57 protein-coding genes and 1 other RNA gene (1 of these 58 cut by a window edge) are annotated in these 48,018 nt (G+C 63.5%); 31 read left to right on the top strand and 27 right to left on the bottom strand.

The window, feature by feature from the left end; all coding sequences use genetic code 11:
• Together BLT50_RS13150 and BLT50_RS13145 are read right to left on the bottom strand one after the other, a co-directional pair.
• Window positions 1–95: GTP-binding protein (locus BLT50_RS13150; RefSeq protein ID WP_002583150.1), on the bottom strand; the 95-nt coding region annotated here is incomplete at its 3' end.
• A gap of 105 nt (window positions 96–200) precedes the next feature.
• The gene (locus tag BLT50_RS13145) at window positions 201–821 is read right to left on the bottom strand and encodes a PRA1 family protein (RefSeq protein WP_090029146.1); all 621 of its coding nucleotides are present in this window, start codon (window positions 819–821) and stop codon (window positions 201–203) included.
• A gap of 130 nt (window positions 822–951) precedes the next feature.
• On the opposite strand from BLT50_RS13145, the gene BLT50_RS13140 reads away from it, so the two are divergent.
• A complete protein-coding gene (locus BLT50_RS13140) occupies window positions 952–2,328 on the top strand; it encodes a cytochrome P450 (protein ID WP_090029145.1) in 1,377 nt (458 codons plus the stop codon).
• Here the strand turns inward: BLT50_RS13140 and BLT50_RS13135 are convergent.
• From BLT50_RS13135 to BLT50_RS13125, 3 genes are all read right to left on the bottom strand, one after another.
• Window positions 2,309–3,460: a M48 family metallopeptidase gene (locus BLT50_RS13135; protein WP_245723378.1), complete on the bottom strand. Its 1,152-nt coding sequence runs from the start codon at window positions 3,458–3,460 to the stop codon at window positions 2,309–2,311. The genes BLT50_RS13140 and BLT50_RS13135 overlap by 20 nt on opposite strands.
• Complete coding sequence (locus tag BLT50_RS13130; protein ID WP_090029143.1) at window positions 3,432–4,619, bottom strand: DUF898 family protein; 1,188 nt, start codon at window positions 4,617–4,619, stop codon at window positions 3,432–3,434. The genes BLT50_RS13135 and BLT50_RS13130 overlap by 29 nt, the downstream gene beginning before the upstream one ends.
• A gap of 67 nt (window positions 4,620–4,686) precedes the next feature.
• On the bottom strand, window positions 4,687–7,113 hold the full coding sequence (locus BLT50_RS13125; RefSeq protein ID WP_090029173.1) for a DNA topoisomerase IV subunit A: 2,427 nt from the start codon (window positions 7,111–7,113) through the stop codon (window positions 4,687–4,689).
• Window positions 7,114–7,264: 151 nt separating this feature from the next.
• On the opposite strand from BLT50_RS13125, the gene BLT50_RS13120 reads away from it, so the two are divergent.
• The 6 genes from BLT50_RS13120 to BLT50_RS13095 all read left to right on the top strand — a co-directional run bounded on the left by BLT50_RS13120 (window position 7,265) and on the right by BLT50_RS13095 (window position 11,402).
• Complete coding sequence (locus tag BLT50_RS13120; RefSeq protein WP_090029142.1) at window positions 7,265–7,834, top strand: SH3 domain-containing protein; 570 nt, start codon at window positions 7,265–7,267, stop codon at window positions 7,832–7,834.
• A gap of 37 nt (window positions 7,835–7,871) precedes the next feature.
• A complete protein-coding gene (locus BLT50_RS13115; protein ID WP_090029141.1) occupies window positions 7,872–8,699 on the top strand; it encodes an SDR family oxidoreductase in 828 nt (275 codons plus the stop codon).
• 70 nt (window positions 8,700–8,769) lie between these two features.
• The gene (locus BLT50_RS13110; RefSeq protein WP_090029140.1) at window positions 8,770–8,976 is read left to right on the top strand and encodes a twin transmembrane helix small protein; all 207 of its coding nucleotides are present in this window, start codon (window positions 8,770–8,772) and stop codon (window positions 8,974–8,976) included.
• Between the two features lie 4 nt (window positions 8,977–8,980).
• Window positions 8,981–9,553, top strand: coding sequence for a cob(I)yrinic acid a,c-diamide adenosyltransferase (locus BLT50_RS13105; RefSeq protein WP_090029139.1), 573 nt, complete (start codon window positions 8,981–8,983; stop codon window positions 9,551–9,553).
• Window positions 9,554–9,717: 164 nt separating this feature from the next.
• Window positions 9,718–10,476, top strand: a complete 759-nt coding sequence (locus BLT50_RS13100) for an electron transfer flavoprotein subunit beta/FixA family protein (RefSeq protein WP_090029138.1) — start codon at window positions 9,718–9,720, stop codon at window positions 10,474–10,476.
• Window positions 10,476–11,402, top strand: coding sequence for an electron transfer flavoprotein subunit alpha/FixB family protein (locus tag BLT50_RS13095; protein WP_090029137.1), 927 nt, complete (start codon window positions 10,476–10,478; stop codon window positions 11,400–11,402). Before BLT50_RS13100 ends, BLT50_RS13095 begins: the two co-directional genes overlap by 1 nt.
• A 57-nt stretch (window positions 11,403–11,459) precedes the next feature.
• Here the strand turns inward: BLT50_RS13095 and BLT50_RS13090 are convergent, their stop codons facing one another.
• Window positions 11,460–12,287, bottom strand: a complete 828-nt coding sequence (locus BLT50_RS13090) for a DUF6473 family protein (RefSeq protein WP_090029136.1) — start codon at window positions 12,285–12,287, stop codon at window positions 11,460–11,462.
• A 162-nt stretch (window positions 12,288–12,449) separates the two neighbouring features.
• Between BLT50_RS13090 and BLT50_RS13085 the strand changes: the two genes are divergently transcribed.
• Window positions 12,450–13,325, top strand: a complete 876-nt coding sequence (locus tag BLT50_RS13085; protein WP_090029135.1) for a 3-hydroxybutyryl-CoA dehydrogenase — start codon at window positions 12,450–12,452, stop codon at window positions 13,323–13,325.
• Window positions 13,326–13,353: 28 nt separating this feature from the next.
• Here the strand turns inward: BLT50_RS13085 and BLT50_RS13080 are convergent, their stop codons facing one another.
• The 3 genes from BLT50_RS13080 to BLT50_RS13070 all read right to left on the bottom strand — a co-directional run bounded on the left by BLT50_RS13080 (window position 13,354) and on the right by BLT50_RS13070 (window position 16,011).
• Window positions 13,354–14,688, bottom strand: a complete 1,335-nt coding sequence (locus BLT50_RS13080; RefSeq protein WP_090029134.1) for an 8-oxoguanine deaminase — start codon at window positions 14,686–14,688, stop codon at window positions 13,354–13,356.
• A 105-nt stretch (window positions 14,689–14,793) separates the two neighbouring features.
• Window positions 14,794–15,588, bottom strand: coding sequence for a histidinol-phosphatase (gene hisN / locus BLT50_RS13075; protein ID WP_090029133.1), 795 nt, complete (start codon window positions 15,586–15,588; stop codon window positions 14,794–14,796).
• A gap of 51 nt (window positions 15,589–15,639) precedes the next feature.
• On the bottom strand, window positions 15,640–16,011 hold the full coding sequence (locus BLT50_RS13070) for a helix-turn-helix domain-containing protein (RefSeq protein ID WP_090029132.1): 372 nt from the start codon (window positions 16,009–16,011) through the stop codon (window positions 15,640–15,642).
• Window positions 16,012–16,268: 257 nt separating this feature from the next.
• Here BLT50_RS13070 and BLT50_RS13065 point away from each other — a divergent pair, with 257 nt between their 5' ends.
• Window positions 16,269–17,228 carry an NADPH:quinone oxidoreductase family protein gene (locus tag BLT50_RS13065; protein WP_090029131.1) on the top strand — a complete coding sequence of 320 codons (960 nt, stop codon included), beginning with the start codon at window positions 16,269–16,271 and terminating at the stop codon, window positions 17,226–17,228.
• Here BLT50_RS13065 and BLT50_RS13060 read toward each other — a convergent pair.
• The gene (locus BLT50_RS13060; RefSeq protein ID WP_090029130.1) at window positions 17,218–18,093 is read right to left on the bottom strand and encodes a LysR family transcriptional regulator; all 876 of its coding nucleotides are present in this window, start codon (window positions 18,091–18,093) and stop codon (window positions 17,218–17,220) included. The genes BLT50_RS13065 and BLT50_RS13060 overlap by 11 nt on opposite strands.
• Window positions 18,094–18,208: 115 nt before the next feature.
• Between BLT50_RS13060 and BLT50_RS13055 the strand changes: the two genes are divergently transcribed.
• Together BLT50_RS13055 and BLT50_RS13050 are read left to right on the top strand one after the other, a co-directional pair.
• Window positions 18,209–18,439 (top strand): DUF1127 domain-containing protein, encoded by a 231-nt coding sequence (locus BLT50_RS13055; protein ID WP_090029172.1) that lies wholly within the window; start codon window positions 18,209–18,211, stop codon window positions 18,437–18,439.
• Between the two features lie 111 nt (window positions 18,440–18,550).
• A complete protein-coding gene (locus tag BLT50_RS13050) occupies window positions 18,551–19,330 on the top strand; it encodes a Bax inhibitor-1/YccA family protein (RefSeq protein WP_090029129.1) in 780 nt (259 codons plus the stop codon).
• Window positions 19,331–19,383: 53 nt separating this feature from the next.
• Here the strand turns inward: BLT50_RS13050 and BLT50_RS13045 are convergent, their stop codons facing one another.
• The 9 genes from BLT50_RS13045 to BLT50_RS13005 all read right to left on the bottom strand — a co-directional run bounded on the left by BLT50_RS13045 (window position 19,384) and on the right by BLT50_RS13005 (window position 25,472).
• Window positions 19,384–19,887, bottom strand: a complete 504-nt coding sequence (locus tag BLT50_RS13045) for a GNAT family N-acetyltransferase (protein ID WP_090029128.1) — start codon at window positions 19,885–19,887, stop codon at window positions 19,384–19,386.
• Window positions 19,888–20,012: 125 nt separating this feature from the next.
• The gene (gene rpmG, locus BLT50_RS13040; RefSeq protein ID WP_005630270.1) at window positions 20,013–20,180 is read right to left on the bottom strand and encodes a 50S ribosomal protein L33; all 168 of its coding nucleotides are present in this window, start codon (window positions 20,178–20,180) and stop codon (window positions 20,013–20,015) included.
• Between the two features lie 122 nt (window positions 20,181–20,302).
• Window positions 20,303–21,013 carry a DUF533 domain-containing protein gene (locus BLT50_RS13035; RefSeq protein ID WP_090029127.1) on the bottom strand — a complete coding sequence of 237 codons (711 nt, stop codon included), beginning with the start codon at window positions 21,011–21,013 and terminating at the stop codon, window positions 20,303–20,305.
• Window positions 21,014–21,092: 79 nt separating this feature from the next.
• Window positions 21,093–21,487: RNase P RNA component class A (gene rnpB, locus BLT50_RS13030), an RNA gene on the bottom strand.
• A 12-nt stretch (window positions 21,488–21,499) separates the two neighbouring features.
• Entirely contained in the window at window positions 21,500–22,267 is a 768-nt protein-coding gene (locus BLT50_RS13025; protein ID WP_090029126.1) for an N-acetylmuramoyl-L-alanine amidase, read from the bottom strand.
• Window positions 22,228–22,968, bottom strand: a complete 741-nt coding sequence (locus BLT50_RS13020) for a hypothetical protein (RefSeq protein ID WP_090029171.1) — start codon at window positions 22,966–22,968, stop codon at window positions 22,228–22,230. Before BLT50_RS13020 ends, BLT50_RS13025 begins: the two co-directional genes overlap by 40 nt.
• A 35-nt stretch (window positions 22,969–23,003) precedes the next feature.
• Window positions 23,004–24,491, bottom strand: coding sequence for an Asp-tRNA(Asn)/Glu-tRNA(Gln) amidotransferase subunit GatA (gatA, locus tag BLT50_RS13015; RefSeq protein WP_090029125.1), 1,488 nt, complete (start codon window positions 24,489–24,491; stop codon window positions 23,004–23,006).
• A gap of 4 nt (window positions 24,492–24,495) precedes the next feature.
• Window positions 24,496–24,783, bottom strand: coding sequence for an Asp-tRNA(Asn)/Glu-tRNA(Gln) amidotransferase subunit GatC (gene gatC, locus BLT50_RS13010; RefSeq protein WP_090029124.1), 288 nt, complete (start codon window positions 24,781–24,783; stop codon window positions 24,496–24,498).
• Window positions 24,784–24,815: 32 nt separating this feature from the next.
• Complete coding sequence (locus BLT50_RS13005; protein ID WP_090029123.1) at window positions 24,816–25,472, bottom strand: ceramidase domain-containing protein; 657 nt, start codon at window positions 25,470–25,472, stop codon at window positions 24,816–24,818.
• Between the two features lie 120 nt (window positions 25,473–25,592).
• Here BLT50_RS13005 and BLT50_RS13000 point away from each other — a divergent pair, with 120 nt between their 5' ends.
• On the top strand, window positions 25,593–26,285 hold the full coding sequence (locus BLT50_RS13000) for a metal-dependent hydrolase (RefSeq protein ID WP_090029122.1): 693 nt from the start codon (window positions 25,593–25,595) through the stop codon (window positions 26,283–26,285).
• Window positions 26,286–26,298: 13 nt separating this feature from the next.
• Here BLT50_RS13000 and BLT50_RS12995 read toward each other — a convergent pair whose 3' ends face one another.
• Window positions 26,299–26,751, bottom strand: a complete 453-nt coding sequence (locus BLT50_RS12995) for a nucleoside deaminase (RefSeq protein ID WP_090029121.1) — start codon at window positions 26,749–26,751, stop codon at window positions 26,299–26,301.
• A 62-nt stretch (window positions 26,752–26,813) separates the two neighbouring features.
• Here BLT50_RS12995 and BLT50_RS12990 point away from each other — a divergent pair, with 62 nt between their 5' ends.
• The 9 genes from BLT50_RS12990 to BLT50_RS12950 all read left to right on the top strand — a co-directional run bounded on the left by BLT50_RS12990 (window position 26,814) and on the right by BLT50_RS12950 (window position 35,318).
• Complete coding sequence (locus tag BLT50_RS12990; protein ID WP_090029120.1) at window positions 26,814–27,662, top strand: pseudouridine synthase; 849 nt, start codon at window positions 26,814–26,816, stop codon at window positions 27,660–27,662.
• 171 nt (window positions 27,663–27,833) lie between these two features.
• Window positions 27,834–28,703, top strand: a complete 870-nt coding sequence (locus BLT50_RS12985; RefSeq protein ID WP_090029119.1) for a 5-bromo-4-chloroindolyl phosphate hydrolysis family protein — start codon at window positions 27,834–27,836, stop codon at window positions 28,701–28,703.
• A gap of 31 nt (window positions 28,704–28,734) precedes the next feature.
• On the top strand, window positions 28,735–29,934 hold the full coding sequence (locus BLT50_RS12980) for a toxic anion resistance protein (RefSeq protein WP_090029118.1): 1,200 nt from the start codon (window positions 28,735–28,737) through the stop codon (window positions 29,932–29,934).
• The gene (locus BLT50_RS12975) at window positions 29,906–30,895 is read left to right on the top strand and encodes a DUF2927 domain-containing protein (protein ID WP_245723377.1); all 990 of its coding nucleotides are present in this window, start codon (window positions 29,906–29,908) and stop codon (window positions 30,893–30,895) included. Before BLT50_RS12980 ends, BLT50_RS12975 begins: the two co-directional genes overlap by 29 nt.
• 43 nt (window positions 30,896–30,938) lie before the next feature.
• Window positions 30,939–32,045: an SPFH domain-containing protein gene (locus BLT50_RS12970; protein ID WP_090029117.1), complete on the top strand. Its 1,107-nt coding sequence runs from the start codon at window positions 30,939–30,941 to the stop codon at window positions 32,043–32,045.
• Window positions 32,046–32,049: 4 nt separating this feature from the next.
• Window positions 32,050–32,475 carry a hypothetical protein gene (locus BLT50_RS12965; RefSeq protein ID WP_090029116.1) on the top strand — a complete coding sequence of 142 codons (426 nt, stop codon included), beginning with the start codon at window positions 32,050–32,052 and terminating at the stop codon, window positions 32,473–32,475.
• Between the two features lie 4 nt (window positions 32,476–32,479).
• Window positions 32,480–33,595, top strand: a complete 1,116-nt coding sequence (locus BLT50_RS12960; protein WP_090029115.1) for a TFIIB-type zinc finger domain-containing protein — start codon at window positions 32,480–32,482, stop codon at window positions 33,593–33,595.
• The gene (locus BLT50_RS12955; RefSeq protein WP_090029114.1) at window positions 33,595–34,644 is read left to right on the top strand and encodes a trans-3-hydroxy-L-proline dehydratase; all 1,050 of its coding nucleotides are present in this window, start codon (window positions 33,595–33,597) and stop codon (window positions 34,642–34,644) included. Before BLT50_RS12960 ends, BLT50_RS12955 begins: the two co-directional genes overlap by 1 nt.
• Window positions 34,641–35,318 (top strand): nitroreductase, encoded by a 678-nt coding sequence (locus tag BLT50_RS12950; protein WP_090029113.1) that lies wholly within the window; start codon window positions 34,641–34,643, stop codon window positions 35,316–35,318. Before BLT50_RS12955 ends, BLT50_RS12950 begins: the two co-directional genes overlap by 4 nt.
• Before the next feature lie 18 nt (window positions 35,319–35,336).
• Here BLT50_RS12950 and BLT50_RS12945 read toward each other — a convergent pair whose 3' ends face one another.
• The 3 genes from BLT50_RS12945 to BLT50_RS12935 form a co-directional block, all read right to left on the bottom strand.
• Complete coding sequence (locus BLT50_RS12945) at window positions 35,337–35,753, bottom strand: Hsp20/alpha crystallin family protein (protein ID WP_090029112.1); 417 nt, start codon at window positions 35,751–35,753, stop codon at window positions 35,337–35,339.
• Between the two features lie 75 nt (window positions 35,754–35,828).
• Entirely contained in the window at window positions 35,829–36,974 is a 1,146-nt protein-coding gene (locus BLT50_RS12940; RefSeq protein WP_090029111.1) for an alpha-D-ribose 1-methylphosphonate 5-triphosphate diphosphatase, read from the bottom strand.
• Entirely contained in the window at window positions 36,971–37,699 is a 729-nt protein-coding gene (locus BLT50_RS12935) for an esterase/lipase family protein (protein WP_090029110.1), read from the bottom strand. Before BLT50_RS12935 ends, BLT50_RS12940 begins: the two co-directional genes overlap by 4 nt.
• A 60-nt stretch (window positions 37,700–37,759) precedes the next feature.
• Between BLT50_RS12935 and BLT50_RS12930 the strand changes: the two genes are divergently transcribed.
• Window positions 37,760–38,200: an NUDIX domain-containing protein gene (locus tag BLT50_RS12930; RefSeq protein WP_090029109.1), complete on the top strand. Its 441-nt coding sequence runs from the start codon at window positions 37,760–37,762 to the stop codon at window positions 38,198–38,200.
• Here the strand turns inward: BLT50_RS12930 and BLT50_RS12925 are convergent.
• The 3 genes from BLT50_RS12925 to groES form a co-directional block, all read right to left on the bottom strand.
• Window positions 38,170–39,024, bottom strand: a complete 855-nt coding sequence (locus BLT50_RS12925; protein WP_090029108.1) for a DMT family transporter — start codon at window positions 39,022–39,024, stop codon at window positions 38,170–38,172. The genes BLT50_RS12930 and BLT50_RS12925 overlap by 31 nt on opposite strands.
• 110 nt (window positions 39,025–39,134) lie before the next feature.
• Window positions 39,135–40,778, bottom strand: coding sequence for a chaperonin GroEL (gene groL, locus BLT50_RS12920; protein ID WP_090029107.1), 1,644 nt, complete (start codon window positions 40,776–40,778; stop codon window positions 39,135–39,137).
• A gap of 72 nt (window positions 40,779–40,850) precedes the next feature.
• A complete protein-coding gene (groES, locus tag BLT50_RS12915; RefSeq protein ID WP_090029106.1) occupies window positions 40,851–41,138 on the bottom strand; it encodes a co-chaperone GroES in 288 nt (95 codons plus the stop codon).
• A gap of 202 nt (window positions 41,139–41,340) precedes the next feature.
• Here groES and BLT50_RS12910 point away from each other — a divergent pair, with 202 nt between their 5' ends.
• Window positions 41,341–42,327 carry a TraB/GumN family protein gene (locus BLT50_RS12910; RefSeq protein ID WP_090029105.1) on the top strand — a complete coding sequence of 329 codons (987 nt, stop codon included), beginning with the start codon at window positions 41,341–41,343 and terminating at the stop codon, window positions 42,325–42,327.
• On the opposite strand, the gene BLT50_RS12905 is transcribed toward BLT50_RS12910, so the two are convergent.
• Window positions 42,302–42,973 (bottom strand): DUF2161 domain-containing phosphodiesterase, encoded by a 672-nt coding sequence (locus BLT50_RS12905; RefSeq protein WP_090029104.1) that lies wholly within the window; start codon window positions 42,971–42,973, stop codon window positions 42,302–42,304. The two genes, BLT50_RS12910 and BLT50_RS12905, sit on opposite strands and share 26 nt — an antisense overlap.
• 136 nt (window positions 42,974–43,109) lie before the next feature.
• On the opposite strand from BLT50_RS12905, the gene BLT50_RS12900 reads away from it, so the two are divergent.
• From BLT50_RS12900 to BLT50_RS12865, 8 genes are all read left to right on the top strand, one after another.
• The gene (locus BLT50_RS12900; protein ID WP_090029103.1) at window positions 43,110–44,030 is read left to right on the top strand and encodes a manganese-dependent inorganic pyrophosphatase; all 921 of its coding nucleotides are present in this window, start codon (window positions 43,110–43,112) and stop codon (window positions 44,028–44,030) included.
• Between the two features lie 145 nt (window positions 44,031–44,175).
• Window positions 44,176–44,661: a VOC family protein gene (locus tag BLT50_RS12895; RefSeq protein WP_090029169.1), complete on the top strand. Its 486-nt coding sequence runs from the start codon at window positions 44,176–44,178 to the stop codon at window positions 44,659–44,661.
• 73 nt (window positions 44,662–44,734) lie between these two features.
• A complete protein-coding gene (locus tag BLT50_RS12890; RefSeq protein WP_090029102.1) occupies window positions 44,735–45,610 on the top strand; it encodes a TIGR01459 family HAD-type hydrolase in 876 nt (291 codons plus the stop codon).
• 101 nt (window positions 45,611–45,711) lie between these two features.
• Window positions 45,712–46,155 (top strand): MaoC family dehydratase, encoded by a 444-nt coding sequence (locus BLT50_RS12885; protein WP_090029168.1) that lies wholly within the window; start codon window positions 45,712–45,714, stop codon window positions 46,153–46,155.
• A 95-nt stretch (window positions 46,156–46,250) separates the two neighbouring features.
• Complete coding sequence (locus tag BLT50_RS12880; protein ID WP_090029101.1) at window positions 46,251–46,556, top strand: hypothetical protein; 306 nt, start codon at window positions 46,251–46,253, stop codon at window positions 46,554–46,556.
• Between the two features lie 115 nt (window positions 46,557–46,671).
• Complete coding sequence (locus BLT50_RS12875) at window positions 46,672–46,854, top strand: hypothetical protein (protein ID WP_090029100.1); 183 nt, start codon at window positions 46,672–46,674, stop codon at window positions 46,852–46,854.
• Between the two features lie 70 nt (window positions 46,855–46,924).
• Window positions 46,925–47,863: a bifunctional riboflavin kinase/FAD synthetase gene (locus BLT50_RS12870; protein ID WP_090029099.1), complete on the top strand. Its 939-nt coding sequence runs from the start codon at window positions 46,925–46,927 to the stop codon at window positions 47,861–47,863.
• Window positions 47,860–48,018 carry the beginning of a YcgN family cysteine cluster protein gene (locus BLT50_RS12865; protein ID WP_090029098.1) on the top strand. It continues 300 nt past the right edge of the window, so only the first 159 of its 459 coding nucleotides appear in the window; it begins with the start codon at window positions 47,860–47,862; the stop codon falls past the right edge of the window. The genes BLT50_RS12870 and BLT50_RS12865 overlap by 4 nt, the downstream gene beginning before the upstream one ends.

Genomic DNA, 48,018 nt, shown 5'->3' with positions numbered 1-48,018 from the left:
ATCGCCGCCGTCAGCGTCGTCTTGCCGTGGTCAACGTGACCAATCGTGCCGATGTTCACGTGCGGTTTGCTGCGTTCAAACTTTTCCTTTGCCATCCTGTGGACGCCTCGCGGGTTGGGGGGCCGGCCTGGCCCGGTTCATACTCCGCGCGCCATTTATTTGCTTAGGCAGGGAAAATCAAGCGCCTATGGATGCGAAACCTATTCCGCGGGCGGTGCAGCCGCGTCTTCGACAGCCAGTTCCGCCGTTTCGGCCGTCGCATCCTCGCCGGTCTCGCCATTGGCCCCGCCGAACCAGCCCTTTTCGCGCTTCATCCGCACAAGGTAATTCTGGATCTGCTTGGCCGCGTTACGGCTGAGATTCTGCAACTGCTGTTCCTTGGACTGGGTCAGCCCGGAACTCAGCAATGTCTCGCCCGACAGGCTTTCGAACACGGTGATCTGTTCGGGTTCTTCGTTCAGCTTCTTGCCGGCGGCATCGTCCCAGACAGTGACGTTGAAAATCAGGATCGACTTGGGGTTCAGAACGATCGGGATGCCGGGCTGCGCCAGCACGTAACCTTCGACCGAAATACCGAAGTGATAAAGCTTGTCACCGTCGTAACGGTCGAACCTTTCGCCAATGGCGCCCAGCATCGCCGCTTCCCATTCCTCGACCGTCGCCTCGCGCGACATCGGTCCCTTGGTCAGGTTCGGCGCAACAACCACCCGATGGCTGAGCCGGAAATCCCCAAGATCGACCGGGGGGTTCCTAAGATCATTGGTACTGGTGCAGGCGGTCAGCGCGAAAAGCCCCGCAATAAGCGCAAGTAGTCTGATCATCAGGAATTGTCCCCCAGGCAAAGTGCTGCCTTTCCCGAATAGCCCAGCCTTTGCGCCGGTGCAATCTGACTGAGGCATTTGTCTGTCGCCCCGGCACGGCCTAGATTGAGCGGCAGGAGGTTTCCAGCCCATGCAGCAAGCCACCCATCCTGTGCGCGTGCCCCTCGTGACCGAGCCGTGGGGTATCTTGAAAAGCCTCAATGCCGCCCGGCAGAACGTGTTGTCGATCATCCCCGAGATCGCCACCCGCCAACCGATGGTGTCGGGCAAGACCGGCAAGCGCTGGCATATGGTGATGGACCCTGACGCGATCCGGCGCATCCTGCTGGAACGGCTGGACGATTATCCGAAATCCGACGTCACCAAGAACCTGCTGCGCCCGGCCATCGGTGAATCGCTCTTTATCGCGGAAGGGGCGCATTGGCGCTGGCAAAGGCGTGCCGCCGCCCCCGTGTTTTCGCATCGCAACGTGATGAACCTTGGCCCGATCATGACCCGTGCCGCCGAGGCGGCCAGCGGCCGCGTGTCGGGGGCCGGTCCGCGCGCGGTCAACATGGCCGACGAAATGGTGCGTGCCACCTTCGACGTGATATCGGATGTGACGTTCTCGGGCGATGGCGGGTTTGACCGCGATGCCGTGCATCGTGCCATCGACGCCTATATCGCCGAGGCCGGTAAGATCAGCCTGTTCGACGTGCTGGGCTTTCCCGACTGGGTGCCAAGGCCCGGCCGCATCATGTCGGGCGCGGCCCTGCGCGAGATGAAATCGGTCGCCGACACCGCGATCGACGCGCGGCGCGATGCCCCGCATGACGATGTGCCGGACCTGCTTGACCTGTTGCTGGACGGCGAAGACCCGGAAACAAAGCGCCGTATGGACACGGGCGAGTTGCGCGACAACCTGCTGACCTTCATCGTCGCCGGGCACGAAACGACGGCCCTGACGCTGGCCTGGTCGCTTTACCTGTGCGCCTTCGATCAGGAGGTGCAGGACCGCGCAAGGGCCGAGGCGCGCGCCGTTCTGGGCGACCGCGCGGCCACCGGCGCGGACGTGCCGAACCTGCCCTATATCCGCCAGATCGTGGACGAGGCGCTGCGCCTTTATCCGCCCGCGGGCATCATCAGCCGCACAGCGCAAAAGCATGACACGCTCTGCGGGCGCGAAGTCCGCCCCGGCGACACGGTGATGATCCCGATCTATGCGCTGCACCGCAATCACCTGCTGTGGCAGGATGCCGATGCCTTCCGGCCCGACCGTTTTGCGGACCGCAAAGCGATCGAGCGCTACGCCTATCTGCCGTTCGGCGACGGGCCGCGCATCTGCATCGGCGCGTCCTTCGCCCTGCAAGAGGCGGTCGTCATCCTGGCCACGCTGCTGTCGCGCCATCGTTTCACGCCCGTACCGGGGAAAGAGCCGAAGCCGGTCATGATCCTGACGCTGCGCCCCGAGGGCGGGGTGTGGCTGATGGCCGAACCGGCGGACGGCATCAATCGCAAATCTGCCTGAGCGCCTGCCATTCTGCCTCCGACAGAACCGGCGCGGTCGCGTCCTGCCCTGCGGCGTTGTCGCGCGCCTTCGCGGCGCGTTCGGCGCTGAGAGGGTGGGTCGACAGGTATTCCGGCAGCGCAAAACCGCCCTCTTCCCTGGCGAGCCGGTCAAAGAAATCCCCGAACCCGTCCGAGCTGATGCCCGCGTCGTTCAGCATCTGAAGCGCATAGGCATCGGCGTTTCGCTCGGCCTCGCGGGAATAGGCACTGTTCAGCATCTGGTCCGCAACCGCCACCAGAACCGCGCCACCGGCCACGTCCCCCAGGATCAGCGACAGGATACCGGCCGATCCCGCCACGCGCAGCGCGTTGCGCGTGGCATCGCGGCTGACGACATGCCCGATCTCATGCGCAAGAACGGCCGCCACGGCGTCGGGCGTTTCGGCCTCGTCGATCAGGCCGCGCACCAGCACCACATGACCGCCCGGCGCGGCAAAGGCGTTCAGCATCGGATGGTCGAACACGCGAACGTTCAGGTCATAGCCGATGTCCCGCCCATCGGTCAGCCGCTGCACCATCTTGTCCAGGGCGGCCCGGCCCGCCGGTGCATCGCAATCCAGCGCGCCGTTTTCCGATGCGCCCAGGAACCGTTCCATCTGCGCCGTCACCGCACGGCCGAACCGCATCTCCGTTTCCAACGGGATCAGCCGGGCAAGGGTGCCCGCAAGCGCCGGAAGGATCACCAGCAGGATCAGCGCCACGGCCCCCACCGCCAGGACCGCATTGCGCAGGATATGCCGCCCCGTACCGGGGTGCAGATCGCTTTTACGCAAGGACGGGCGCGACGTCAGCAACCAGTCCACCAGCACCGGATCGCGCAGCACAAGTCGGGCCGGGTCGCGCGGGGCTTCGTCATCGGTGGGCATATGGCGGGTCAGCACAAGATGCTTGTCCTGCGCGTGATCCGACAGGGCCCGCAGGTCCGGCAGCGGCCATCGCAACGGCGCGGGCAACGTGTCGGACGATATCACCAGGGCCTGTCTGTCGGGCGACAGGCCGACATCGACGTGATGCCGGCCGGCCGTTTCGCCGTCGAAAAAGATGCCCTGCCCCTTCATCGGTTCAGATCGCGCCGCCGATATCCAGTGCATCGGCAAAGCCTTCGGCATCGGCGCCCTTGTCCGCAACCCGCTGACGGATCACGTTGGCCGCGTCGATGTTGATCGCCGTAAAGGTGTCGACGTAGTGCGCGATGATCGGCTGCACGATCAGCGCGGTACTCGCCGCGCCGACGCCCAGGATGATCCCGACATAGCCGACACCAAGCAACGCCATCACGCCAAAGGACGGCGCACCGCCGCTCATGTCGCCAAGCGATACGACCGCCAGAGTTCCCAGCAGCGCGGTGACGATCCCGACAACTACGCTGATCACGATCCCACCGATGATGTAGGTCATGATGACGGTCGAGGTCTGCGGCCGCGCATCGAACGCGATCTGGCCGCCCAGTGCCTTTGTCGTCGTCAGGTAGGCAAAGCTTTGAACGCGGTAGTGTATGAACCCGATCATCAGCCAGAAATACCCGACCACCGGCAAGACGACGAGCAGCAATTCCATCTGGAACGCAATCCCGACCGCGATCCCCAGGAAGATGACCGCGAGCCCGATGAAGACATGCTTCATCGCACCATAAAGATCCTGCCAGCGCCCCCCCTGTTCGAATTGGGTGTCACCGAACCACATCCGGTCTGTCATGTATTTCTCGAGGTGAAAGGTCTGGCGCGGCAACAGGATACCCAGCGTCAGAATGGTCAGAAGGTAATGACCGATCGCCCGAAATGCATACCCCCAGGCGCCCTTGTCCATGCCGAAACGGATGCCCCGCCACCGCGTGCGCGCCAGCTTGTAGCGCCGCGCACGGTACACCGCGAACAGCAGCAACGGCACGAGCGACAGGAACGTCAGGTTGAAGGCCAGCGCCTGGGCGACCATCTCGGCCTCGGTTTCCGGCTCGGTCAGCAAGTTCAGACCGACAAAGGTCAGCAGCATCTGCACGATCCCCAGGTAGATCGCCAGAAACACCACCGCCATCAGGAAACCCAAGAACTTCTCCAGCCCGGTGCCGGTGTATTCGAACCGGTCGCCGTCAAGTTCGGCCGACGACCAGATATAACGCCGGATCCGCGTCTTGCCCCAGAAACGGTAAATCCCGAACGTGAACAGCGTCAGGATCGCAACCGTCAGAGACAGGCCGAAAATCGACCCGGATTTTCCCGAGTAGCGGCCGTCGGCATACCGGATTTCACTCATCACATGTCCTCTCTCAATTCTCGAGAGCGACAAATTACGCAAGAATTTGACGCGGATGTGGCAACCATCAGGTGAATTTGTTGTCGCGCGGGAACCCTCGCGGCGCCATCCGGCCCGCGCCGGCGCGCTTTCCGACCCATTCCGCAAGCTCGGTTTCGGTCCGTGTCCGGCCGGCCGGGTCAAGCCAGCTCAACCCCTCTTCGCGCAGGAAGGTCCGCGCGTCGGACAACCCGCCGTCCTTGTATTTCTGCAGACGGACACCCTTGCCACGCGTCATTTCGGGAAGCTCGTCGATATCGAAGATCAGCACCTTGCGGTTCTCGCCCACCACGGCCACGCTGTCGCCTTCCGCGGGCTTGCACACGCGCGCGCGCACATCGCCCTTGACGTTCAGCACCTGTTTTCCGCTGCGCGTCTGTGCCACGACCTCGTCCTCGGGCACGAGGAAACCGTCGCCCGCGCTCGAGGCGACCAATAGTTTGCGGCCCGGTTTATGAATGAACAGGTCGATGATTTCGGCTTCGTTCGGCAGGTCCACCATCAGGCGCACCGGTTCACCCATGCCACGCCCGCCCGGCAGGTTCGCCGCCTGCAACGTGTAGAACCGCCCGTTCGAGCCGAACACAAGCAGCCGGTCGGTGGTTTCCGCATGAAAGATGAACCGTGGTCCGTCACCGTCCTTGAACTTCAACTCGCGGCCCAGGTCGATATGGCCCGTCATCGCCCGGATCCAGCCCATCTGGCTGCAAACGACGGTGATCGGCTCGCGGTCGATCATCGCCTCCAGCGGCACCTCTTCGACCTCGCCGGCCTCGGCGAACTGGGTCCGGCGCGCGCCCCCTTCGGACTTGGCACCGAATTTCTTGCGCACCTCGCGCAATTCGTCCGCGACACGCGCCCATTGCAAGTGGTCGTCTTCCAGCAGATCCATGATGTCGGCGCGTTCCGCCATAAGCTTGTCCTGCTCGGACCGCAGCTCCAGCTCTTCCAGGCGGCGCAACGACCGCAGACGCATGTTCAGGATCGCTTCGGCCTGAATATCCGAAAGGCCCTCTTCCCGCCCGTCGAAACGGTGCGGAACACCGCCCTGGGTTTCGCCCTCTTCGGCCAGAACCTCAGGCAGATCCGCCGTGGGATCGGCGACCAGCGTCAGCGACGCGCGATCCACCCCAAGCAGCGGCGAAACGTAATCCGCCTCCGAGGTCGCGCGCCGGATCGTCGCCTGATGTCCGACGGACCAGTCCTCGTACATCAGCGCGGCCTTCGGATCCTCGTCATAGCGGATGATGTCGATCACCCGGTCGAGGTTCAGGAACGCCACCATCAACCCTTCGAGAACCTCGAGCCGGTGGTCGATCTTGGCCAGGCGGTGCGCGGCACGGCGCATCAAGACTTCGCGCCGGTGATCGAGGAAGGCGCGCAACACCTCTTTGAGCGAGCAGACCTTGGGCGTCACGCCGTCGATCAGCACGTTCATGTTCAGGCTGAACCGCGTTTCCAGGTCGGAATTGCGGAACAGCATCCCCATCAGCACTTCGGGGTCCACGTTCTTGGAACGCGGTTCCAGAACGATGCGGATATCATCGGCACTTTCGTCGCGAACATCGGCCAGGATCGGAACCTTCTTGGTCTGGATCAGTTCCGCGATCTTTTCGATCAGCTTGGATTTCTGGACCTGGTAGGGAATTTCCGTAACCACGATCTGCCATTGGCCGCGCCCCAGATCCTCGGTCTCCCACTTGCTGCGAAGGCGGAAGGCCCCGCGCCCTGTACGATACGCTTCGGCAATGTTCTCGGGCGGCTCGACGATGATGCCCCCTGTCGGAAAGTCGGGGCCAGGCACGTATTGCAGCAGTGTTTCGTCCCGCGCATCGGGTGCCTTGATCAAATGAAGGCACGCGGCGATCAGCTCGTCGATATTGTGCGGCGGGATATTCGTGGCCATGCCGACGGCAATGCCGGACGACCCGTTCGCCAGAAGGTTCGGATAGGCGGCGGGAAGAACCGTGGGTTCCGTCAGGCGACCGTCATAGTTGGGGCGGAAATCGACAGCATTTTCATCGAGCCCTTCCAGCAGCGCCTCGGCCATGATGGTCATCCGGGCTTCGGTGTATCGGCTGGCGGCGGGGTTGTCCCCGTCGATGTTGCCGAAATTGCCCTGCCCGTCGACCAGCGGATAGCGCACCGCGAAATCCTGGGCGAGACGTGCCATCGCGTCATAGATCGCTGCATCCCCGTGAGGGTGAAAATCGCCCATCGTGTCGCCACTGATCTTGGCCGATTTCAGAAACTTGCCCGTCGGCGACAAACGCAGACGGCTCATCGCGTAAAGGATGCGGCGATGCACCGGCTTCAGCCCGTCGCGCGCATCCGGCAGAGCGCGGTGCATGATCGTGCTCAGCGCATAGGTCAGATACCGTTCGCCGATCGCGCGGCGCAGCGGCTCGGAAATGCTGGGCGGACCGCCCTCGGGATCGTTGTTCACATCGCTCATATCCATGCTGATAGACGGCGCGCGATTCCTCGTAAAGCGGGCATTGGGGAAATTGCGCGGGAAATACCCCTAATGGTTCAGGGCGAATCGTGTATAACACGTATAGGCGGATTATTGCCGCCGGTGTGGTGCTGCGTTCTGGGGGTTCGTCATGTGGCGTTTTCTGATTGTGACTTTTGCCTTTCTTGGCTGGGGTTTTTACGAACTCAGCGGGGGGGCTGACTATGAGCCGCGCGCAGGGTCGCTGCAGGCCGAAGCCTACCGGGTGTTCAGCGCGCTGCATGTGCAGCAGGGCGACATCGCGACCGCGCCATCCGACCCTGACGCCCAAGCTCCCTCGGTTTCACGCGCTGCGGTCGACCTGACCAGCCTGCCAATCGTCACGCCTGCAAATCCGGTCCTCGGTGCGCCCGCGGGAATTGCCCCGGCGGTGGAAAGGGTCGATATCGCGGAACCGCCGGCCAGCCCGGTCGTCAAGGCGTCATTGTCAGAGAACGGGAATATCAAAACCCGGTCAGGCGATATCCGCACCATCAGCGCAAGCGTGGTCAACATGCGCATGGGGCCGGGCACCAGATACGATGTCGTCACAAAGCTGCGCCTCGGCGAAACCGTCGAAGTGCTCAGCGATCCGGGCGAGGGCTGGCTGAAACTAAGGGTTCTCGAAACCGGGCGGATCGGCTGGATGTCCGACGCGCTGGTGACTGCCGCAGTTGACTGATTGCCAAACCGCGCGGTTTTCGACAGAAATCGCGCGCATGACCAGATCCATTCTCATCACCGGATGTTCCTCCGGCATCGGCTATGACGCGGCGCACGGGCTTCGCGACCATGGGTGGCGCGTCTTCGCGGCCTGCCGGCAGCAGGCCGATGTCGACCGGCTGGCCAGCGAAGGCTTTGATGCCGTTCGACTGGATTACGCCGACCCCGAAAGTATCGCGGCCGCGCTGGACACCGTTCTGGCGGCCACGGGCGGGACGTTGGACGCACTGTTCAACAACGGCGCCTACGCCTGCCCCGGTGCCGCCGAGGATCTGCCGCGCGAGGCCCTGCGCGAGATTTTCGAAACCAACGTTTTCGGCTGGCATGACCTGACGACCCGCGTGATCCCGGTTATGCGTGCGCAGGGGCATGGGCGGATCATCAATTGCTCGTCGGTGCTCGGGCTGGTCGTGATGCCCTGGCGCGCGGCCTACAACAGCACCAAGTTTGCGCTCGAGGGTCTGACGGACACGCTACGCATCGAGATGCGCGACACCCCGATTCACGTCGTTCTGATCGAACCGGGGCCGGTGACATCCAAGATCCGCATAAATTCGATCCCGCATTTCGAACGCTGGATCGACTGGAAAAACAGCCCCCGCGCCGAGCAGTACCGCGAGAAACTGCTGAAACGGCTTTACGAATCCCGTGGCAAGGACACGTTCGAATTGCCCGCTTCGGCGGTAACGAAAAAGCTGATCCATGCGCTGGAATCGAAAAACCCGCGCCCGCGCTACTTCGTGACCACGCCGACCTATATCATGGCTGTCCTGCGGCGCATCCTTCCGACACGGGCGCTTGACTGGATTCTCGCCAAAGGGTGAATTTCCGGTTCGCTTTTTTCGGACCAACCCCTACATGGGGCAGACAAACCTAAGAGGGACAAACAGCGATATGGCAGATGATCCGCTTTTCTACGTCGTCGCCGCGGCCTGCCTTGCCGTGGTTGTCATTCTCGTGCTCGGCATTTCGAATTTCGGCAAGGGCACGATGGAGGCCGCGAAACAATCCAACAAGATGATGAAGCTGCGGATCGTCGCGCAATTCGTCGCCGTCGTGCTGATCCTGCTGTTCGTCTGGCTGCGTGGCGGAGGAAACTGAACAGATGGTCGTACTGAACAAGATCTACACAAAGACGGGTGATCATGGCGAAACCGCATTGGGCAACGGCGCTCGGGTCGCCAAGCATGCCCTGCGTGTCACCACCTACGGCACGTCGGATGAATTGAACTCGTTCGTCGGCGTTGCCCGCCTCGAGGCGCCGGCCGAGATGGACGCCGCATTAGCGCGCATCCAGAACGATCTTTTCGATCTCGGCGCCGACATGTGCACCCCCGACATGCACAAGGATGCCGAGCGCGAATATCCGCCTCTGCGTATGGCGCCCGAGCAGGTCACGCGGCTTGAATCGGAAATCGACGCTATGAACGCCAAGCTGGAACCATTGCGCAGCTTTATCCTGCCCGGCGGTTCGGCACTGGCCGCGCAATTGCATGTCTGCCGCACTGTGGCACGTCGCGCAGAGCGGCTTGCGGTGGAACTGGCGACCGTCGAATCCGTCAATCCCGACGCGGTCAAGTACCTGAACCGCCTGAGCGACTGGTTCTTTGTCGCCGCGCGCATCGCGAACAATGACGGCAAGGACGACGTTCTTTGGGTGCCCGGCGCCAATCGCTGACACATGGCGGTTTCGCGACGAAAATCCGCAGAACGCGACGTCGCAGCGCGCCAACGTGACGATTTTGCCCTGTTTCCCCCGCGCGCAAGAATATATCAAGCGCGGGAGAACTTATGGAGGAGTCGCCCGCGCGGCTCGTCGCAATTGTAAGGGAGACCACGCCAATGAAGGTACTCGTGCCTGTGAAACGCGTGATCGACTACAACGTGAAGGTCCGCGTCAAGGCGGATGGCAGCGGTGTCGATCTCGCCAACGTTAAGATGTCGATGAACCCGTTCGACGAAATCGCCGTTGAAGAGGCGATCCGCCTGAAAGAGGCGGGAAAAGCCGAAGAGGTCGTCGCGGTATCCATCGGCGTCAAACAGGCGCAGGAAACCCTGCGCACCGCACTGGCCATGGGCGCCGACCGCGCGATCCTGGTCGTCGCAGCGGATGACGTGCACCAGGATATCGAGCCGCTGGCAGTGGCCAAGATCCTTGCCAAGGTCGTGGAAGAGGAACAGCCCGGTCTGGTTCTCTGCGGCAAGCAGGCGATCGACAACGACATGAATGCCACCGGCCAGATGCTGTCGGCGATCCTCGGTTGGAGCCAGGCGACCTTTGCCTCGGAAGTGGGCATCGATGGCGACAGCGCCGTCGTCACCCGCGAGGTCGATGGCGGCCTGCAGACCATCAAGGTCAAGATGCCGACCGTCGTTTCCGTCGACCTGCGCCTGAACGAACCGCGCTATGCGTCGCTGCCCAACATCATGAAGGCCAAGAAAAAGCCGCTGGATGAAAAGACCGCCGCCGATTACGGCGTCGATGTCACCCCGCGCCTGACCGTGGTCAAGACGTCCGAGCCGGCCGAACGCGCCGCCGGTGAAATGGTTGGCTCGGTCGACGAGCTGGTTGCGAAACTCAAGGAAAAGGGGGCGGTGTGATGGCTGTTCTTCTTCTTGCCGAAGTCAACAATGGTGAACTGTCGATGGACGCGACCGCAAAGGCGGTCACCGCGTCCAAGGCCCTGGGCGACGTGACGGTTCTGTGCGCCGGCGCATCCGCCGCCGACGCCGCGAAAGAAGCCGCGACAATTGATGGCGTGGCCAAGGTGCTGGTCGCCGAAGACCCCGCGCTGGGTCATCGCCTGGCGGAATCGACCGCCGACCTGATCGTGTCGCTGGCAGGCGATTACGATCACATCGTGGCGCCCGCCACCACCGACGCCAAGAACGTGCTGCCCCGCGTGGCCGCGCTGCTGGACGTGATGATGCTGACCGACGTCTCGGGCGTGGTCGATGCCGACACGTTCGAGCGCCCGATCTATGCAGGTAACGCGATCCAGACGGTGAAATCGGGCGACGCGAAGAAGGTCGTGTCCTTCCGCACCGCCAGCTTCGACGCGGCCGGCACCGGTGGCTCGGCCGCTGTGGAAACCGTGGGCGGGGCCTCCGCTTCGGGCCTGTCGGAATGGGTCGAAGACAAGGTCGCCGAAAGCGACCGTCCCGAACTGACCTCGGCCGGTATCGTGGTTTCGGGCGGCCGTGGCGTCGGCTCGGAAGACGATTTCGCGCTGATCGAGAAACTGGCCGACAAGCTGGGCGCCGCCGTTGGCGCATCCCGCGCCGCCGTCGACTCGGGCTTTGCACCGAACGACTGGCAGGTTGGCCAGACCGGCAAGGTGGTCGCGCCTGACCTGTATATTGCCGTCGGCATTTCGGGTGCGATCCAGCACCTTGCGGGCATGAAGGACAGCAAGATCATCGTCGCGATCAACAAGGACGAAGAGGCTCCGATCTTCCAGGTGGCCGATTACGGCCTGGTCGCCGACCTGTTCGAAGCCGTGCCCGAGCTGATCGAAAAGCTCTGATCCGGCACCCGACGATCAAAAACAAAGGCCCTCCATCCCAGGCGGGCCTTTTTCGTATTACAGTCGCCCACGCAGAGCAGGCAAAAGCGGCCCGGCCGCTTCGGCATGCGCCACCGCACCAGGCATCGCCGCGGCAACCGCTTCTTCGCCGGGCGGCACGACCATCCCCTGCAAACCGGCGGCCTGCGCCGATGCGCTGATCGTGGCATCGACGATCTCGGCCACGTCGTCGCGCAGGGCATCGACCATCCAGCGTTCGATGAACAACGGATCGGCCCCTATCGTTTCTGCCTCCGGCCCGCCTGGCATCCGGTGTGGGGCGAACCACAACAGCACCACAGGCCCGCCCAGACGCTGAACCAGCAGCCGTGTGCGCGCGACCCAGGCCGCCTGCAGTTCTTCGCGCAACATCGCGAACCGGTCCGGTGCGAAACGGCAAAGGCTTTCCAGCATGTGGCGCGTGAACGTGAAATCGGTAAAATCCACATCGCCGAATATCTGCCGCATAAGACGCGACGATTTCAGGAATCGGTCATTGCGTCGCGGATGCACGGTATAAAACCGGTTCGACATGTTGTGCGCGCCGCCGATCTGCAACACCCGCACCCGCGCCTGCCCGGCCAGTTCCATCACATAAGGATCGTGCAAGTACACATCGTGCCCCGCGTTCACGCAGCCAAGGTTGACGCAGGTCACACCGAGTTCTTGTTCGACAAGCGCAGGATACGGTTCGGGGATGTACTTGCCGTATGTCTCGGTCGAGCCCAGAAACGCGACGTACTTGCCGCGAAGCAATCGCGCGGGCCCGCGGAACGTCAGGCGCGACGTGCCGTAACGGCACGGTTTGTAGTCGAGGCCCGGCGGCCCCTTTCGTTGAAATGTCATGGCTCCCACCAATTGTTAAGTCTCACCCGAGTCCAGATTCGGCCTGAACAATTGCCAATCGGTTAAACGGACAGATTTCAAAGCATTGGACAGGTCATCGCGGCCTTGCAGCGGACGCGCCCGCATGGCTATTGTGCAGGGCGATCAGACGGGAGACAGCGCATGGAAATTCAGACCATCGGCGTCGTGGGGGCCGGGCAGATGGGCAACGGGATTGCCCATGTCATGGCGCTGGCGGGATATGACGTGCTGATGACCGATATCAGCCAGGACGCACTGGATGCGGCGCTTGCGACAATCGACAAGAACCTCGAACGTCAGGTCAGCCGCGACAAGATCAGCCAGGACAAAAAGGATGCCGCGATGGCGCGCATCAAGACAACGCTGACGCTGACCGATCTTGGCCCGTCCGACCTGATCATCGAGGCCGCGACAGAACGCGAAACGGTAAAGCAGGCGATCTTCGAAGACCTGCTGCCGCATCTCAAGCCGCACACGATCCTGACGTCGAACACGTCGTCGATCTCGATCACACGGCTGGCCAGCCGCACGGACCGCCCTGAGAAATTCATGGGGTTCCATTTCATGAACCCGGTTCCGGTGATGCAGCTCGTGGAATTGATCCGGGGCATCGCGACGGATCAGGAAACCTATGAGGCCTGTTTGGCAGTTGTCGAAAAGATCGGAAAAACCGCATCCAGCGCCGAGGATTTCCCCGCCTTCATCGTGAACCGCATCCTGATGCCCATGATCAACGAGGCGGTCTATACGCTGTATGAGGGCGTCGGCAACGTGAAGTCAATCGACGAAGCGATGAAGCTGGGCGCGAACCACCCGATGGGGCCGCTGGAACTGGCGGATTTCATCGGGCTCGATACCTGCCTTGCAATCATGAACGTCCTGCACGACGGGCTGGCGGATACGAAATACCGCCCCTGCCCCCTGCTGACCAAGTATGTCGAGGCCGGGTGGCTGGGCCGCAAGACCCAGCGCGGCTTCTATGACTACCGCGGCGAAACACCCGTACCCACACGGTGATATTTGGGGGGAAGGTTCCCCCGGGAAATCACCCGGCCAGCGCGCGGGCCAAGGCGTTCTGCCGTTCGATGACGCGCGGCAGGTCGATCGTCGTGACATGCCCGTCGCGCACGATCTGACGCCCTTCGACAAACAGGTGCCTGACGCGCGTGGGCCCGGCCAGCAACAGCGCCGCGGGATCCCAGCTTCCGGCGCTTTCGATGCCGCTGACGTCCCAGATCGCGATATCGGCGCGTTTTCCGGGCGCAAGCCGCCCGCAATCGGGGCGGCCCAGCACATCGGCGCCGCCGCGGGTTGCGATCTCCAGCGCCTCGCGCGCGCTCATCGCGTCCGCGCCCCGTGCGACCCGCTGCAACAGCATGGCCTGCCGCGCCTCGAGCATGATGTTGCCCGCATCGTTGCTTGCCGACCCGTCGACACCCAGCCCCACCGGCACCCCGGCATCACGCATGGCACGCACCGGAGCGATGCCTGATCCAAGGCGGCAATTGGAACACGGGCAATGCGCAACGCCCGTTCGGCTGCGAGCGAAAAGATCGATCTCGGCCGTGTCCAGTTTCACGCAATGGGCATGCCACACATCCGGCCCCGTCCAACCCAGTTCTTCCGCGTATTGCCCCGGGCGGCAGCCGAAATTGGCCTCGGAATAGGCGATATCCTCGTCGTTTTCGGCCAGATGGGTATGCAGCATCACGCCCTTGTCGCGCGCCAGAAGCGCCGCGTCGCGCATCAGATCGCGGCTGACGGAAAACGGCGAACAGGGTGCGAAACCCACGCGCACCATCGCGCCCTCGGACGGGTCGTGAAAAGCATCGGCCACGCGAATGCAATCTTCGAGGATCGCGGCCTCGCGCTCGACCAGGCTGTCCGGCGGCAGGCCGCCATCGCTTTCGCCGATGCTCATCGCGCCGCGCGTCGGGTGAAACCGCAACCCGATTTCCTGCGCCGCCGCGATCGTGTCGTCCAGCCGCGCGCCATTGGGGAAAAGATACAGGTGATCCGACGTCAGCGTGCAGCCCGACAGCGCCAGTTCGGCCAGCCCGACCTGCGCGCTTGTGAACATCTCTTCCGGGCCGAAACGCGCCCAGATCGGATAGAGCGTCTGCAACCAGCCGAACAGCAGCGCGTCCTGTCCACCGGGAACCGCGCGGGTGAGCGTCTGGTAAAGGTGATGATGGGTGTTCACCAGGCCGGGTGTCACTACGCAACCCGAGGCATCCACGGTTTCACCGGATGTCCCCAGACCTGCACCGATCTCCACGATCACGCCATCCCGCACCAGGATGTCGGCCTGCGCAACCTCGCGGCGCGCATCATCCATCGTCAGGATCGTCTGCGCGGATTTGATAAGGAATTCTGCCATTCTCAGCCCCCTTTCATGCCAGTCGGACCCCCTCTGGCAATTCGGGGCGCGCCGGAAAGGGGCAAGAAGCGCGCCGTTTTTCTTAGCCCCGCACGCCTGATCCGATCAAGAGGCGTGGCGTTCCAGTATTTCCAGCGCGGCCTTGTGCTGCATCCGGCCCGCAGCGGCGATGACGCGCCCGCCATCCTGTGCGGGCCCACCCTGCCAGTCGGTGACGATCCCGCCCGCGGCCTCGATTACGGCCATGGGGGCCTGGATATCGTAGTTCGACAATCCCGCCTCGATCACAAGGTCGATCTGGCCGGCCGCCAGCAGGGCGTAGGCATAGCAATCCATGCCATACCGGGTCAGTTGCACGGCGTCTGCCACGGCCCCGAAAGCGTTGCGTTCTTCGGGCGTGCCGACCTCTGGAAAGGTCGTGAACAGGATCGCCTCGTGCAGCGGGCGGTCGCCGCGCACGGCCAGCGGGCGCGCGCCCTGCGGCCCTGTCATCCCGGCCTGACCCAGCCCGCCCCAGAAGCGTTCGCCGATATAGGGCTGGTCGACGATACCGAACACCGGCACACCGCCGCGCGCGGCCGCGATCAACACCCCCCAGGTCGGTGTGCCCGACATGAAACCGCGCGTGCCGTCGATCGGGTCGATCACCCAGGTGACGTCGCTGCTGCCGGATTTGTCGGCAAACTCTTCACCCACAATGGCATCCTGCGGGCGGCGCTCGGCCAGAACCGCGCGCATTGCGGCCTCGGTTGCGCGATCGCCCTCGGTCACCGGGTCGAAACCGCCGGCATCCTTGTTGTCGGTGCTCAGGTCGGGCGCCCTGAAGAACGGCAAAACCGCCCGGCGGGCGGCATCTGCCATCGCGTGGGCGGTTTCAATGATGTCTCGATCTTGTTGCATGCGCTGCGCTCCGGGCTGTTGATGCAGCCCTAGCGCAGCGCGCTGCGTGCCTCAAGCCACGTCGGACAACACCCGTGCCAGTTCGAACAGGCGCCGACGCTGGTTTTCGGGAATGGCGTAATAGGACCGGACAAGGTCCATCGCTTCCTTGTCACCCAGCAAATCCTGCGGCATGTCCTGCGGTGTATTCGCATCCTGCGACGCTGAATTCAGCCCTTCGAAGAAAAAGCTTACATCGACATCCAGCGCCTCGGCAATATCCCAAAGCCTTGATGCGCTGACCCGGTTTGCACCGGTTTCGTACTTCTGGATCTGCTGAAACTTGATCCCGACGCTTTCTGCCAGTTGCTGCTGGGTCATACCGACCAGCCAGCGGCGCTGACGAATGCGCTTACCCACGTGGACATCTACAGGATGTGCCATGTTCAAACTCCATCGAATTAGTGTCTCGGAAAGACAGATGCCCCGACTGCGCAGAAATAATCGCATGCCCGGCCATCGCCGTCTCTCACCCCACGTCGAGAATGACGCATATTGGCATCGCCAACAACGTTTTTTCACCCCAAATGCGTGATCCTATACCTTTGAGACTCAATTTTGGGGTGATTGAACCGCACGCCCGGGTTTGACACCGCAAAGTCCGCCGCGCATCTTGCCGCGAACGCCGAACGGAGAAAAAAATGCGCGCTTTTCAGGTACTCAGCGCAGGGCAAGCCGCTGCCCTGACCAATTGTCCCACGCCGGAACCCGGCGCAGGCGAGATCCGCGTGAAGATCGAGGCTTGCGGGCTGAACTTCGCCGATCTTCTCCTGGAGCAAGGCAAGTATCAGGATACGCCGCAGGCGCCTTTTGTCCTTGGAATGGAGGTCGCCGGGGTCGTCGATGCGTTGGGTCCGGGCGTGGCCGGACCGGTTGCCGGAACGCGCGTCGCCGTCTTCGGGGGCCAGGGCGGTCTGGCCGAATACGGCTGCTTTCCCGCTGACCGCGCCGTTCCATTGCCTGACGCGATGTCCGCCGAGGATGCCGCCGCGTTCCAGATCGCCTATGGCACCAGCCATCTTGCCCTTGACCACCGGGCGCGGATGCAGCCGGGCGAAACCCTGCTTGTGCTGGGCGCGGCGGGCGGCGTGGGTCTGACGGCTGTCGAAATCGGCAAGCTCATGGGCGCAACCGTGATCGCCTGCGCCCGCGGGCAGGACAAGCTGGAGATTGCAAGGCAGGCCGGGGCCGACCACCTGATCGACGCAAAAACCGAAGACATCCGTGACCGCGTCAAGGCGCTGGGCGGCGCCGATGTGGTCTATGATCCGGTCGGCGGCGAACAATGGCAGGCCGCTTTCCGCGCCTGCAACCCCGAGGCCCGCCTGCTGCCCATCGGCTTTGCAAGTGGCGATGTGCCCCAGATTCCGGCCAACCACCTGCTGGTCAAGAACCTGAGCGTACTGGGCGTCTACTGGGGCGGATACCTGAAATTCCGCCCCGAAGCCGTGACCGGCAGCCTGCGCACATTGCTGGGATGGTATCAGGACGGCCGGCTGAAACCCCATGTCAGCCACATCCTGCCGCTGGAGCGTGCCCGCGAGGGGCTGGAGCTGCTGCGCAGCCGGAAATCCACCGGCAAGGTCGTGATCACGCCGTAAGGCGCAGGTCTGCAGGCTTGCCAGCAAAGGCGCTGCGCAGCACCTTGCGCAATTCGTCGATCATCCCGCCGCCATCCGCCGTGGGGGCGTAAAGGTTGATCTGTTGGGTGCCCAGATCCGGCAGGCCGCTGCCATGCGGGATCGCCTCCTGGTGGGGGGGAATGCTGTCTTCCAACAGGGCGCCGATGCTCAGGTCTGCGCTTATCAGCGCCTCGATCGACCGGTCATCGTCCGAGTCGACAGTCATTTCCCAGTCGATACCGGTTTCTTCCAGGGCACGCACGGCGATTGGGCGGAATGCGCAATGCTTGCAGAATGCAAGCCGCATCGGGCGCTGACGCCAAAGCTGCCCCCCACGCGCCCCGACCCAGCGCAAGGGCACTTCGGTCAATGTTTCACCACCCGGACGCAGCGCACTTTCGGTGGTCAGGATCAGATCGACCTCCCCCCGGTCCAGCGCCTCGTGCAGCTTGACGGTGCTCGATGACCGAAGCGTGATCTTCACCCGTGGAAAAGCGGCGTTGTAAGCCTTAAGCACCTGCGGAATCGTGGGATAGACGATGTCATGGGGTGCGCCCAGGATGACCTCGCCCTCAAAGGCCTGATCGGTCAGGCGCATCATCACCTCGTCGTTCAGATGCACCATGCGCTTGGCATAGGACAGCAACTGTTCGCCATTCAGCGTCAGCGCGATCCGCCGCCCGCTCCGGTCGAACAGATTGAGCGCCAACAACTCTTCCAGCCGCTTGAGCTGCATGGACACAGCCGATTGCGTCAGGTTCAGATGCGTCGCCGCGCGGGTCACACCGCCCAGTTCGGCCACCGCAACGAAAGACCGAAGCGTGGTGACGTCCAGATTTCTCATATCACAATCCCTGATGGTTACCGTCAAAAACATTCGTTTCACAAATAGCACGACGGATCATAGATGTTCAACAAGTTTGATGAAACAAACCCGAACCATCGCGAAAGGAAAAGATATGATCGCCCTGTCCCATGCGCTGTCGCGCTTTTTGCCCATGCACCACGCCCACCGGCCGCGGATCGCGGACCTGTTCGCCCTGGCACGTCAGCGCCGGGCCCTTGCCCGCCTCGACGATGCCGCGTTGGAAGATATCGGTCTGAGCCGTTCCGAGGCCGAAACCGAGGCGCAGCGCCCGTTCTGGGATGCCCCTGCGCACTGGTCGGCAGCACCGCGCGGCCAAAGGTGACAAGAAAAGTCATAATTGACGCGCAAAACCCTTGAAACGATGAAAGGCCTTACCGATATTTGCGACAAGGTCCGTATTCCCGGACCACAGGGTTTCGCATCGGAGGCTTTAATGGCTGAATACAACACAATCCGGACGGCGGCCGGCGTAAGCGCCGCCCAGATTGACGAAGGGCTCCGCGCCCACATGAACAAGGTCTACGGCACCATGTCCGTGGGCACGTTCATCACATTTCTTGCTGCCTGGGCAATCGCCGGGCTGGCCGTGACAACCGATCCGTCCGCGGCCACAGCGATGATCCGCGAAGGCCAGTACCTGACCGGCTTCGGTCAGGCGATCTACATGTCGCCGCTGAAATGGGTGATCATGTTCGCACCGCTGGCCTTTGTCTTCTTCGGCTTCGGGGCGGCGGTGAACCGTCTGTCGGCCGCCGGCGTACAACTGGCATTCTACGTCTTCGCGGTGCTGATGGGCCTGTCGATCAGCTCGATCTTCCTGGTGTTCACCGGCCATTCGATCATGCAGGTGTTCCTAATCACCTCGATCGCCTTTGCCGGCCTGTCGCTCTGGGGCTACACCACCAAGAAGGACATCTCGGGCTGGGGCAGCTTCCTTATCATGGGCGTCATCGGCCTGATCGTGGCATCGATCATCAACATCTTCCTTGGCTCGCCCGCGATCATGTTCGCGATCTCGATCCTGGGTGTGCTGATCTTTGCCGGCCTGACCGCGTATGACACGCAGGACATCAAGAACGAGTATCTCGCCCACGCCCATCACGGCGACAGCGAGTGGCTTGGCAAGTCCGCGATCATGGGCGCGCTGCGTCTGTATCTGGACTTCATCAACATGTTCATGATGCTGCTGCAACTGCTGGGCAACCGCGAATAAACAGCGCCGAGATACAGTCATGCGAAGGGCCGGTCATCTGACCGGCCCTTTTTTCATACGCCTAGCCGCGCGTACATGTGGATCGAAGGGAACAGCACCTCGCCCGGCAGGCGCACCATCACCTCGGCCACGCGGGTAAAGCCAAGCGCACGATAGAACGGCTCTGCCGTCAGGGAACTGTGGCAATGCAGGTCCGTGATGCCACGCCCTGCCGCATCGCGCATGACGGCCCCCATCAATGCCCGCCCGACACCGCGGCGCAGACAGGCGGGGTCGGTCGCCACATGGCGCACATGGCCGATACGATCGGGCCCGCGGGTGCCACGCGTCCATCCCCCTGCCGCGACGACACGATCGGCCTGCTCGGCCACGAAATAGCTGCCGCTGGCCAGCAGATCGGGCTGCGCGCGGGCGATGATCGGCAGCGCCTCTGCCAGCAGGTCGGGCGGGTAATCCGCCGCCATAAGCGCAGGGTAGGACCGCGCCAAAAGCGCATCGACCGCATCCCTGTCACCGGGACAGGACAAACGGATTTCGGGGGGCATGTGATCGGGCATGTGGCTGGCTTTCCTAGTAGATCGGGGGGCGGGCCAGCGCGTATGCCTTTGGGGTTTCGGCACGAAAAAACGCCGCGCTGGCCATGGGCCGCGCGGCGTTTCGTCTTGTCCGGTGTCAGGCGATCTTACTTGATCTTGCCTTCCTTGTACTCGACATGCTTGCGCGCGACCGGGTCGTATTTGCGTACGGTCATCTTCTCGGTCATGGTGCGTGCGTTTTTCTTGGTCACGTAAAAGTGGCCGGTGCCCGCGGTCGAGTTCAGGCGGATCTTGATAGTGGTCGGCTTCGCCATTGTCGCTCTCCTGCACAGGGCGGAGTGCCGCCCGTGAAATCTCTTGAAGCCCGCCTTTTACCTGCGGCGGGCCAAGAGTCAACAGCCAAACCCGATGCCCGGAACAAAAACCCGGCGGCGCGTCAAAGCGGTGGCCGGCCCATCGTCTTATGCAGGTCGGCGACGGTGTCGTCATCCAGTTGAAGGGCCTGTGCCAGACCCCGCAGATAGGTCCGTTCCGCGTCGGTATCGACGGCAATCGCCATCAGCGCGGCCGAATAGACCTGTGCCCGCATAGTGTCGCCGGTATCGCGCGCCAGCGCCATCGGATCGACCGGCGCATCGAGCGCCGCCTCGACAAAGGCGATCTCGTCTTCGCTGGCGTCGCTCAGGTGGTCGAGAATGATCTTGCGTTCCTCGGCGTCGATCTCTCCGTCTGATTTCGCGGCCTGGATCATCGCGCGGATCATCAGCCGGGCGTTTTCCTCGGTCGTGGCGCCGATGGCGGTTCCCTTGGTGAGGGATTCCATCATCTCGCCCATGCCCTTGGCCCCGACGCCTGCCGCGCTGGTCATGGCCCCCATCAGATTGCCAAGCCCCTGCTCCGTCGCCTCGGTCGCGTCGGCCGCCTGCCCACCGAACCGCGCAAACAACCCGCGCATCTGGTCCTGATCAACGGGCAGGCCCATCTTCTTTGCCATGTCGCCCATCTGGTCGGCCATTCCGCCCGGCTCACCAGCCTTGCGCATGGCATCTTTCAGGCCATCCATGCCACCCATTTCCTTGACCTTCTGCACGCCGCGCGCAGCGGCAAAGCCCACGGCCAGCGTGGCCAGCGTCTTGACGAAACTCATTGCGATCCCTCCGGTTGTTCGCGTGCATCATAGCACATCGTCCGCAACAGTCATTTGACGGCGGTCAACAAGGAAAAATATGCGCGGAGGGCCTGTAAGCCGGATTCTGTCCAAGGGGTTGCCCCCTCTGGATGACCATTCATCTAAGGGCACCGTTGCCGGTGCCCCTCCAGCTGCCTACCCGATCCCCTGGGCCAAGACATGCCCTGCAGCGATATCGGTTGCCCGATCAGCCCGCGCGGGGATCCTATTCGGCATTGCTCCTGGTGGGGCTTGCCGTGCGGGGGCTGTTGCCAGCCCCCCGGTGGGCTCTTACCCCACCGTTTCACCTTTTCCCCGGACAAGCCGGGGTAGTCTGTTTTCTGTGGCGCTTTCCGTCAGGTTTCCCTGCCCGGGCGTTACCCGGCACCATCGTCTTGTGGAGTCCGGACTTTCCTCGTGGGTTCGCACCCCCGCGGTCATCCGGCCCTCCGCGCACCTGCCCAGTTATGTGTTGGGCCCGTCGCGGTCAACGGGAAAGCGGGCGGCCAGATCCTGCGCGGCCGCCAGAATGGCGGGCCCATCGCGCAGCCCGGCGAACCGCCCGCGGAAGGCATCCAGCATCACCAGCGGCGCCAGGCCGCTGGGCGGCACCGGATAGCCGAACCTGCGCAGCGCGTCGGCAAAGTCGCGCAAATGCGCCTCGGTCCAGAAATCGCGCGGTTTTTCCTCGGAACCGCGCGGTTGCGCAGCGGGCCAAACCGCCAAACCCTGGACAGCCAGACGCCGCCAGTCGAACCGCGGGCCGGGATCCTGCTTGCGATCCGGTGCCATGTCCGAATGTCCGATCACGCGCTCGGCCGGGATCGACCATCGTGCCATCACATCCTCAAGCAACGCCTCAAGCGCGCGCATCTGCGCCTCGGAAAACGGGTGCGTCCCCAGATTGTCCAGCTCGATCCCGATCGAGCGCGAGTTGACGTCGGTCACGTCCCCCCATTGCCCGGCACCGGCATGCCATGCGCGCATGTCCTCGTCGACCAAGTGCCAGACCGTGCCGTCGGAACCGATCAGGTAATGCGCGGAAACCTCGGACTGGGTATCGCAAAGCCGCCCAAGCGCGGCCTGCGCCCCGTCCATCGCCGTGTAGTGCAGAACGATCATGTCAGGCCGGGCGCCATCGCGCCGCGGCCCGAAATTCGGCGAGGGATGCCGGATCACGTCCAAGTGCGCGATCAGCCCCCGCGCACCTTGCGGAACGGTGCCGGATCCCATTCGCAAGCGAAACCGTCGCCATCGGGGTCCAGTCCCAGCCGGTCGCGCTCAGGGCCGCCCCTGGAAAGAAAATCCTCTTGCGCGCGGTCAGGCGATGGGTACTTGGCGCAATTGCGCTGATACCGGCTCTGGCCAGACAGGTTGCTGCGCCGGTAAAGCGCCGCGCCCTTGGGATTGGTGGTGCGCAGCGCGAAATCCACGATATTCGGCCCCGCCGCACCGGCACGCGACGGCAACGCCTCGGGCTGGATCACCTGGTATTGCGCACGGTTCTGGGCGATGCGCTGTGCGTCGCTTTCAATTGTGCGGAGGCTCGAAACGTTGTCGAAGTTGTTTTCCTGGCTGATGCCTGCCGAATTGACCGCTTCGGGCGGAGGGTTCGATGGGCTTGCCTCGACCGGCGCGACGCCGGAATTGAGCGCTGCGGCCGTTTCCGCGGCCAGCCGCTCGGCCTCGTTCTGCGGGGCTACGGACACCGATTGCGCCTGCCCTTGCGGCAGGGTGCGCCCGGTTCCGGCCGTTTCATCGGAAATGACACCTGCCGGCGGAATCGCGGTTCCCGTCAGCATCGAGTCACGTTCAGCCTGCTCGCGCTGGTATTCATCGTAGTCGCGAAACCCCACGCCCTGCCCGCTGTCGGGCACGGCGGGCGCACAGGCGACAAGCCCAAGAAACGCTGCACAGCAAAGAAAGACACGCATGATCTGCATCCTGCCTGATTATGTTTTCAGGCGGCTTACCACCATTTATCGGGTTTTGCCACAAAACCCGCCGCGCGCTCCAGCGCATAGGCGGTGTTCAGCAGATCGCCCTCTTCCCACGGACGGCCGATCAATTGCAGCCCCAGCGGCAGACCCTTGGCATCAAGACCCGCGGGCACCGAAATACCCGGAAGCCCGGCCAGGTTCACCGTCACCGTGAAGACGTCGTTCAGATACATCTGCACCGGATCGGCATCATTCATTTCGCCAAGACCGAAGGCCGCCGAAGGCGTGGCCGGCGTCAGGATCGCGTCGATGCCATCGGCGAACACCTGTTCGAAGTCGCGCTTGATCAGGGTCCGCACCTTGCGGGCGCGGTTGTAATAGGCGTCGTAAAAGCCCGCCGACAGCACGTAGGTGCCGACCATGACGCGGCGCTGAACCTCGTGACCGAAGCCTTCGGCGCGGGTTTTTTCATACATCTCGGTGATGCCGTCCCCCTGCGCCAGCTTGGCGCGGTGGCCGTAGCGCACACCGTCATAGCGTGCGAGGTTCGAGGACGCCTCGGCCGGGGCGATCACGTAATAGGCGGGCAGCGCGTATTTCGTGTGCGGCAGCGTGATGTCGCGGATTTCCGCGCCCGCGTCGCGCAGCATGGCAGTGCCGTCGGCCCAGAGCATTTCGATCTCTTCGGGCATCCCGTCCATGCGGTATTCGCGCGGAATGCCGATGACCTTGCCCTTGATGTCACCGGTCAGCATCGATTCGAAATCCGGCACGGGAATGTCCGCACTGGTCGAATCCTTGGCATCGTGCCCGCACATGGTTTCCAGCATGATCGCGGCATCGCGGACGGTTTTCGTCATCGGCCCCGCCTGATCGAGCGAGCTGGCAAAGGCGACGATGCCCCAGCGCGAACAACGCCCGTATGTCGGCTTGATCCCCACGATGCCGGTAAAGGCCGCAGGCTGACGGATCGAACCGCCGGTATCGGTGCCGGTCGCCGCGAGGCACAGGTCGGCCGCCACGGCCGAAGCCGAGCCGCCGGACGAGCCGCCCGGCGTCAGCGCGGTGTCGTCATTGCCGCGGCGCCACGGGTTGACCGCATTGCCGTAGCACGAGGTTTCGTTGGACGAGCCCATGGCGAATTCGTCCATGTTCAGCTTGCCCAACATGACCGCGCCGGCGTCCTGCAGTTTCTGGCTTACGGTGGATTCGTATTCGGGTTTGAACCCTTCCAGGATGCGGCTGGCCGCCTGGCTGTCGACACCCTTGGTGCAGAACAAGTCCTTGATACCGATGGGCAGGCCGCACATCGCGGGCGCATCGCCCTGCGCCAGGCGTTCGTCGGCGGCGCGGGCACGCTCAAGCGCGATCTCGGGGGTCTTGTGCACGAAGGCGCCCAGCGCGTCCGCGGCGTCGATCGCGCTCAGGCAGGCCTCGGTCAACTCGACGCTTGTCGTTTCCTTTGCGCGCAGGCGGTCGCGCGCCTCGGACAGGGTCAGGCGGTTCAGGTCGGTCATGGTCTTACTCCACCACCTTGGGCACGGCAAAGAAGCCCTCGCGGGCATCGGGTGCGTTGGACAGGATCTTGTCCTGCATGTTGCCATCGGTCACCACGTCCTCGCGCCGTTTCAGGCGTTGCGGCGTGACGCTGGTCATCGGCTCGATGCCGTCCACATCCACTTCGTTCAACTGCTCGATGAAGCCGAGAATGGTGTTGAATTCCGAGGCCAGCGCCGCCAGCGCGTCCTCTTCCACCTTGATCCTGGCAAGCTTGGCCACCTTGGCGGCTGTTTCGAGGTCGATCGACATGAGTGATCTCCGTTTTTGCGGTCCACACGCGTTTAGCGCCGTGCCGCCTGACCCGCAAGCATGTGACGGCGATAAACCTCGATCATCCAGCCCAGCATCACGGCATTGAGGATATGCCACATGAAATGCGTGCCGAACGGGATGGCACTGCACACCGTTTCATCAACCGTGCGAAAGAAGAGCGAGGCAACCAGGACACCCACCCCGATCCCCAGGCCGCGGGCGACCTGCGGCTGCCGTCGCCGCAGCAGCAGCGCGTAGATCAGGATCAGCAGCGGCACCGGCGCATAGGCCGCGGACGATCCGAGGCCCGGTATCGTCTGGAATACAGGCACAGTCACCGCCGCGTAGGGCACGAACAGTGCCGTCAGTCCCAGCGCGGCCCAAGGCCTCAGACCCCAATAGGCGCGGTTTGCCGCGAAGATGTATAGCAGGATGTAGCCAAGGATCGGCAGCACATCGGCCAGCGCGGCCAAGGCCGTGGCATGGGTGTGAAACAGCCACGATCCCACACCGATCGAGGCCAGCACGACGCAAAGCGCCCGCGCCAGTGGCAGCCCCCGCACCCGTGGCCACAAAAGCGCGGCGGCCAGAACGAAGGCCAGGTTGGTCAGCGCATTGACCGGCTCGGCCCAGTAGTCGGGGCCCAGCCGTTCGCAATAGCTGTCGATCTGTCGTGTCCAGTCCATGCCACCCCTCCCGTTTCCAGATACGTTGCGACATGCACGGTTCAATCCCCCTTTTCAGCCGCGCCCGCCATGCTACCCTGCCATGCGGAGCAATGCGGACAATCCGAGGGAGGGAAAGATATGCAGATCACATGGCTTGGACACGGCTCGTTCCGTATCGAAATCGCGGGGCAGACCCTGCTGATCGACCCTTGGCTGACGGGAAACCCCGTGCTGCCCGAGGATCAGCACGACGCCGCGATCGACGGCGCGACGCATATCCTGCTGACGCACGCGCATTTCGACCACATCGTCGATGCGCTGCCGCTGGCACGCAAACTGAAGGTGCCGGTGGTCGGCCAGTATGACCTGATGGCCCACTGGCAAGAGCACGAGCACATCGAAACCATCGGCTTTAACAAGGGCGGCACCGTGGACCTGGGTGGCCCAAAGGTGACGATGGTGCATGCGATTCACTCGACCTCGATGGCGACCGACCAGGGGCCAAAAGTCGTCGGCACGGAATGCGGCTACATGATCGAAGGCGACGGTCACACGATCTATCTGTCCGGCGACACCGACGTCATGGCCGACATGAAGATCTTCAACGACCTGCACAAACCCGATATCGGCATCCTGGCCTCGGGCGGGCATTTCACGATGGATATGAAGCGCGCGGCCTATGCCGCGAAAACCTTCTTCGACTTCAAGACGGTGATCCCGTGCCACTACAAGACCTTCCCGCTGCTCGAACAATCGGCGGATGCGATGAAGGCGGCACTGCCCGGTGTGAACGTGATCGAGGCCGAGGTGATGAAGCCGATGAGCTTCTGAACCCGCGGGCCGGTCAGTCGCGCCGTTCGGCGAAAAACTCTTTCAGCAGCGCCTCGGCTTCGGCGCTGCCGATACCGTCATAGATTTCGGGCGCATGGTGGCATTGCGGATGTGCGAAAACCCGCGCGCCATGTGCCACCCCGCCCGATTTCGGATCGCCCGCACCATAGTAAAGCCGTCGGATCCGCGCGAAAGAGATCGCTGCCGCGCACATCGGGCATGGCTCCAGCGTGACGTAAAGATCATGACCGGTCAGCCGCTCCTGCCCCAGTTTTTCGCAAGCCGAACGGATGGCGAGAACCTCGGCATGGGCGGTGGGATCGTTCAATTCGCGCGTGCGGTTTCCGGCGCGTGCGACGATTTCACCGGCGGGCGATACGATCACGGCGCCCACAGGCACCTCGCCGCGACCGGCGGCGGCGCGCGCCTCGTCCAGGGCTGTCTGCATGTAGCTGACGAATTCCATCCCATGCACATGCCCCGCAAACGGCGCTTTCGCAAGCCCACGCTTTGCGGCATATACCGCCCATGACAGACACACCCAAATCCGGCGACCGCATCGCCAAGGTCATTGCCCGCGCCGGACGCGCCAGCCGCCGCGAGGCCGAACGCCTGATCGAGGCCGGACGCGTGACCGTCAACGGCAAGAAGATCGACAGCCCCGCGCTGAACGTGACCGCGCGCGACCGCATCACCGTCGATGGCGAACCGTTGACGGCACCCGAACCGCCCCGGCTGTGGCTGTATCACAAACCGACCGGGCTGGTGACGACCACCCGTGACGAACAGGGCCGCGAGACGATTTTCGACGCCCTGCCAAAGGATTTGCCCCGCGTGATGAGCGTGGGGCGGCTCGACCTGAATTCCGAGGGTCTGCTGCTGCTGACAAACGACGGTGAAATCAAGCGCAAGCTGGAGCTGCCCTCGACCGGCTGGCTTCGACGCTACCGGGTGCGCGTCAAGGGCAAGGTCGATGACCGCATGCTCGAACCGCTGCGCAAGGGCATCACCATCGACGGCGAAGCGTTTCAGCCGATGGATGTCACGCTGGACCGCCAGCAAGGCGCGAATGCCTGGCTGACCGTGGGCCTGCGCGAAGGCAAGAACCGCGAAATCCGCCGTGCGATGGAGGCCGTGGACCTGAGCGTGAACCGCCTGATTCGCATCTCCTACGGGCCATTCCAGCTGGGCAACCTGGCGCGTGGTGCCGTGGAAGAGGTGCGCCGCAAGATATTGCGCGATCAGCTTGGCCTCAGCGCCGAGGACATGGGCGACACGCCAAAAGCGAAAATGGTACGCAGACAGCCCCGCGGCCCCGCGAAACAGCCGCAGCGCGCAGCCCGCCCGGCAACACGGCGCGACAAACCCCGCCGGTGACACGCCAAAGTCGATCTTCCCCCTAGCAAGCACGCGTTCGATCCCCTACCTTTTCCACAGGTTAAAGCCGAAAAAGGGGGGCTTATGTCCGGGTCGGGGTTGCAGAAACTGTCGTATTTTCTGCTGGTCATCCTGTTCCTCTACGCGTCCCTCGCAGGAGGCGCGTAAGAGATGGCTCAACGCTTTGGCGGCAAGCACAGCCCGGGCGGCGACCCGGCCGCGCCCGGCAACTACCGGGGCGCGGCGCGCGCGCGGGCAGGCGCCCGCGTGAACCTGTTGTTCTTTCTTCCGCTCTTGCTGATCTGGCGCGCGTTCAGTGCCGGCCCGGTTCAGATGGCCGAATACCTCGTTGCGCTTGGGTTGCTGATTCTCGCCGCGTGGCTGACCCGCGAAGGCGTACTGGCACAAGAGGCATACGAAGCCCGCAAGGTCGCACGCCGGCCCGCGCTGCCGCGCAAGCTGCTGGGCTCGGTTCTGACCGGGGCCGGGCTTGGCGTGGTCGGGTTCGTGGGCTTCGGCGCCGTCGAGGCCATGATTTTCGCGGTCCTGGGGGCGGTGCTGCACGGCCTGTCCTTCGGGCTGGATCCGGTGTCGGACAAGGGCATGGAGGGCATCGACCAGTTCCAGACCGATCGCGTGGCGCGCGCCGTGGAAGAGGCGGAAAAGCACCTGGCCGCAATGACGGACGCCGTGCGGCGCGCGGGCGACCGGGGCGTGGCCGATCGGGTTGCCCAATTCCAGACAACGGTGCGCGACATGCTGCGCACCGTCGAAAACGACCCGCGCGATCTGACGGCGGCGCGCAAGTTCATGGGCGTCTATCTGATGGGCGCGCGCGATGCGACGGTCAAGTTCGCCGACATATACGCGCGCAGCCAAAGCGCGCAGGCGAAATCCGACTACCTGTCACTACTGACCGATCTGGAACAACAGTTCGGCGCCAAGACGCGGAAATTGCTGTTGGACGATCACAGCGACCTGACAATCGAAATCGAAGTACTGCGCGACCGTTTGCAGCGTGAAGGCGTACGGACAGAATAAGCGCGCGTAACCTGGTAAGGGGGATCCGACCATGTCGACCGAAATTCAGAAGAAGGCGCAAGATGCGCTGGCGATGGTGGAAGAGGTGAATGCCGTCATTCTGCCCGAACCGGGAGAGGCCGGCGCTGTCATCTCGCTCGAAGAGGCGGACGCGCCCGTTGGCACGGAAATCCGCAAGCGCATGGACGAGATCGACATGGGCGACACCAATTCCATCGTGTCCTTCGGGTCGGCTGCGCAGGCCGAGTTGCAGGAAATCAGCCAATCCATGCTGCAGGGTGTGCGCAACAAGGACGTTGGCCCGGCAGGCGACAGCCTGCGCGGCATCGTCACTACGATCCGCGGATTCTCGGTCAGCGAGCTGGATGTGCGCCGCGAACGCACATGGTGGGAAAAGCTTTTGGGCCGCGCGGCACCTTTCGCCAAGTTCACCGCGCGCTTCGAACAGGTTCAGGGCCAGATCGACCGCATCACCGACGATCTGCTCAAGCACGAGCATACGCTGCTGAAAGACATCAAGTCGCTCGACATGCTGTATGAAAAGACGCTCGCCTTTTACGACGAACTGGCGCTCTACATCGCGGCGGGCGAGGCCAAGCTGAAAGAACTGGACGGCTCGATCATCCCCACCAAGGAAGCCGAGGTTCAGGCTGCCCCGGAAAACGACCAGGTGATGAAGGCCCAGGAACTGCGCGACCTGCGCGCCGCGCGCGACGACCTGGAACGCCGGGTTCACGACCTGAAACTGACGCGGCAGGTCACGATGCAGTCCCTGCCCTCGATCCGACTGGTGCAGGAAAACGACAAGAGCCTTGTGACCAAGATCAACTCGACCCTGGTCAACACCGTGCCGCTTTGGGAAACCCAGCTTGCCCAGGCGGTCACGATCCAGCGCTCTGCCGAGGCTGCCGCCGCCGTGCGCGACGCCAACGACCTGACGAACGAATTGCTGACGGCCAACGCCCGCAACCTGCGTGAAAGCAACAAGATGATCCGCGAGGAAATGGAACGCGGCGTTTTCGACATCGAAGCCGTGAAGCAGGCCAACGCCGACCTGATCGGCACGATCGAGGAAAGCCTGCAGATCGCAGACGAAGGCAAGGCGCGCCGCGCCAAGGCCGAAGAGGAGCTGAAAAAGATGGAAGCCGAACTGCGCGATACGCTGGCATCGGCAAAGGCGCGCCGCGACGGTGTCGGCGACAATGCCGGCACTGCGGTGCCCGGGGCCTGATCCCGCCGTGCGGCAGCGCATTCTATCCATCCTGATGCTGGCGGGGGCTGTCGCCCTGGCCGGGTGCGACGGCATGGCGCCGCGCGATTCCGTCCGGCCCGAACCTCGCCCCGATCAACGCCCGTCCCAAACCGACGAACAAGCCGGCGCGCCTTCGGCGGCAAGCACCGCGCTTGCGACCTATTACGCGCGCGTTCAGGCGGATCTTTTGGCGCAGGGCCTTTTGCGCACCGATGGGGGCGGGCCGGATACGCCCTTCGACGCCGAGATGCTGATCCGAAATTTCGAACGCCTGGCCTTTTTCGACGAATACGAACGCGGCCAAGGGTTGCGCACCGCGCGCAACACGCCCGGTCAGTTGAGGCGATGGGAAACGCCGGTTCGCCTGACGGTCGAATTTGGCGCCAGCGTTCCAAAGGCGCAGCGCGCAAAGGATCGCGCGGTGATCGATCGTTATGCCGCCCGCCTGGCCCGCGTGACCGGCCATCCGATTTCGACCGGTCCGACCGGCAATTTTCACGTCATGGTCCTGAGCGAAGACGACCGCGCCGCCGCCATTCCCCGGATCAAGGCCCTTGTGCCGAACATCAACCCCAATTCATTGAATATCATCCGCTCGATCCCGCGCTCGATCCATTGTCTGGTGATCGCGTTTTCCGACTCGCGGGACGATCATGTCTACCGCAAGGCGATAGCTATCGTCCGCGCCGAACATCCAGATCTTCTGCGGCGCTCCTGCGTTCACGAGGAAGTGGCCCAGGGCCTGGGCCTGGCGAATGACAGCCCGCAGGCGCGTCCGTCGATCTTCAACGATGACGACGAGTTCGCCCTGCTGACCACCCATGACGAACTGCTTCTGAAAATGCTCTACGATCCGCGCCTGCGTCCCGGCATGACCCCGGAAGAGGCGCGCCCGATCTATTCCGCGCGTGCGCGCGAACTGGCCGGAGGGCCATCGTAATACTGGCCCGCCTTCCGGCGGCTGGCATGAAAGGACAAAAACCATGGGTATTCTCGATTTCCTGACCGGCGAATTCATCGACGTCATCCATTGGACGGACGACAGCCGCGACACGATGGTCTGGCGGTTCGAACGCGAAGGCCATGAGATCAAGTACGGCGCCAAGCTGACCGTGCGCGAAGGACAGGCCGCCGTCTTCGTGCACGAAGGCCAGTTGGCCGATGTCTTCACGCCCGGCCTGTACATGCTGGAAACCAACAACATGCCGATCCTGACGACGCTTCAGCATTGGGATCACGGGTTCAAATCTCCGTTCAAGTCAGAGATCTATTTCGTCAACACCACACGGTTCACCGACCTGAAATGGGGCACCAAGAACCCGATCATGTGCCGCGACCCCGAATTCGGTCCCGTGCGCCTGCGCGCCTTCGGCACCTATTCGGTCAAGGTGACGGACCCGGCGAAATTCCTGGTCGAGATCGTCGGCACCGACGGCGAATTCACGATGGACGAGATCAGCTACCAGATCCGCAACATCATCGTGCAGGAGTTTTCGCGCACCATTGCCGGTTCGGGCATCCCGGTGCTGGACATGGCTGCGAACACACGCGAACTGGGCAAGCTGGTGGCAGGCGAGATTTCCCAGAAGGTCGCGGAATACGGCCTGACGATCCCCGAGTTCTACATCGAGAACATCAGCCTGCCGCCCGCCGTGGAACAGGCGCTTGATAAGCGCACCAGCATGGGGCTGGTGGGCGATCTGGCCAAGTTTACCCAGTATTCCGCGGCCGAGGCGATGGCCCGCGGCGGCGAGGCCGGTGCCGGAATGGGCGCGGGGCTTGGCATGGGGATGGGCATGGCGATGGCCAACCAGATGGCGCAGTCGGGCCCCTGGGGCGCGGCACCTGCGCAGGCGCCCGCGGCACCGCCGCCCCCGCCTGTCGAACATGTCTGGCACATCGCCGTGAACGGCGAGACAAAGGGGCCGTTCTCGAAAGCCTCGATGGGCAAGATGGCCAGCACGGGCGAGCTGTCGCGCGACACCTATGTCTGGACACCGGGACAGGACGGCTGGCTGCGCGCCGAAGACGTGCAGGAACTGGCACAACTGTTCACCATCCTGCCGCCTCCGCCCCCGCCAGGGGCCTGACGGCGTGACACGGCGGCGCGCGACGATCCTGCTGCATTGGCTGGTGACGCTGTTGCTGATCCTCATGATGTCGGACGGTGAACGTTTTGCCTGGCTCACCTGGGGGTTCATTGTCGCCTGCCTGTGCTTTGCCGCAATCGGGCTCGTGTTCGGGCTGATGACGAAACCGGGGCCGAAACTGACCGGAATCGTCCGCCGCGCACATCCGTGGCTGCACCGCGCGATGTACTGGCTGATGGCAGCCTGCGCATTGATCGTGGGGGCCGAGGCCCTGGGCCATGCCACACCGGGCGTCACCGGATCGCTTGCGCAGATGGTGCTCTTTTCGGCGGCGTCGCTTCATGCGATCTATCACCTGTGGCGCCATACCGCGCTGCGCGACAACGCGCTGCGCATCATCACCCCGCGCGCCCTGCACAAATACCTTTGAGGTCATGACCGAAACCGCCCCGGCCATATCCCAGGAACACCGCTTTCCCTGCGATCAATGCGGGGCCGACCTGCGCTTCGATCCGCAGGCGGGACAACTGGTCTGCGATCATTGCGGAAACACCGCCCCGATCACCGATCAGGGGCCGTGGCATGGCGGCATACGCGAACTGGATTTCGAACGCGCGATCCGCGACCAGCTGCCCGCGCAGGAGATCGAGGAAACCCGCGTCACCACCTGCCCGAACTGCGCCGCCCAGGTCGAATTCACCGGCGCGACCCATGCCACCGAATGCCCGTTCTGCGCCACGCCCGTGGTGACCGATACCGGAACCCACCGCCACATCAAACCGCGCGGCGTTCTGCCCTTCGCCCTGACCGAAGAGGCCGCGCGCAAGGCGATGACCGACTGGCTGGGCCGGCTGTGGTTCGCGCCGAACGGTCTGCAGCAATACGCCCGCAAGGGCCGGCGCATGGACGGCATCTATGTGCCCTACTGGACGTTCGACGCCCAGACCCGCAGCCGTTATCGCGGGGAACGCGGCACGATCTATTATGAAACCCGGCATGTCACGGTAAACGGCAAGCGCCAGGCGCAACGGGTGATGAAGATCCGCTGGGCACCGGCATCGGGCCGGGTGCAGCGGTTTTTCGACGACGTGCTGGTGCTGGCGTCGCGGTCGCTGCCAAAGCGGTTCACAGACGCTCTGGAACCTTGGGATCTGGCCGCTCTCGAACCCTACCAGCCCGAATACCTGGCCGGGTTCCGGGCCGAGGGCTATACCGTCGATGTCGAAGAAGGCTATGGCGAGGCGCGCCAGATCATGCACCGCGTGATCGAACGCGACGTGCGCTTCGATATCGGCGGCGACAGGCAGCGCATCCATGACATAGCGACAGATGTCAGCGACGTGACATTCAAGCATATCCTGCTGCCGGTCTGGCTGGCCGCCTACAAGTATCGCGGCCGCACCTATCGTTTCGTCGTCAACGGACGCACCGGTCGCGTGCAGGGCGAACGCCCATGGTCGGCATGGAAAATCGCCATCGCCGTGGTTCTGGGCCTGATCGTTGCGGCCGGTGTGGGATATGTCGTCGCCCTGAACCAGGAAGGTTTCTGATGCGCAGCACACGCATGATACACGTCGTTTCCGCCCATGCCGAAGGCGAGGTTGGCGACGTCATCGTCGGCGGTGTCGCGCCGCCGCCCGGGGGCACGATCTGGGAACAATCCCGATGGATCGCGCAGGACGATACCCTCCGCCGCTTCGTCCTGAACGAACCGCGCGGGGGCGTCTTTCGCCATGTAAACCTGCTGGTTCCACCGAAATCCCCCGAGGCGGACGCGGCCTTCATCATCATGGAACCCGAAGACACACCACCGATGTCCGGGTCGAACTCGATCTGTGTCGCGACCGTACTGCTGGATTCGGGCCTCGTTCCGATGACGGAACCCGAAACCCACCTGACGCTCGAGGCGCCGGGCGGGCTGGTGCGGGTGCGCGCCGAGTGCCGCGATGGCAAGGCGCAGCGCATTCATGTTCGGAACCTGCCCGCCTTCGCCGCGCAACGCGGCGTGCAGATCGACGTGCCCGGCCTGGGTGCGATCACTGTCGATACGGCATTCGGCGGCGACAGTTTCGTGGTCGTCGACCCTGCCGGCCTGGATCTCGAAGTCGCACCGGAAAACGCACGTCACCTCGCCGAGCTGGGCACCCGGATCAGCGATGCGGCGACCGATCAGCTTGGGTTCGATCACCCCGCCCTGCCCGACTGGCGGCATGTATCGTTTTGCCTGTTCGCCACCGATCCGCAGCGCGAAGGCGGTGTTCTGACTGCACGGCACGCCGTCGCCATCCGCCCCGGCAAGATCGACCGTTCGCCAACCGGGACGGGCGTATCCGCGCGCATTGCGCTGCTGCATGCCGCCGACCGGATGGAACAGGGCGACACTTACGTTGCCCGCTCGATCATCGGATCGGAATTCACCGGAAGGATCGCAGCCTTGAGCAAGGTCGATACGCACCCTGCCGTGGTGCCCGAAATCAGCGGACGGGGCTGGATCACCGGCACACATCAATACATGCTGGACCCCGCCGACCCATGGCCCGGCGGCTATCGCCTGTCGGACACCTGGCCGATGCCGGACAAAGGAAAGACCGAAACATGACGGACCGCCACCAGACGCTGCAAGCAATTTTGACCGAACGCCACAGCTGCCGCGCCTTTCGCCCCGATGCCGTGCCGCATGATGTGATCGAACAGATCGTCGAAACCGCGCAGCGCGTGCCCAGCTGGTGCAATGCGCAGCCCTGGCAGGTCACGATCACCCACCCCAAGGCCACCGAAAGGTTCAGCAACGCCCTGCTGCAGGCCGTCGAAACCGAGTCGCCCAAGCCCGACCTGGAATGGCCCCTGCGATATACGGGCGTCTATCAGGATCGCCGCCGCACCTGCGGCTTCCAGCTTTATGACGCCGTGGGCATCGCGCGCGAGGATCGCGACGCGCGCACCCGGCAGATGCTGGAAAACTACCGTTTCTTCGGTGCACCGCATGTGGCGATCATCACCTCCGAGGCCGATCTTGGCGCATATGGTGCGATGGATTGCGGCGGGTTCGTCGCGGCGTTCACGCTTGCCGCTCAGGCCCTTGGCATCGCGACGATCCCACAGGCGGCCATCGCCGCCTACGCGCCGACCGTGCGGCGGGAACTGAAGATACCCGACAACCGCCTGGTCCTTTGCGGCATATCGCTGGGATATGCCGACCCCGATCACCCGGCCAACGGTTTCCGCACCGAACGCGCCAGCCCCGAAGAGGTGATCACCTGGGTCGGGGACTGACGCGCCGGGCGGGCGCCGTCAGGCCCGGTTGATTCTGACCTTGGTCGCCTTTGTGGGTTCGGGGCTTGTCTTGCCGACGGATATGGTCAGCACCCCGTCCTTCAAATGCGCCTGAACCTTTGTGTCATCGGCGTCGGCGGGCAACCGGAACGTCCGGCTGAAGCTGCCGTACTGGCGCTCACTGAAATACCAGGTGTCGCCCTTTTCCTCGCGCGTGTTGGTCTTTTCGCCCTTGATGGTCACCACGCCGTCATGAACCGACAGGTCGATGTCGTCCTCGGAAACGCCGGGCAATTCCATGGATATCCGGTAGGTGCTGCCGTCCGTCGATGCGTCGGACGCGGGCGAAAGCCATTCCGCCAGCTTGTGGCCCATCTGGCGGAACGGATCGTAGAGGGCGGGCCAGAGGCCGCCGGATTGCGTTTTCTCAACCATACCAAAGCCTCCTGTGTCGAACTGGAAAACAGCGCAAGGATGATCAATGGCAGGGCCGAGTCGCCTTGATGCGTGTCAAATACGTGCCCCGATCAGTGCCGCGGCGCCGATACCGCTGGCATAGGTGACGCACCCACCCGCCACGGTAAGACAGACGCGGCCATCAGGGTCCAGCACCACCAAATCCGCCCGCAGGCCCGCCGCGATGCGGCCACGGTCGGCCAACCCCAGCAAGCGCGCGGGCCCGTCGGACACCAGGGTCCATGCCGCGGGCAGGCCGATTTCATCGGCCAGTATCTGCGCAGCCTTGAGCGGCGCGGGATAAAAGTAATCAGATGCCAGCGCGTCGCACAGCCCCGCCGCCACCATGTCGCGCGCGGATACCTTTCCGGCATGACTGCCCCCGCGCATCACGTTGGGCGAGCCAAGGATGATCCCGTCACCGCCCGAACGCGCGGCCAGCGCGGCCTCATGCGTTTCGGGAAATTCCGACAGTGCGACGCCCCGACTGCGCCACAACTGCCGGGTTTCGGCGTCCGGGTCGTCATGGCTGCCCAACATCACGCCGCGCGCCGCCAGCCGCGCGGCCAGCGCCTCGACCGCGGCGGGCACATCGGCGCGCCTGTCGTACAAGTCCTGCATCATGGCCAGGTGCGCCTCGGGGTTGCGGCCGGATTTCAGCGCCTGCCCGGTCAGGCGCGGCGGGCGCTTGCCCCGCGCAAGGGCATCATGCGGAAGATGGTCGTTGAACACCACCTGGACGATGCCGAAACGGTCCACCGCCTGCTCCATCGCGTCGTAATCGTCCAGAAGATGCATCTCCAGCCGCAACTGCACCCGGATATCCGTGCCGACGGGCTGGTAACGCTCGACCGCCTCGAGGACGCGCAAGGCGAATTCCGGCCCGCGCATGCCGCCCTCCCAGCTCCAGAATTGGGCCAGCATCGCGGTGGTGATCCCGTTCGCGGCAAGCTCGGCCTCGACCCCGGCAAGGCCAACCGTCAGGTCGGTCACAGCCCCCCGGCGCGGGGCCATATGCCGTTCGAACCCGTCGCCGTGACTATCGACGATACCCGGCAGGACGGTGCAGCCCGGCAGGGCGACACGCGGACCGGCCGGATCATCCGACAACACACCGCGCGCGACCGCGATATCACCAATGGCAAGCTGCCCGTCGCGCAAAACCTGCGCGCCTTCGAGTGTGAATTCCGCCTGCATCATTCCCGTTCCGCCAGCATCTCGACCGCCTGGGCCAGTGTCATGTCATGATCGAACCGTCCCAGTTCGAGAAACTGCATCACCTGCGCGATCACCAGCGGGCTGTTCATCATGAAGGTATGCGTCACCGGCAGAACGATGTGATCTGCCATGCCGCTGACCCGAGTGGATGCGACCGACACCTTGCCGTCGTCCGGTCCCTCGATCATCGCGGAAAAGAACGGATTCAGCGACCGGTCGCCCGCGATGATCCCCAGTTCGAAATCGACCGGCGGCAGATGCGCTGGCAGCCCCCGGTCGTCGGTCCGCAATTGCTGGCCGGCAGGTCCGTTGAACCAGCCGAATGCCTCGATCTGGCCCAACGCATCCACGATTTCCGAACCCTGGTTCGGCGGCGACAGCATAACCACGCGACCCAGACTGTCGGGGCGGTGCCCGACCAGCCAGTACCGCGTGAGGATACCGCCCATGGAATGGGTGACGATGTGCACCCGTTCATCCCCGCAGGCAGCCATCGCATCGGGCAGGACGTTGACCGCAAGGTTGGAAATCGTTTCCTCGGTCGACGGGTATCCCGGCCGCACCACGCGATAGCCGCGCCGCTCCAACGCTTCTTCCATAAGCAGGAAAGACGCCTGCGTTCGGGCCAGCCCGTGCAGCAGAACCACGCAATCCGCGAAGGCGGGCGCGGGCAACAGAAGCGAAAGGACGATTGCAAGGCGTTTCATGCCCTTGAGATAGACGCAAAGCCCTGCCTACAAAAGGGCGTTCACGAGAAAGGCCCGGACATGACAAACCCCCGCATCGCCGTGCGCGCCCTGATACTGCATGAAAACCGGCTTCTTCTGGTAAATGCCTGGCCCGGCGGAAAATCCGATCTGTGGTGTGCGCCAGGCGGCGGGGTCGAACGCGGCGCATCGCTGCCCGACAACCTGGCGCGCGAGGTGCACGAGGAAACCGGGCTGCGCGTCAGCGTCGGCGATCCCTGCCTGGTCAACGAGTTCCACGACCCAACGGGCAGTTTTCACCAGGTCGACGTCTATTTCCGCTGTTCGATCACGTCGGGTACCCTGAGCAGCGACTGGAAAGACCCCGAAGGCATCGTGACCGAACGGCGGTTCTTTTCCCGTGACGATATGGGCGCGATCCGGTTCAAGCCGGACAGCCTGCCGGGTGTCGCCTGGGGCGAGGGGCTGCTTTACGACCCGTTGGAGCCGATCGTCCGCTGACGCGGCCGCACAAGCGACAGGCCGATACCGCCCAGAACCAGCAAGGTCGCGATGACGAACCGGGCGCTCAGTTCTTCGCCCAGCAGCGCAACGCCTCCCGCCGTGGCGATCACCGGCACGCTCAATTGCGCGACAGCCGCCAACGTCGCGGAAAGCCGGGGCAGGATCGTGTACCACAGCGCATAACCCAGGCCGGATGTCACCGCACCGGACAAGACCGCCAGCAACGCGCCCTGCATCGTTGCACCATCCGGGACGGCCGCAAAAACCAGCACAGCGAGCGGTGCCGCGAAAACGAAATTCGACGCCGTGGCGGCCAGGGGGTCCGGCACACCCCGGCCAAGCAGCGAATAGACGCCCCAACCCAGCGCGGCCGCCACCATCAGCGCCGCGCCCGCCACGGGCGGTGTCGCCTGGGCGCCGGGCCACATCAGCCACACCAGCCCGGCAAAGGCCACCGCCGCCCCGGCCCAGCGCGTCCACGCCACGCGTTCGCCCCCGGCAACGGCACCCGCGAACATCGTCACCTGCACACCACCGAACAGGATCAGCGCACCGACGCCCGCCTGCAGCGTGACATAGGCGAACGAAAAACCCAGGACGTACAGCGCAAGGCTCAGAACCCCCAAGGGGCGCAGCGCCGGGCGAACCGGGCCCGAACGCAACCGCACCAACACCCAGAGGCACAGCGCGCCCGAAACCACGCGGATCATCGCGAACGCCGCCGGCCCGGTCTGGCCATCGGCCAGCGCCTCGCGATTGAGCAGCGAATTGGCGGCAAAGGCCAGCATCGTAAGAACGGTCAGGGCGGCAAGGCGCAGCATGGGATGGTCTTCGTTTTGGCGTTTGCCCCGTCCTTGCAGGTTCGGCGGACAAAGAAAAGGGGCCGCCCGACAGGACGACCCCAATCCGTTTTCACGAAACGTGCGGATGATTACATCATGCCGCCCATGCCGCCCATGTCGGGCATGCCGCCACCGGCGCCTGCGCCTTCTTTCTGCGGCTTGTCGGCGACCATCGCTTCGGTGGTGATCAGCAGACCGGCAACCGATGCGGCGTCTTCCAGCGCGGTGCGCACGACCTTTGCGGGGTCGATCACGCCGAACTTGAACATGTCGCCATATTCATCGGTCTGGGCGTTGTAGCCGAACTTGAGGTCTTCGCTTTCGCGGATCTTGCCTGCGACGACCGAACCGTCGACACCGGCGTTTTCCGCGATCTGGCGCAGCGGCGCTTCCAGTGCACGGCGCACGATGGCGATACCGGCATTCTGGTCGGGGTTCGCACCCTCGACACCTTCAAGCGACTTCGCGCCCTGGACCAGGGCGACACCGCCACCCACAACGATGCCTTCCTGAACGGCCGCGCGGGTTGCGTTCAGCGCGTCATCGACACGGTCCTTGCGCTCTTTCACTTCGACTTCGGTCATGCCGCCGACGCGGATCACGGCAACACCGCCGGCCAGCTTGGCCACGCGTTCCTGCAGCTTTTCACGGTCGTAGTCGCTGGTGGTTTCTTCGATCTGGGTGCGGATCTGCGATACGCGTGCCTCGATCTCGGCCTTTTCGCCTGCGCCATCGACGATGGTGGTCTCATCCTTGGTGATGGAGACCTTCTTGGCGGTGCCAAGCATGTCCATGGTGACGGATTCCAGCTTCATGCCCAGGTCTTCGCTGATGACCTGGCCACCGGTCAGGATCGCGATGTCCTGCAGCATGGCCTTGCGGCGGTCACCAAAGCCCGGCGCCTTGACGGCAGCAATCTTCAGACCGCCGCGCAGCTTGTTGACCACGAGGGTTGCCAGCGCTTCGCCTTCCACATCCTCGGCGATGATCAGCAGCGGCTTTTGCGACTGGATCACCGATTCCAGCAGCGGAACCATCGGCTGCAGCGAAGACAGTTTCTTCTCGTGCAGCAGGATCATGCAGTCTTCGAGCTCTGCAATCATCTTGTCGGGGTTGGTCACGAAATAGGGCGACAGGTAACCACGGTCGAACTGCATGCCTTCGACGACGTCGGTTTCGGTTTCGAGACCCTTGTTCTCTTCCACCGTGATGACGCCTTCGTTGCCGACTTTCTGCATCGCGTCAGCGATCTGGCGGCCGATTTCAGCTTCGCCGTTGGCCGAGATCGTGCCGACCTGCGCCACTTCGTCCGAGTTGTCGACAGGGCGGGCAGCGTTCTTGATCTGCTCGACCACTTTCGAGGTCGCCAGGTCAATACCACGCTTGAGGTCCATCGGGTTCATGCCGGCGGCAACCGCCTTCATGCCTTCCTTGACGATGGCCTGGGCCAGAACCGTCGCGGTCGTGGTGCCGTCGCCGGCTTCGTCATTGGTGCGGCTGGCGACTTCTTTCACCATTTGCGCGCCCATGTTTTCGAACTTGTCTTCCAGTTCGATTTCCTTGGCAACCGACACACCGTCCTTGGTGATGCGGGGGGCGCCGAACGATTTGTCCAGAACCACGTTGCGGCCTTTCGGGCCGAGGGTCACCTTGACAGCATCGGCAAGGATGTTGACGCCTTTCAGCATACGGTTGCGGGCATCTGTGTTGAACTTGACGTCCTTGGCAGACATATCAGTCTCTCCTGAACTTGAATTGTTGTCGGGAAAAGCGGTCAGGTCTCAATCGTCCTGTGGCACACGGCCTCAGGCGATGATCCCCATGATGTCGCTTTCCTTCATGATCAGCATTTCCTGGCCGTCGATGGTGACCTCGGTGCCCGACCACTTGCCGAACAGGATCTTGTCACCTTCCTTGACGTCCATTGCGATACGATCGCCGTCGTCGTCCTTGGCGCCAGCGCCAACCGCCACGACAATGCCTTCCGCAGGCTTTTCCTTGGCGCTGTCGGGAATGATCAGGCCGCCGGCGGTTTTCTCTTCGCTCTCCACGCGGCGAACAAGCACGCGGTCATGAAGCGGTGTAAATGCCATCTCTGAGGCTCCTTGGCTCAAAGTTTCTCCCTAAAGGCCCCTCGCTCCCCGAAGGACCGTTAGCACTCACTCTTGCCGAGTGCTAACGGCGCATAGCTAGGGACAACAAAAATCCGAGTCAACATCCGCGATCAAAATTTTTTCATCGAATTGATACTGGCGCGGCGGCAGCCTAGCCTGCGGAAAACCGAAAGGATTTGCGATGCGTCTGGTTGTTGGGTTTCTTGTCTTCTTCGGCTTTGCGACTTCGGCACTTGCCGTTTGCGAAGGCACCGACCTGGTTGCCGAATTGCCCGCCGATCAGCGCGCGGCGATCGACGCGGCGGTTTCCGAGATACCTTATGCACAAGGCCTGTTCTGGCAGGCCGAACGCGGCGACACGCGGATCGTCATGTTCGGCACCTATCATATCCGCCATGAAATGACCGCAGCCCAGGCCGCCGCCCTGACACCGCATATCGCGGCCGCCGACCGGGCCTATTTCGAAATGAACCGCGCCGACAAGGCGCTTGCGCAATCGGCCTTCGGGTCCGATCCGAGCCTCATGTTCATCACCCAAGGCCCGACCCTGCCCGATCTTCTGGGCGACGAGGACTGGCAGGTTTTCAAGACCCAGATGGAGGCGCGCGGATTTCCCGTGTTCATGGCGGCCAAGATGAAACCGATCTGGGGCTCCATGATGCTGGGCATCGGTCCGTGCCAGGCGCGCAACGGCGCGCTGAACTCGGAAGGGATCGACATCACGCTCGCCAGGATCGCGGCCGACAACGATGTGCCTGACCTGTCGCTCGAGGATTGGCGCACCGTCATGACGCTGACAGACGCCTATGACATGGACGAACAGATCGAAATGCTGCGCCTGTCCTTCCCGTTCGCAGACCAGGCCGACGACCTGCAATACACCCTTCTGCAGCGGTATCTGTCGGGCGAGGTCGCCCTTGTCTGGGAATTCTCGCGCTTTTTGTCCGTGCAGGACGGCGGCGATGCGGCGGCAGAGGAATTCGACCGCTTCGAAGAGCTGCTTCTGACCAGGCGCAACCGCGCTTGGGTCGACCTGCTGCTGAAGGAAACACCGGGCCGGACTGTGTTCATCGCGGCGGGTGCGGCGCATTTTCCCGGCCGGAACGGCGTTCTTTACCTGCTGGAACAGGAAGGTTTCGAAATCACTGCGCTGGCGTTCGATCCGTGATCGCCGCGCGGCCGTCGTCGGTCAGGTCGTAAATCCCGGTCCGTATGCGGACAAACCAGCCATAATGATTGTCGGCCATCACCCGCGTGGCGTTGGGCACGCCCGTGGCGCCCGCGACGTCCGCCCCCTTGCTGGCCCCGGATACAGACAGGTGGGTGGCGATCGTCACCGCGTCCTGCCGGTAGGGCGTCATCACCTGACCGCGTGTCCCGCCGGTATTGGGATCGCCCCGCAACCGCGCGAAATCGCGCAACAACCGCGCGGTCTTGCGCGGCGCCTTGCGCGGCGCATAGGGCCCCGGATCGGCATGAACCTCGACCAGCCCGTCGCGAAGACGCACCGTCATCACACCGATCCCCAGCCGCCGGCATAGCCGGACATTCGCCTTCAACGCCTTCCAACTGGCCCGGCCCGTCTGCCGCGGCACGCACACATAGACGTGGTCCGAAAGCGCCAGCCTTTCGCAGGCCTGGTGCAACAGGGCCAGCGAAAACCCGGCTTTCAATTCGACGATGACGGGCGGCGTGCCGTCGCCCCCGCAGGCCATCACGTCGATGCCCGCGACCTCGGCCTTGACCTCGAATCCCTGCGCCTCGAGGAACGCCTTGACGGGCGCATAGAGATCGGTTTCCGCCACTCGTGCCATGAAAAATTCCTAGCGCGCCAAACCGCATGGTGCAATTCCGCCATGCCACCCGCGCGATGCTGCAACGCAGCAGGTGACAAGCCCGCGACACACCCCTATAAGGCGCGCGAAAATGCGCATTCGAACGAGGCATCCCATGACCACACTAGTTTTCGGGCACAAATCCCCCGATACCGATTCCACCGGCTCGCCGATCATCTGGGCCTGGTACCTCAACGAGGTGAAGAACACCCCCGCCGAGGCCGTCCTGCTGGGTGAGCCCAACACCGAGGCGGCATTCGTCCTGAACCGTTGGGACTGCCCCAAGCCGCGCATCGTGACCGAGATCGCCGACGGCACCTCCGTCGTGATCGTCGACACCAACAACCCCGCCGAACTGCCCGGCAACGTCAACGATCTGGACGTGACCGCGATCATCGACCACCACAAGTTGGTGGGCGGGCTGGAAACCAAGGGTCCGATCGACATCACCGTGCGCCCGCTGGCCTGCACCGCCACCATCATGTACGACCTGATGGGCGACGATGCCGCCAAGATGCCCGAGAGGGTCAAGGGCATGATGCTGTCGTGCATCCTGTCGGACACGCTGGAATTCCGCAGCCCCACCACCACCGATCATGACCGCGCCGTGGTGGAAAAACTGGCCGCCGACCTTGGCATCGACATTTCCGCCTATGCCTCCGAGATGTTCGAGGCGAAATCGGACGTTTCCGCGTTCTCGGACGCCGAACTGCTGCGCATGGACAGCAAGGAATACACCGTAGGCGGCAAGGATTTCCGCGTCAGCGTTCTGGAAACCACCGCACCCAAGCTGGTGCTGGACCGCAAAGACAGCCTGATGGCGTCGATGGTGGACGTGGCCAAGGAAGACGGCGCCGACCAGGTGCTGCTGTTTGTCGTCGACATCCTGAACGAGGAAGCCACGCTGCTGGTGCCCAACGATCTGGTGAAATCCGTGGCCGAGAAAAGCTTTGGCGCGACGGTTTCGGGCGACACCGTGGTACTGCCCGGCATCATGAGCCGCAAAAAGCAGATCATTCCGAACCTGAAGGTCTGACCGGGTCACACGCCCCTTGAAAACCGAAATGCGCCGTCCCCGTGGGGACGGCGTTTTTCGTTTCGCACACCATCGGTGCGCATCAGGGTGTTTCATGCGCGGCGCCGACTGCCTACTTTCCGGTCCGACCAAGGAGAAAACGGAAATGGCATATGTGACCCACCCGGAAACCCGCATCGGACACGTGCATCTGAAAGTCGCAGATCTGGACCGTGCAATCGGGTTCTATCGTGACGTGATGGGGTTCGAACTGCAGCAACGCTATGGCAGGCACGCAGCCTTTCTGTCGGCAGGCGGCTATCACCATCATATCGGCCTGAACACCTGGGAAAGCCTTGGGGGCACACCGCCCGCAGCCGGGCATACCGGGCTGTATCACGTCGCGTTTCTGTACCCCGACCGTGCATCGCTCGGGATGGCGCTGAAGCGCGCGCTGGAGGCCGGTGTGGAACTGGAGGGCGCCGCCGATCACGGCGTGTCCGAAGCGATCTATTTCCGCGACCCGGACGGAAACGGGATCGAAATCTACCGCGACCGCGCGCCCGAAGACTGGCCGCGCGACGCCGCGGGCGAGCTTGAGATGACGAACGCCCGGCTGGACCTGGACGCCTTGCTGGCCGAGGCGCGGTAAACGGGTTTTCCCGGTGGAAAAGCCTGCCTGTCTCGGTCATACCGGGGCTGAACGACTAGCGACAGGTGCCCCAATGCCAAAGATCATCGAAGCCCTTTCCGACATCTCGCATCTTTATGACGCGCTGTTCGTCGATCTTTGGGGCTGCGTGCATGACGGGGTGCGGGCGATCCCGTCGGCGGTCGCCGCGTTGCAGGAGTATCGCGAAAAGGGTGGTATCGTCGTGCTGGTCACGAATTCGCCCAAGCCGCGCAAGGGTGTCGAGGTGCAGCTGCGCAAGTTCGGCGTCCCCGAAGACGCCTGGGACACCATCGCCACCAGCGGCGACAGCGCGCGCTCGGCCATGTTTCGCGGCGCGGTCGGCCGGAAACTGTGGTTCATGGGCGAGTGGGAGCGCGATGCCGAATTCTTCGAGCCGCTGTCCATCATCGAAAACCCGGTTGACGTGCAACTTGTCGATCTGGAAGAGGCCGAAGGGATCGTTTGCTGCGGCCCGTTCGACCCGATGGCCGACCCGGACGTGAACCGGCCCCAGTTTCTTTATGCAAAGCAGAAAGGGTTGAAGCTGCTTTGCGCAAACCCCGATATCGTCGTGGATCGGGGGGAAGAGCGCGAATGGTGTGCCGGCGCGCTTGCACGGCTCTATACCGAGATGGGCGGCGAGAGCCTCTATTTCGGCAAGCCGCACCCGCCGATCTATGATCTTGCGCGCCGCCGGCTGGCCGCGCTGGGGCGGGACATACGCGATACGGCGATTCTGGCGATCGGTGACGGCATCGCGACCGACATCCAGGGCGCGATGGGCGAGGATATCGATTCCCTTTTCATTTCCGGCGGCTTGGCGCGCGCCGAAACCAAAACGTCGCATCAACCCGACCCTGAGGCCCTAAAGGCTTATATCGAAAAGGAAATGTCCAATCCGACCTATGCAATTGGACAGTTGCGCTGACGCATTTTGCGCTTGATTTTCTGCGGCTGCAAAGCAATAAAGTTGCCAACATGGGCGCAAAACCGTCCAAAAATTACCTTAACGGCCAGACGGAGGGTCGGATGTTGGACAACCTGCCGCGCGGAACGATCACGATCGAGGAAATCGAAATGGGGATGGTGCGCCACCTGCGCAAAACCGTCACCGACGAGGATATCGAGATGTTCGCGCAGGTCTCGACCGACCGGAACCCGGTGCACCTGGACGACGATTATGCCCGCGACACGATTTTCGAGGGACGTATCGCGCATGGCATGCTGACGGCCGGGCTGATCTCGGCGGTGATCGGCGAACAACTGCCCGGTCACGGCACTGTCTATATGGGGCAGTCGCTGAAATTCCTGGCCCCCGTCCGCCCCGGCGATACGGTTGTAGCCGAGGTCGAAGTGATCGGTATCGACTATGCCAAGCGCCGTGTGCAGTTGGAAACCCGCTGCCTTGTCGACGGAAAAAAGGTGCTGATCGGCGAAGCGACCGTTCTGGCGCCGACAGGCAAATTCGACTAACACGGGCAACGATGCGCCGGCAATCACTTTCAGGTTGACGACTCTCTCCTTCGCTGGCAATCACCCGGTGGTGATCAGTGAAGTGAGTGAGTGAAATGAAAAACATTTTATTTTCAGTGGTATGTTTTGCAGGTGTCGCCGCGTGCGGTGTCACGGTGGACAACATCAACCCCGCAGTGTCTCAGTACAATGGCGACAGCGTCAGTATCCAGCTCAACGGTAACCTGTTGGAGTTCGCAACCCCGGAAGTCCGAACCGCGGCGTTCAAGAAGGCAGATACCGAAGCGGCCCGGATTTGCTCGAAAGGGCACAAGAAGCGGGCGGAATACACCAGCACGCGCAATCTGCCGACCGGGCAGTACAGCTATGCCATCGAGCGGCTGTATCTCTGCCTGCGCTAGCGGACAGCCGCCGAAATCGCGGCCTTCAGCGCCGCTTTGTTGATTTGGCGCGCGTATGCGCACACCCTTGCAGCCCCGCGCACCAGGCGGGGCTGTCAAAGGGAGGCACATCACGATGGACGCAATCCAGACGACACAATATGCCCGCGCGCTGATGCAGGCACGTGGATCGAAAGCCATAGCCGAAGCCGCACAGCGCATGCGCGAGAACGAGGCGAAAGGCAACACCGCCGAAGCCGAGAACTGGCGCCGGATTCGCCTGGCCCTGGCCGAGATGCGCGGGCCGCATCAATCCTGACAAAGGACGCGGCGAAAGAAGAGCCCCAACGCGCTTGCGCCTGATCGCAGGGGGGGCTAACCCTGCGCGCATGCGTATCATCCGCGATTACACTTTCGTGGCCGAGAAAGACCGGGGCGCAAGCGCAGCGATCGGGAATTTCGACGGCGTGCATCTGGGCCACCAGTCGGTGATCGACCTGGCGCGGCGCGCGGGTGCCGATATCGGCGCGCCACTGGGCGTGATGACGTTCGAGCCGCACCCCCGCCAGTATTTCGCGCCCGACGCCCCGCCCTTTCGCCTGATGGGCCGCGAGGCGCGCGCCCACCGGCTGGAAAAGTTGGGGGTCGAGCGGCTTTATGAGCTGAATTTCAACGCCGCGCTGGCCGGGCTGAGCCCCGAGGAATTCGCCCGCGACGTCATTCATCGCGGCCTTGGCCTGCGTCATGTCGTGGTGGGCGCCGATTTCTGTTTCGGCAAGGGCCGTGCCGGCAATGCCTCTGACCTGCAACGGTTCGGCCGTGACTTGGGGTTCGGTGTCACGATCGCCACGCTGATTGAGGGTGAAGGCGGCGAGGTGTCCTCGACCGCGATCCGCAACGCACTAAGCGAAGGCCGCCCGCGCGACGCGGCGGCCATGCTGGGCCATTGGCACCGGATCGAGGGCGAGGTGATCGGCGGCGAGCAGCGGGGGCGGCACCTTGGCTATCCCACCGCCAACATGTCGATCGACAACCTGCACCCGCCGCGTTTCGGCGTCTATGCGGTGCTGGTCGATGTGCTGGATGGCCCGCACCGGGGCAGCTATCACGGTGCGGCCTCGATCGGGGTGCGGCCGATGTTCAACGGCGAACGCCCGAACCTGGAAACGTTCATCTTCGATTTTTCCGGCGATCTGTACGGCGCCGAATTGTCGATCGGGCTGGTGGAATATCTCCGGCCGGAAGAAAAGTTCGACGGCCTCGACGGGTTGATCGCGCAGATGGACGCGGATTGCCAACGCGCCCGCACCATCCTGGCGGCTGTATGACCGCGTCCAACCTCCGCCCCCGGTTCTGGGAAACCGTACCGCTGGAACGCATGACGCGGGCCGAGTGGGAAGCCCTGTGCGACGGCTGCGGCAAATGCTGCATGAACAAGCTCGAAGACGAGGACACCGCCGAAGTGGCGCTGACCAACGTGGCC

This window comes from Lutimaribacter saemankumensis (assembly GCF_900100005.1).
Classification (GTDB): domain Bacteria; phylum Pseudomonadota; class Alphaproteobacteria; order Rhodobacterales; family Rhodobacteraceae; genus Lutimaribacter; species Lutimaribacter saemankumensis.
Note: the sequence above shows the minus strand (reverse complement) of the source record. Positions and strands in the feature narration are given on the sequence as shown.

What these genes read in the sequence shown, in the direction of transcription:
- BLT50_RS13145 (WP_090029146.1), bottom strand. Translation starts at nt 821, where the DNA reads ATGATCAGACTACTTGCGCTTATTGCGGGGCTTTTCGCGCTGACCGCC.
- BLT50_RS13140 (WP_090029145.1), top strand. Translation starts at nt 952, where the DNA reads ATGCAGCAAGCCACCCATCCTGTGCGCGTGCCCCTCGTGACCGAGCCG.
- BLT50_RS13135 (WP_245723378.1), bottom strand. Translation starts at nt 3,460, where the DNA reads ATGCACTGGATATCGGCGGCGCGATCTGAACCGATGAAGGGGCAGGGC.
- BLT50_RS13130 (WP_090029143.1), bottom strand. Translation starts at nt 4,619, where the DNA reads ATGAGTGAAATCCGGTATGCCGACGGCCGCTACTCGGGAAAATCCGGG.
- BLT50_RS13125 (WP_090029173.1), bottom strand. Translation starts at nt 7,113, where the DNA reads ATGAGCGATGTGAACAACGATCCCGAGGGCGGTCCGCCCAGCATTTCC.
- BLT50_RS13120 (WP_090029142.1), top strand. Translation starts at nt 7,265, where the DNA reads ATGTGGCGTTTTCTGATTGTGACTTTTGCCTTTCTTGGCTGGGGTTTT.
- BLT50_RS13115 (WP_090029141.1), top strand. Translation starts at nt 7,872, where the DNA reads ATGACCAGATCCATTCTCATCACCGGATGTTCCTCCGGCATCGGCTAT.
- BLT50_RS13110 (WP_090029140.1), top strand. Translation starts at nt 8,770, where the DNA reads ATGGCAGATGATCCGCTTTTCTACGTCGTCGCCGCGGCCTGCCTTGCC.
- BLT50_RS13105 (WP_090029139.1), top strand. Translation starts at nt 8,981, where the DNA reads ATGGTCGTACTGAACAAGATCTACACAAAGACGGGTGATCATGGCGAA.
- BLT50_RS13100 (WP_090029138.1), top strand. Translation starts at nt 9,718, where the DNA reads ATGAAGGTACTCGTGCCTGTGAAACGCGTGATCGACTACAACGTGAAG.
- BLT50_RS13095 (WP_090029137.1), top strand. Translation starts at nt 10,476, where the DNA reads ATGGCTGTTCTTCTTCTTGCCGAAGTCAACAATGGTGAACTGTCGATG.
- BLT50_RS13090 (WP_090029136.1), bottom strand. Translation starts at nt 12,287, where the DNA reads ATGACATTTCAACGAAAGGGGCCGCCGGGCCTCGACTACAAACCGTGC.
- BLT50_RS13085 (WP_090029135.1), top strand. Translation starts at nt 12,450, where the DNA reads ATGGAAATTCAGACCATCGGCGTCGTGGGGGCCGGGCAGATGGGCAAC.
- BLT50_RS13080 (WP_090029134.1), bottom strand. Translation starts at nt 14,688, where the DNA reads ATGGCAGAATTCCTTATCAAATCCGCGCAGACGATCCTGACGATGGAT.
- hisN (WP_090029133.1), bottom strand. Translation starts at nt 15,588, where the DNA reads ATGCAACAAGATCGAGACATCATTGAAACCGCCCACGCGATGGCAGAT.
- BLT50_RS13070 (WP_090029132.1), bottom strand. Translation starts at nt 16,011, where the DNA reads ATGGCACATCCTGTAGATGTCCACGTGGGTAAGCGCATTCGTCAGCGC.
- BLT50_RS13065 (WP_090029131.1), top strand. Translation starts at nt 16,269, where the DNA reads ATGCGCGCTTTTCAGGTACTCAGCGCAGGGCAAGCCGCTGCCCTGACC.
- BLT50_RS13060 (WP_090029130.1), bottom strand. Translation starts at nt 18,093, where the DNA reads ATGAGAAATCTGGACGTCACCACGCTTCGGTCTTTCGTTGCGGTGGCC.
- BLT50_RS13055 (WP_090029172.1), top strand. Translation starts at nt 18,209, where the DNA reads ATGATCGCCCTGTCCCATGCGCTGTCGCGCTTTTTGCCCATGCACCAC.
- BLT50_RS13050 (WP_090029129.1), top strand. Translation starts at nt 18,551, where the DNA reads ATGGCTGAATACAACACAATCCGGACGGCGGCCGGCGTAAGCGCCGCC.
- BLT50_RS13045 (WP_090029128.1), bottom strand. Translation starts at nt 19,887, where the DNA reads ATGCCCGATCACATGCCCCCCGAAATCCGTTTGTCCTGTCCCGGTGAC.
- rpmG (WP_005630270.1), bottom strand. Translation starts at nt 20,180, where the DNA reads ATGGCGAAGCCGACCACTATCAAGATCCGCCTGAACTCGACCGCGGGC.
- BLT50_RS13035 (WP_090029127.1), bottom strand. Translation starts at nt 21,013, where the DNA reads ATGAGTTTCGTCAAGACGCTGGCCACGCTGGCCGTGGGCTTTGCCGCT.
- BLT50_RS13025 (WP_090029126.1), bottom strand. Translation starts at nt 22,267, where the DNA reads ATGGGATCCGGCACCGTTCCGCAAGGTGCGCGGGGGCTGATCGCGCAC.
- BLT50_RS13020 (WP_090029171.1), bottom strand. Translation starts at nt 22,968, where the DNA reads ATGCGTGTCTTTCTTTGCTGTGCAGCGTTTCTTGGGCTTGTCGCCTGT.
- gatA (WP_090029125.1), bottom strand. Translation starts at nt 24,491, where the DNA reads ATGACCGACCTGAACCGCCTGACCCTGTCCGAGGCGCGCGACCGCCTG.
- gatC (WP_090029124.1), bottom strand. Translation starts at nt 24,783, where the DNA reads ATGTCGATCGACCTCGAAACAGCCGCCAAGGTGGCCAAGCTTGCCAGG.
- BLT50_RS13005 (WP_090029123.1), bottom strand. Translation starts at nt 25,472, where the DNA reads ATGGACTGGACACGACAGATCGACAGCTATTGCGAACGGCTGGGCCCC.
- BLT50_RS13000 (WP_090029122.1), top strand. Translation starts at nt 25,593, where the DNA reads ATGCAGATCACATGGCTTGGACACGGCTCGTTCCGTATCGAAATCGCG.
- BLT50_RS12995 (WP_090029121.1), bottom strand. Translation starts at nt 26,751, where the DNA reads ATGGAATTCGTCAGCTACATGCAGACAGCCCTGGACGAGGCGCGCGCC.
- BLT50_RS12990 (WP_090029120.1), top strand. Translation starts at nt 26,814, where the DNA reads ATGACAGACACACCCAAATCCGGCGACCGCATCGCCAAGGTCATTGCC.
- BLT50_RS12985 (WP_090029119.1), top strand. Translation starts at nt 27,834, where the DNA reads ATGGCTCAACGCTTTGGCGGCAAGCACAGCCCGGGCGGCGACCCGGCC.
- BLT50_RS12980 (WP_090029118.1), top strand. Translation starts at nt 28,735, where the DNA reads ATGTCGACCGAAATTCAGAAGAAGGCGCAAGATGCGCTGGCGATGGTG.
- BLT50_RS12975 (WP_245723377.1), top strand. Translation starts at nt 29,906, where the DNA reads ATGCCGGCACTGCGGTGCCCGGGGCCTGATCCCGCCGTGCGGCAGCGC.
- BLT50_RS12970 (WP_090029117.1), top strand. Translation starts at nt 30,939, where the DNA reads ATGGGTATTCTCGATTTCCTGACCGGCGAATTCATCGACGTCATCCAT.
- BLT50_RS12960 (WP_090029115.1), top strand. Translation starts at nt 32,480, where the DNA reads ATGACCGAAACCGCCCCGGCCATATCCCAGGAACACCGCTTTCCCTGC.
- BLT50_RS12955 (WP_090029114.1), top strand. Translation starts at nt 33,595, where the DNA reads ATGCGCAGCACACGCATGATACACGTCGTTTCCGCCCATGCCGAAGGC.
- BLT50_RS12950 (WP_090029113.1), top strand. Translation starts at nt 34,641, where the DNA reads ATGACGGACCGCCACCAGACGCTGCAAGCAATTTTGACCGAACGCCAC.
- BLT50_RS12945 (WP_090029112.1), bottom strand. Translation starts at nt 35,753, where the DNA reads ATGGTTGAGAAAACGCAATCCGGCGGCCTCTGGCCCGCCCTCTACGAT.
- BLT50_RS12940 (WP_090029111.1), bottom strand. Translation starts at nt 36,974, where the DNA reads ATGATGCAGGCGGAATTCACACTCGAAGGCGCGCAGGTTTTGCGCGAC.
- BLT50_RS12935 (WP_090029110.1), bottom strand. Translation starts at nt 37,699, where the DNA reads ATGAAACGCCTTGCAATCGTCCTTTCGCTTCTGTTGCCCGCGCCCGCC.
- BLT50_RS12930 (WP_090029109.1), top strand. Translation starts at nt 37,760, where the DNA reads ATGACAAACCCCCGCATCGCCGTGCGCGCCCTGATACTGCATGAAAAC.
- BLT50_RS12925 (WP_090029108.1), bottom strand. Translation starts at nt 39,024, where the DNA reads ATGCTGCGCCTTGCCGCCCTGACCGTTCTTACGATGCTGGCCTTTGCC.
- groL (WP_090029107.1), bottom strand. Translation starts at nt 40,778, where the DNA reads ATGTCTGCCAAGGACGTCAAGTTCAACACAGATGCCCGCAACCGTATG.
- groES (WP_090029106.1), bottom strand. Translation starts at nt 41,138, where the DNA reads ATGGCATTTACACCGCTTCATGACCGCGTGCTTGTTCGCCGCGTGGAG.
- BLT50_RS12910 (WP_090029105.1), top strand. Translation starts at nt 41,341, where the DNA reads ATGCGTCTGGTTGTTGGGTTTCTTGTCTTCTTCGGCTTTGCGACTTCG.
- BLT50_RS12905 (WP_090029104.1), bottom strand. Translation starts at nt 42,973, where the DNA reads ATGGCACGAGTGGCGGAAACCGATCTCTATGCGCCCGTCAAGGCGTTC.
- BLT50_RS12900 (WP_090029103.1), top strand. Translation starts at nt 43,110, where the DNA reads ATGACCACACTAGTTTTCGGGCACAAATCCCCCGATACCGATTCCACC.
- BLT50_RS12895 (WP_090029169.1), top strand. Translation starts at nt 44,176, where the DNA reads ATGGCATATGTGACCCACCCGGAAACCCGCATCGGACACGTGCATCTG.
- BLT50_RS12890 (WP_090029102.1), top strand. Translation starts at nt 44,735, where the DNA reads ATGCCAAAGATCATCGAAGCCCTTTCCGACATCTCGCATCTTTATGAC.
- BLT50_RS12885 (WP_090029168.1), top strand. Translation starts at nt 45,712, where the DNA reads ATGTTGGACAACCTGCCGCGCGGAACGATCACGATCGAGGAAATCGAA.
- BLT50_RS12880 (WP_090029101.1), top strand. Translation starts at nt 46,251, where the DNA reads ATGAAAAACATTTTATTTTCAGTGGTATGTTTTGCAGGTGTCGCCGCG.
- BLT50_RS12875 (WP_090029100.1), top strand. Translation starts at nt 46,672, where the DNA reads ATGGACGCAATCCAGACGACACAATATGCCCGCGCGCTGATGCAGGCA.
- BLT50_RS12870 (WP_090029099.1), top strand. Translation starts at nt 46,925, where the DNA reads ATGCGTATCATCCGCGATTACACTTTCGTGGCCGAGAAAGACCGGGGC.